Annotated in this window: 34 protein-coding genes, 1 rRNA gene and 5 pseudogenes; 38 read left to right on the forward strand and 2 right to left on the reverse strand. The window is 50.0% G+C overall.

Going from position 1 to position 40799, the window contains the following annotated elements; genetic code table 11:
- Positions 1 to 166: 166 nt before the first annotated feature.
- Together DXA97_RS16505 and ychF are read left to right on the forward strand one after the other, a co-directional pair.
- Complete coding sequence (locus tag DXA97_RS16505) at positions 167 to 439, forward strand: hypothetical protein (protein ID WP_118721149.1); 273 nt, start codon at positions 167 to 169, stop codon at positions 437 to 439.
- Between the two features lie 123 nt (positions 440 to 562).
- Positions 563 to 1659, forward strand: a pseudogene (ychF, locus tag DXA97_RS16510) (redox-regulated ATPase YchF).
- Between the two features lie 236 nt (positions 1660 to 1895).
- On the opposite strand, the gene rpsT reads toward ychF, so the two are convergent.
- Entirely contained in the window at positions 1896 to 2159 is a 264-nt protein-coding gene (rpsT, locus tag DXA97_RS16520) for a 30S ribosomal protein S20 (protein WP_118721151.1), read from the reverse strand.
- Between the two features lie 241 nt (positions 2160 to 2400).
- On the opposite strand from rpsT, the gene gpr reads away from it, so the two are divergent.
- The 6 genes from gpr (at position 2401) to thiI (ending at position 8461) form a co-directional block, all read left to right on the forward strand.
- On the forward strand, positions 2401 to 3390 hold the full coding sequence (gpr, locus tag DXA97_RS16525) for a GPR endopeptidase (protein WP_118721169.1): 990 nt from the start codon (positions 2401 to 2403) through the stop codon (positions 3388 to 3390).
- 130 nt (positions 3391 to 3520) lie between these two features.
- Complete coding sequence (locus tag DXA97_RS16530) at positions 3521 to 4282, forward strand: TSUP family transporter (protein ID WP_118721170.1); 762 nt, start codon at positions 3521 to 3523, stop codon at positions 4280 to 4282.
- 24 nt (positions 4283 to 4306) lie between these two features.
- A complete protein-coding gene (gene prmA, locus DXA97_RS16535; RefSeq protein ID WP_118721152.1) occupies positions 4307 to 5263 on the forward strand; it encodes a 50S ribosomal protein L11 methyltransferase in 957 nt (318 codons plus the stop codon).
- 12 nt (positions 5264 to 5275) lie between these two features.
- Entirely contained in the window at positions 5276 to 6013 is a 738-nt protein-coding gene (locus tag DXA97_RS16540; RefSeq protein ID WP_118721153.1) for a 16S rRNA (uracil(1498)-N(3))-methyltransferase, read from the forward strand.
- A 91-nt stretch (positions 6014 to 6104) separates the two neighbouring features.
- The gene (locus DXA97_RS16545) at positions 6105 to 7259 is read left to right on the forward strand and encodes a cysteine desulfurase family protein (protein ID WP_118706775.1); all 1155 of its coding nucleotides are present in this window, start codon (positions 6105 to 6107) and stop codon (positions 7257 to 7259) included.
- A gap of 20 nt (positions 7260 to 7279) precedes the next feature.
- Complete coding sequence (gene thiI, locus DXA97_RS16550) at positions 7280 to 8461, forward strand: tRNA uracil 4-sulfurtransferase ThiI (RefSeq protein WP_118543578.1); 1182 nt, start codon at positions 7280 to 7282, stop codon at positions 8459 to 8461.
- Between the two features lie 103 nt (positions 8462 to 8564).
- Here thiI and DXA97_RS16555 read toward each other — a convergent pair whose 3' ends face one another.
- Positions 8565 to 8798 carry an HPr family phosphocarrier protein gene (locus DXA97_RS16555; RefSeq protein ID WP_118534028.1) on the reverse strand — a complete coding sequence of 78 codons (234 nt, stop codon included), beginning with the start codon at positions 8796 to 8798 and terminating at the stop codon, positions 8565 to 8567.
- A 202-nt stretch (positions 8799 to 9000) separates the two neighbouring features.
- Here DXA97_RS16555 and mtaB point away from each other — a divergent pair, with 202 nt between their 5' ends.
- The 30 genes and pseudogenes from mtaB to DXA97_RS16700 all read left to right on the forward strand — a co-directional run.
- Positions 9001 to 10320 carry a tRNA (N(6)-L-threonylcarbamoyladenosine(37)-C(2))-methylthiotransferase MtaB gene (gene mtaB / locus DXA97_RS16560; protein WP_118721154.1) on the forward strand — a complete coding sequence of 440 codons (1320 nt, stop codon included), beginning with the start codon at positions 9001 to 9003 and terminating at the stop codon, positions 10318 to 10320.
- Positions 10321 to 10414: 94 nt separating this feature from the next.
- Complete coding sequence (locus DXA97_RS16565) at positions 10415 to 10675, forward strand: IreB family regulatory phosphoprotein (RefSeq protein WP_118543576.1); 261 nt, start codon at positions 10415 to 10417, stop codon at positions 10673 to 10675.
- 286 nt (positions 10676 to 10961) lie between these two features.
- Positions 10962 to 11381: a Holliday junction resolvase RuvX gene (ruvX, locus tag DXA97_RS16570; RefSeq protein WP_118721155.1), complete on the forward strand. Its 420-nt coding sequence runs from the start codon at positions 10962 to 10964 to the stop codon at positions 11379 to 11381.
- Between the two features lie 92 nt (positions 11382 to 11473).
- The gene (locus tag DXA97_RS16575; protein ID WP_118721156.1) at positions 11474 to 11743 is read left to right on the forward strand and encodes a DUF1292 domain-containing protein; all 270 of its coding nucleotides are present in this window, start codon (positions 11474 to 11476) and stop codon (positions 11741 to 11743) included.
- A gap of 95 nt (positions 11744 to 11838) precedes the next feature.
- Entirely contained in the window at positions 11839 to 12411 is a 573-nt protein-coding gene (locus DXA97_RS16580) for a hypothetical protein (protein WP_118721157.1), read from the forward strand.
- 23 nt (positions 12412 to 12434) lie between these two features.
- Positions 12435 to 14105 (forward strand): ribonuclease J, encoded by a 1671-nt coding sequence (locus tag DXA97_RS16585; RefSeq protein ID WP_243032269.1) that lies wholly within the window; start codon positions 12435 to 12437, stop codon positions 14103 to 14105.
- A 7-nt stretch (positions 14106 to 14112) separates the two neighbouring features.
- The gene (locus DXA97_RS16590; RefSeq protein ID WP_118721159.1) at positions 14113 to 14511 is read left to right on the forward strand and encodes an endolytic transglycosylase MltG; all 399 of its coding nucleotides are present in this window, start codon (positions 14113 to 14115) and stop codon (positions 14509 to 14511) included.
- On the forward strand, positions 14508 to 15155 hold the full coding sequence (locus tag DXA97_RS16595) for an O-methyltransferase (RefSeq protein WP_118721160.1): 648 nt from the start codon (positions 14508 to 14510) through the stop codon (positions 15153 to 15155). Before DXA97_RS16590 ends, DXA97_RS16595 begins: the two co-directional genes overlap by 4 nt.
- Positions 15156 to 15285: 130 nt before the next feature.
- Positions 15286 to 16520: pseudogene (locus tag DXA97_RS16600) on the forward strand (U32 family peptidase).
- Between the two features lie 304 nt (positions 16521 to 16824).
- Positions 16825 to 17613 (forward strand): electron transfer flavoprotein subunit beta/FixA family protein, encoded by a 789-nt coding sequence (locus DXA97_RS16605; protein ID WP_118721161.1) that lies wholly within the window; start codon positions 16825 to 16827, stop codon positions 17611 to 17613.
- A gap of 70 nt (positions 17614 to 17683) precedes the next feature.
- Complete coding sequence (locus tag DXA97_RS21180; RefSeq protein WP_243107717.1) at positions 17684 to 17821, forward strand: 4Fe-4S binding protein; 138 nt, start codon at positions 17684 to 17686, stop codon at positions 17819 to 17821.
- Positions 17818 to 18870, forward strand: a complete 1053-nt coding sequence (locus tag DXA97_RS16610) for an electron transfer flavoprotein subunit alpha/FixB family protein (RefSeq protein WP_243107718.1) — start codon at positions 17818 to 17820, stop codon at positions 18868 to 18870. Before DXA97_RS21180 ends, DXA97_RS16610 begins: the two co-directional genes overlap by 4 nt.
- Before the next feature lies 1 nt (position 18871).
- On the forward strand, positions 18872 to 20290 hold the full coding sequence (locus tag DXA97_RS16615) for an FAD-binding oxidoreductase (protein WP_118721162.1): 1419 nt from the start codon (positions 18872 to 18874) through the stop codon (positions 20288 to 20290).
- A 362-nt stretch (positions 20291 to 20652) separates the two neighbouring features.
- Positions 20653 to 21378: a precorrin-2 C(20)-methyltransferase gene (cobI, locus tag DXA97_RS16620; RefSeq protein ID WP_118721163.1), complete on the forward strand. Its 726-nt coding sequence runs from the start codon at positions 20653 to 20655 to the stop codon at positions 21376 to 21378.
- A gap of 11 nt (positions 21379 to 21389) precedes the next feature.
- Entirely contained in the window at positions 21390 to 22121 is a 732-nt protein-coding gene (cobJ, locus tag DXA97_RS16625) for a precorrin-3B C(17)-methyltransferase (RefSeq protein ID WP_118721171.1), read from the forward strand.
- Between the two features lie 107 nt (positions 22122 to 22228).
- Positions 22229 to 23310 (forward strand): annotated as a pseudogene (cobT, locus tag DXA97_RS16630) (nicotinate-nucleotide--dimethylbenzimidazole phosphoribosyltransferase).
- Between the two features lie 4 nt (positions 23311 to 23314).
- On the forward strand, positions 23315 to 24067 hold the full coding sequence (gene cobM, locus DXA97_RS16635) for a precorrin-4 C(11)-methyltransferase (RefSeq protein ID WP_118721164.1): 753 nt from the start codon (positions 23315 to 23317) through the stop codon (positions 24065 to 24067).
- A gap of 2 nt (positions 24068 to 24069) precedes the next feature.
- Entirely contained in the window at positions 24070 to 25638 is a 1569-nt protein-coding gene (locus tag DXA97_RS16640) for a cobyric acid synthase (protein WP_118721165.1), read from the forward strand.
- Positions 25635 to 26276 (forward strand): precorrin-8X methylmutase, encoded by a 642-nt coding sequence (locus tag DXA97_RS16645; protein WP_118721166.1) that lies wholly within the window; start codon positions 25635 to 25637, stop codon positions 26274 to 26276. The genes DXA97_RS16640 and DXA97_RS16645 overlap by 4 nt, the downstream gene beginning before the upstream one ends.
- A gap of 109 nt (positions 26277 to 26385) precedes the next feature.
- Positions 26386 to 28671, forward strand: a complete 2286-nt coding sequence (locus DXA97_RS16650) for a bifunctional (p)ppGpp synthetase/guanosine-3',5'-bis(diphosphate) 3'-pyrophosphohydrolase (protein ID WP_118721172.1) — start codon at positions 26386 to 26388, stop codon at positions 28669 to 28671.
- A 51-nt stretch (positions 28672 to 28722) separates the two neighbouring features.
- Positions 28723 to 29382: an MBL fold metallo-hydrolase gene (locus tag DXA97_RS16655; RefSeq protein ID WP_118721167.1), complete on the forward strand. Its 660-nt coding sequence runs from the start codon at positions 28723 to 28725 to the stop codon at positions 29380 to 29382.
- Positions 29382 to 30886 (forward strand): annotated as a pseudogene (gene hemZ / locus DXA97_RS16660) (coproporphyrinogen dehydrogenase HemZ). The gene DXA97_RS16655 and the pseudogene hemZ overlap by 1 nt, the downstream one beginning before the upstream one ends.
- Before the next feature lie 185 nt (positions 30887 to 31071).
- Entirely contained in the window at positions 31072 to 32334 is a 1263-nt protein-coding gene (gene hisS, locus DXA97_RS16665; protein WP_118543563.1) for a histidine--tRNA ligase, read from the forward strand.
- 112 nt (positions 32335 to 32446) lie between these two features.
- A pseudogene (aspS, locus tag DXA97_RS16670) lies at positions 32447 to 34246 on the forward strand (aspartate--tRNA ligase).
- 231 nt (positions 34247 to 34477) lie between these two features.
- Positions 34478 to 35152 carry a response regulator transcription factor gene (locus DXA97_RS16675; protein WP_118543561.1) on the forward strand — a complete coding sequence of 225 codons (675 nt, stop codon included), beginning with the start codon at positions 34478 to 34480 and terminating at the stop codon, positions 35150 to 35152.
- Positions 35152 to 35643, forward strand: coding sequence for a hypothetical protein (locus DXA97_RS22450; protein WP_347561677.1), 492 nt, complete (start codon positions 35152 to 35154; stop codon positions 35641 to 35643). The genes DXA97_RS16675 and DXA97_RS22450 overlap by 1 nt, the downstream gene beginning before the upstream one ends.
- A gap of 80 nt (positions 35644 to 35723) precedes the next feature.
- Positions 35724 to 36881 carry a HAMP domain-containing sensor histidine kinase gene (locus tag DXA97_RS16680; RefSeq protein ID WP_347561678.1) on the forward strand — a complete coding sequence of 386 codons (1158 nt, stop codon included), beginning with the start codon at positions 35724 to 35726 and terminating at the stop codon, positions 36879 to 36881.
- A 442-nt stretch (positions 36882 to 37323) separates the two neighbouring features.
- On the forward strand, positions 37324 to 38370 hold the full coding sequence (locus DXA97_RS21185; RefSeq protein ID WP_279221189.1) for a chorismate-binding protein: 1047 nt from the start codon (positions 37324 to 37326) through the stop codon (positions 38368 to 38370).
- 217 nt (positions 38371 to 38587) lie between these two features.
- Positions 38588 to 40144 (forward strand): nitrite/sulfite reductase, encoded by a 1557-nt coding sequence (locus DXA97_RS16695; RefSeq protein WP_118721168.1) that lies wholly within the window; start codon positions 38588 to 38590, stop codon positions 40142 to 40144.
- A gap of 547 nt (positions 40145 to 40691) precedes the next feature.
- Positions 40692 to 40799 (forward strand): 16S ribosomal RNA (locus tag DXA97_RS16700); the annotation flags it as partial.

Below are 40799 nucleotides of genomic sequence, written 5' to 3' on the forward strand. Positions count from 1 at the left end.
AAGAAATTGATATGCCCGTAACCGGGCTGAGCAGTACAAAAACAATAAAAGTAGCTGTGTAACCCACCTGGGTAGCAGTAAGGGTGTCATGGACGCACCCCTGAAACTATGGAGCTATGCTTCGTAATCAGATGCTCGGTAATTCAATTGCCGATGTAGTTCACGTATGCGCTTGATTCGCCATAGAATATCTGATAGGCTATTTGGAAACTGGAGCGCCGGGCACGGAGGCACCGGTGGAAATGAACACCTGGCTGCTGCACAGGAGCTGCGCCATGGCAACGCGAACTTTACTGCATCGATTAAGAGTAACGGTGCCATGATCCGGGAACTTTCTGCTCCGATGCTGTTTGACTATATGGCTATTGTCATGGATAAGCAGGCACTGGCGCCTTGCACAAACATAACCGTGACTTTAGCCGAGAGAGGACGTCACTGACATTTACTTTTTTTTCTACCTATGTTATAGTATACGAGAATAAAACTCGCTTTTTCTGCTAAAAAGTAAGAAGCTGAGAGATAAAATACGTTCCTGCGTATTTCTAAGGAGGAAATAGAAACTATGAAATTAGGTATCGTAGGTCTGCCGAACGTCGGCAAGAGTACCCTGTTTAACTCTCTGACCAAGGCTGGTGCAGAGTCTGCTAACTATCCGTTCTGTACCATCGACCCGAACGTGGGTGTGGTTGCGGTTCCGGATAACCGTTTAAAATTATTGGGAGACCTGTACCATTCCAAAAAGGTAACCCCGGCTGTGATCGAGTTCGTTGATATCGCAGGTCTGGTAAAGGGTGCTTCCAAGGGTGAGGGCCTTGGAAACCAGTTCCTTGCCAATATCCGTGAGGTCGATGCGATCGTTCACGTGGTACGCTGCTTTGAGGATCCGAACGTCATCCATGTAGAGGGCAGTGTAGATCCGATCCGTGATATCGAGACCATCAACCTGGAGCTGATCTTCTCCGATATCGAGATCCTGGAGCGCCGTATCGCAAAGACTTCCAAGTCTGCATTCAACGACAAGTCCCTGGCAAAAGAGGTAGAGATCTTAAAAGAGTTAAAGGCAGTCCTGGAAGATGGAAAGATGGCTTCCAGCTACGAGAATGACGACGAAGATGTTATGGCTTTCGTAAATTCCCTGAACCTGTTAACCTGCAAGCCGGTTATCTTTGCTGCAAACGTTGGCGAGGAGGATCTGGCAGACGACGGCGCTTCCAATCCGCATGTTGCTGCAGTCCGTGAGTATGCTGCAGAGAACAACTGCGAGGTATTTGTAATCTGTGCCCAGATCGAGCAGGAGATCGCAGAGCTGGATGATGACGAGAAACAGGAATACTTAGATGCACTTGGTCTTGCAGAGTCTGGTCTGGATAAGCTGATCGCTGCAAGCTACCGCCTGCTTGGCTGATCAGTTACCTGACCTCCGGTGAGGATGAGACCCGTGCATGGACTATCAAGGTTGGCACCAAGGCTCCGCAGGCAGCCGGAAAGATCCATTCTGACTTTGAGCGTGGCTTCATCCGTGCAGAGGTCGTAAATTACCAGGATCTGTTAGATTGCGGTACTTACGCAAAGGCAAAAGAAAAAGGCCTGGTTGGCCTGGAAGGAAAAGATTACGTTGTCAAAGATGGCGATGTGATCCTGTTCCGTTTCAACGTATAAGAACAAAAAGCATGAAAAAGTTTGTGCAAATGCAAGAACTGTAATGTTAAAAAAGAGAAACCGCTGCAGGGTATCTGCGATGGTTTCTCTTTTTTTATGTCATGGAAATTGTGGCTTATGAAAATCGTTTTACGGAATGCGCGTTATCACGGGAAAAAGACAAACAAAAAAGCCCCGGTTCCTCACACCCAGGAACCGAAGCTTTTTTGATTATTTATAATATTCCAGTCTTATGATTAAGCCATACCGTTAACAGCTTTAGAGAGGCGGGAAACCTTTCTGGAAGCGGTGTTCTTGTGGTATACACCCTTGGTGCAAGCCTTATCGATCTCGGAAGTTGCAGCAAGTAATGCGGTCTGAGCAGCAGCCTTATCACCAGCGGTTACAGCAGCCTCTACCTTCTTGCAAGCAGTTTTCACTTTAGAACGGATTGCTTTGTTTCTAGCAGCCTTGGTCTCGTTTACTAAGATTCTCTTTTTAGCAGATTTAATGTTAGCCAATCTGGGCACCTCCAATTAACAAAAATTTTATTCATAGTCTTTGGTTTGCATCAAAGTCTGGACACGGACAGTTCAATGTAAACATACTATTGCATTCTACCTAATCCGGCTCAAAATGTCAATACATAAATTGCTTAATTTTGCGAAAAATATAAGGATAGCAGCGGAAAAGAAATGATAAGGAATGCAAAAAATGAGAAAAGAAATAAGAAAAGAAATAAGGGAAAAAATAAAGAAAGAGATGAAGCAGGAAAATAGGACAGAATTTGAGGTCCGCACGGATCTTGCAGTGGAAGAACAGGAGCGTTTTCCGGGTGATGGAGGGGAAATCTCAGGTGTTTCGCTGAGAAAGTGGAGGGAGAGCCATTCGGATATCCGGATGACAGAGGTGAAGATCCTGGATGAGCGGGGAGCCAGGGCAATGGGAAAGCCGGTGGGAACTTATCTGACACTGGAGGCAGATGCGCTGGCTAAAAAGGACGAGGGATACCACGAAGAAATTTCGGAGAAGCTGGCCGGGTATTTTTGCGAGCTGATCCAAAAGCTCACCGGGAAAAAGGAACGGGAGGCGGGAATTTTGGCAGTGGGACTGGGAAATTACCATGTGACGCCGGATGCGCTGGGACCGAGAGTGATCAGCCATCTGCAGATGACAAGACATCTGAAGGAAGAGTATGGCGCGATCTTTTGCAAAGAGCACCAGCTTCCGGTACTGAGCGGCATCGTGCCTGGGGTTATGGCCCAGACCGGCATGGAAACAGCGGAAATCTTAAAAGGGATTGTCCGGGAAGCGAAGCCGGATCTTCTGATCGTGATAGATGCGTTGGCGGCCCGCAGCATCCGGCGACTGGGAACGACGATCCAGCTCACCGATACCGGAATCCATCCGGGATCAGGTGTGGGAAACCACCGGCACAGCCTGACGAAGGAAAGCCTGGGCGTACCGGTTCTGGCGGTTGGCGTTCCGACTGTGGTGAGTGCGGCGGCAATCGTCTATGATACGGTAGATGTCATGACAGAGACCTTAAAAAAGAACAGTGGAACAAAAGAAACCGGACGATATATGGAGAGCCTGGTGCCGGAGGAGCAGTATCTGCTGATTCGGGAGCTTCTGGCACCGGAATTTGGAAATCTGTATGTGACACCTCCGGATATCGATGAACGGATTGAAAATCTGAGCTATACAATATCAGAAAGTATTCATAAGGCATTATTTTCACACAAAATATAAAAACAAGAAATGTGGGAGCCCTTGTCATGCCGCGGATTCTATGTTATATTGATATTTGTGGCATTTTGCCGATTTGCAAGAAAAAGGCTGTTGTATGCCGGATGCAGACATCAGCAGGAAAGAGTATTTTATGTTACAGTATCTGATCGTATGCCCGCTGGTTTTTCTGGCGGGATTTGTTGACTCCATAGCAGGCGGAGGCGGACTGATCTCCCTTCCGGCTTATATCATTGCCGGGGTTCCGGCCCACTTTGCCCTTGGTACCAATAAAATGTCTTCTACGCTGGGGACAAGCGTTTCGACCTGGAGGTACTTAAAAAACGGCTATCTGAAAGAAAAACGGCTGATCATAACCACGGCTTGTGCCTGCCTCATGTCGCTTACGGGCTCCTACATCGGCTCCAGCCTGTCACTTCTGGTGAGTGACACTGTGATCAAACACATGATGATGGTGGTCCTGCCGGTCGTTGCCTTTTATGTTTTACGGAATAAAAACATGGGAGCAGAAGAGACGGTCCAGAAGCTTCCGGCCAGACATGTGCTTTTGATCTGTGTGCTGGCGGCACTGGTCATTGGCATGTATGATGGCTTTTACGGGCCGGGGACCGGAACCTTTCTGCTTCTGGTTCTGACTGGTGCGGCACATCTGAATGTGCGCGAGGCATCTGCCATGACGAAGGTGCTGAATCTGTCATCCAATGTTATGGCGCTGGCCAATTTTTTACTGAACGGAACCGTTTATTATGGGCTGGGACTGGCAGCAGCAGTGTTCTGCATTGCCGGTCATTACATAGGCTCCGGGCTTGTGGTAAGCAACGGACAGAAAATCGTCCGGCCGCTGATCCTTGTGGTGCTGGTTATTTTGTTTGTGAAAATCCTGCTGGGGATTTAAAAAGAAGAAAAAGGAGAGGACCTCATGAAGTGGACCAAATTTACGTTAAAGACGACAACCGAAGCCGTTGACCTCATCAGCAGCATGCTGGATGAGATCGGCATTGAGGGTATTGAAATCGAGGATAATGTTCCGTTATCCGATGCAGACACCAAAGGCATGTTCATCGATATTCTTCCAGAGCTTCCGCCGGACGATGGTACTGCAAAGGTGAGCTTTTATGTAGAGGACTTAAGCAATCTGGAAAACATCATTCACCAGGTCAATGCCGGGCTGGACGAGATCGCTGAGTTTGTCAACGTCGGCGAGCGTACCTTAAGTGTTTCTGAGACTGAGGATAAGGACTGGATCAACAACTGGAAACAGTATTTCAAACCGTTTACTGTAGACGACATCCTCATCAAACCAACCTGGGAGACGATTCCGGAGGAGCATAAGGATAAGCTTCTGATCCAGATCGATCCGGGTACTGCATTCGGAACCGGTATGCATGAGACGACACAGCTGTGCATCCGCCAGCTGCGCAAGTACGTAACTCCGGAAACTGATGTGATCGATGTGGGAACCGGCAGCGGTATCCTTGGCATTGCGGCATTGAAGCTTGGTGCAAGAAGTGTATTTGGTACGGATCTGGACGAGAATGCGATCGTGGCAGTGGGCGAGAATCTGGAGTCCAACGACATTCCGGCAGACCGCTTCCATGTGGTACAGGGAAATATCATCGATGACAAAGCCATTCAGGACCAGGCTGGCTATGAGTGCTATGACATTGCCGTTGCAAATATCCTGGCTCCGGTCATCATCATGCTGCAGGGGGAAATCTGCAAGCACATCAAACACGGCGGCATGTTCATCACCTCCGGTATCATCAACACCAAGGAACAGGATGTCAAAGACGCGATGAATGCAAATCCGGAGCTTGAAATCGTGGAAACTACCTACCAGGGTGACTGGGTATCCATCACCGCCCGCAGAAAATAAGGAGCAGGAATCGTGTATCATTTTTTTGTAACACCGGCGCAGATCATGGATGGCTATGCCGTGATTACCGGTCAGGATGTCAATCATATCCGCAATGTCCTCCGCATGAAAACCGGAGAGCAGGTCGGAATCCGGGACGGGATTTCCCGCAGCTATATCTGTGAGCTGGAAACCATTGGCGAAGCGGAGATACGTGCAAAAATCCTCACGGAAGATACGAATATGAGCGAGCTTCCGGCAGAGCTTTATCTGTTCCAGGGACTGCCAAAGAGCGACAAGATGGAGCTCATTATCCAGAAGGCAGTGGAACTGGGCGTGCATGAGGTCATTCCGGTGGCAACCCGCCGTGCAGTCGTGAAGCTGGACCGGAAAAAAGAAGAGTCCAAATTAAAGCGCTGGAATGCGATCGCAGAGAGCGCAGCCAAGCAGTCAGGCCGCATGATGATCCCGCAGGTTCACGGCGTGCTGACCATGAAAGAGGCCTTTGCCTATGCCAAAGGGTTCGATGTCAATCTGATCCCGTATGAGCTGGCAGAGGGCATGAAGGAAACCAAAGCCATTCTGGAGCAGGTAAAGCCCGGCATGCGTGTGGGCATTTTTATCGGCCCGGAAGGCGGCTTTGATGTAGAAGAAGTAGAAATGGCCATGGAAGAGGGGATTCACCCCATTACATTGGGGCGGAGAATCCTGCGCACGGAGACTGCAGGCATGACAATGCTTTCTATTTTAATGTTCCAGCTGGAGCAGTAACGGGCAGTAAGAAGCAGCAGGGGCCATGCAGCCGAACCGGGTCTAAGAACATGGAAACGCTGCAATTTGCAACAAATACAGGAGAAATGCAATGGAAGCATATTTTGATAATTCAGCTACCACAAAGGTTCTCGACAGTGTGAAGGACATTGTGGTAAAAACAATGACAGAGGATTACGCAAACCCGGCGGCAAAGCACCGCAAGGGCATGGAGGCAGAGCAGTATATCCGCGATGCCAGAAAGATCATTGCCGATACCATGAAGGTACAGGAAAAGGAAATCCTGTTTACCTCCGGCGGCTCTGAGTCCAACAATATGGCGCTGATCGGTACTGCCTGGGCCAACCAGAGAGCCGGGAAACACATCATCAGCACCTCGATCGAGCACCCGTCCGTGTACAATCCGCTCGGGGTTTTAGAGGAGCTTGGCTTTGAGGTGACCATTCTTCCGGTGGATCATGACGGGCACATCAGCCTGAAAGAACTGGAGGAGGCCATCCGCCCGGATACCATCCTGGTTTCCACCATGTATGTGAACAATGAGGTGGGCGCTGTGGAGCCGGTTGAGGAAATCTCAAAGATCATCAAGGCAAAAAATCCGTCTACGCTCTACCATGTCGATGCGATTCAGGCTTACGGAAAATATGTGATCCGCCCGAAAAAACAGGGCATTGACCTGTTATCGGTCAGCAGCCATAAGATTCACGGACCGAAGGGTGTCGGATTTTTGTATATCCGAAACGGTGTAAAGATCAAACCGCTGATCTATGGCGGCGGCCAGCAGGCCGGTATGCGTTCCGGCACGGAAAATGTTCCAGGCGTGGCAGGCTTTGGCGCTGCAGCAAAGGAAATGTACACCGATCATGCGGCAAAGGTTGCGAAGCTGATCGAACTGAAAGATTACATGACAGACCGGCTGGGTGAGATCGAGGGAACGGTAATCAACAGCAAAAAGGGTGAGGCGAGTGCACCACAGATCGTCAGCGTCAGCTTTGCAGGCGTGCGCAGCGAGGTACTTCTGCATGCGCTGGAGGATAAGGGCATTTACGTTTCTTCCGGTTCTGCCTGCTCTTCCAATCATCCGGGCATCAGTGGAACCTTAAAGGGCATTGGTGTGGCACAGAAGCTTCTGGATTCCACGATCCGCATGAGCTTTGGCATGTTTAACACGAAAGAAGAAATTGATTATACAATTGATACATTAAAGGAACTGGTTCCGGTGCTTCGCCGTTACCAGAGAGGATAAGAAAGGAAAAAAGGAGAATTATGGTATACCAGTCATTTTTGATTAAGTACGCAGAGATCGGTACCAAGGGAAAAAACCGTTACCTCTTTGAAGATGCGCTGATCAAGCAGATCAAGAACGCACTCAAAAAGGTAGAAGGTTCTTTCATCGCATCGAAGGAATCTGGCCGTATTTATGTACAGGCGCTTAGCGAGTACGATTACGATGAGGTGATCGACGCATTAAAGAAGGTATTCGGCATTGCCTGGATCTGTCCGATGCTTCAGATCGAGGAAAAGGATTACGAGAATTTAAAGAAGGTTGTTGTCGATTACATCGACCAGGTTTATCCGGATAAGCATTTTACCTTTAAGGTAGATTCCAGACGTGCCGATAAGAACTATCCGGTGCGCTCCGAGCAGATGAACTGTGACCTTGGCGAGGTGATCTTAAATGCGTTCCCGGAGACTTCCGTAGATGTGCATCACCCGGATGTGCTGCTCCATGTGGAGATCCGCAAGCTGGTAAACATTTACTCCCTGATGATCCCGGGACCGGGCGGTATGCCGGTTGGAACCAACGGAAAGGCAACCCTGCTCTTATCCGGCGGTATTGATAGCCCGGTAGCAGGCTACATGATCGCAAAGCGCGGCGTGAAGATCGATGCGGTTTACTTCCATGCTCCGCCATATACCAGTGACCGTGCAAAGCAGAAGGTGGTTGATCTGGCAAAGCTGGTAGCACGCTATTCCGGACCGATCCCGCTGCATGTTGTAAACTTTACCGACATCCAGCTCTACATTTACGAGCAGTGCCCGCATGAGGAGCTGACCATCATCATGCGCCGCTACATGATGAAGATCGCAGAAGAGATCGCGAAAAAGAGCGATTCCCTGGCACTCATAACCGGCGAGAGCATCGGGCAGGTGGCATCCCAGACCGTACAGTCCCTGGCTGCGACCAATGAGGTCTGCACCATGCCGGTATTCCGCCCGCTGATCGGTTTTGACAAGCAGGAGATCATCGACATTTCCGAGAAGATTGGAACCTTTGAGACCTCCATTCAGCCGTTCGAGGACTGCTGCACCATTTTTGTGGCAAAGCATCCGGTAACCAAACCGAACTTAAACATCATCCATAAGTCTGAGACAAAGCTGGAAGAGAAGATCGACCAGATGGTTCAGACGGCACTGGAGACAGAAGAAGTCATCTGGTGTGACTAAAGGTTGAAACATAAACCCGGAATGCTTGCTTTCGCAGGGTTCCGGGTAAAAAATAAGGATACTCCAAACGGAGTATCCTTATTAAAAATCACGTAAGCGATGATTATTTGATGATGTATGGGGACAGGGTCTCTAAGATCTCGTCGATACCAGCCTCAGCGTGGATGTTTAAATCGATCGGCTTGGAAAGATCCAGGCTGAAGATACCCATGATGGATTTTGCATCGATGACGTATCTGCCGGATACCAGATCGAAGTCAACATCGAACTTGGTTAAGTCGTTTACGAAGGACTTTACTTTATCAATAGAATTTAAAGAAATACGAACTGTTTTCATGTGAGAAACCTCCTTAAATGGTTACCTTTTTAATCTTGGCGTATGGATAAAAATTCGCTCGCCTTATGATAAATTTTACAAAGATATTTAGGGAAAGTCAATAGGGAGTTTTCAAGAAAACAGGTTAAATGTTTGTTAGGAATTTTGGTTCTGAAACAACTGTAGCTTGTTAGAAAAACAACAGAGAATAAGGAGAAAAAATATGAGAACGGCAGCATTGCACAATCTGGGCTGCAAGGTGAATTCTTATGAAACCGAAGCAATGCAGCAGCTTCTGGAAGAAGCCGGATACGAGATTGTGCCATTCCATGAAAAAGCCGATGTTTACATCATCAATACCTGTTCCGTGACCAATATCGCGGACCGCAAGTCCAGACAGATGCTGCACCGGGCTAAAAAGCAGAATCCGGATGCCGTGGTGGTTGCAGCAGGCTGCTATGTACAGGCAGCGGCTGAAGAATTAAAGGCTGACCTGGCGGTCGATGTCATCATCGGAAATAATAAAAAGCAGGACCTGGTCCCGATCCTGGAAGAATATTTTCAGGACCACACGGACAGTGACCATGTCATTGAAATTGGCCAGACACAGGAGTACGAACGTCTTTCCATCCATAAGATCGCGGACCATACCCGCGCCTTTTTAAAGGTACAGGACGGCTGCAACCAATTTTGCAGCTACTGCATCATTCCGTACACCCGTGGCCGGGTTCGCAGCCGCAGGCCGGAGGAGGTCGTGGCTGAGGTAAGGGAGTTAGCGGCAGCAGGTTATCAGGAAGTGGTTCTGACCGGAATCCATTTAAGCTCTTATGGAGTAGATTTTGAAGAGGAGCATAAGGAAACATTGCTGAGTCTGATCCGCCAGGTACATGAGGTAGAGGGGATCAAACGCATCCGTCTCGGCTCTTTGGAGCCGCGGATCATCACAGAGGAGTTCGCAAAGGCGCTGGCCGGCATGCCGAAATTCTGCCCGCATTTCCACCTGTCCTTACAGAGCGGCTGCGACGAGACCTTAAAACGGATGAACCGCCATTATACTACAGAGGAATATGCAGAGGGCTGCGCGATCCTGCGCCGTTTCTTCGATAATCCGGCTGTCACGACCGACGTGATCGTGGGCTTCCCGGGAGAAACCGAGGAAGAATTTGCGGTAACAAAAGCCTTTTTAGAGCAGACCGGCTTCTATGAGATGCACATTTTCAAATATTCCAGACGAGCAGGAACCCGCGCGGACCGCATGCCGGACCAGATTCCGGAGCAGGTGAAAACTGCCAGAAGTGAGATTTTATTAAAACTTGAAAAGCAGATGTCAAAAGCATACCGGGAAAGCTTTCTTGGAAAGAAAAAGACGGTACTTCTCGAGGAAAAAACTGAGATCGATGGTGTGGAATATATGATCGGCCATACCATGGAATATGTAAAAGCTGTGGTGCCTTATGCAGAAAACCTGAAGAATAAAATGGCGGAAGGAGTCCTTGTCAGGGCGATGAACGATGAAGTTCTGCTGCTGGATACGCATGCGTGAACAGCAACAACTCGAATAGCAGCGAAGCCTTGCGCTTGACGAATCCTGGAAAGTAGTATAGAATAGAGAAGAATAGTTAAAGGACGTGAACAATATGGGCGAAATTCATAACACACAGTTTTTTAAAGCAGTACAGGAGAACAAAATGGATGTCAGCCAGGTTTTGGAGCAGGTGTACGTGGCGCTGACGGAAAAGGGTTATAATCCGGTAAACCAGATCGTAGGCTATATTATGTCCGGGGATCCAACCTATATCACCAGCCATAAAGGTGCCAGAAGTCTGATCATGAAAGTAGAGCGTGATGAGATTCTGGAAGAGCTGATGTCTGTTTATATCGACGCGAAGTTGAAATAAAGAAGACGTGTGCCTGATATAATGAGTGAAAGTGAGTCAGAAAACTGGTTGCAGGTTTTTGACGAACGGCGAAATTATGGAGTGATGATATCACGAAATGATGAACGAAAGATGATTGCCAGCCATATCCGTCCGGAGAGGCTGGCAGTTTTGTGTTGCCATGCAGCCGGAAAAGCTGCCGCTGGCCGGTTTGGCTGATTTAGAATGCGAAACACCGGCAAAATCCTGTTATTGGGCACGCATGCGGGAACAGCAACGTATATAGAAATGAATAAGGAAAAATTTTATGAGACTTTTAGGACTGGACTATGGATCCAAAACAGTAGGGGTAGCAGTCTGCGATCCGTTGGGCATAACCGCCCAGGGTGTGGAGACGATTACCCGGAAAGAAGAAAATAAGCTGCGTAAGACCCTTGCCCGGATTGAAGCCCTTGTGGCGGAATATCAGGTTGAAACGATCGTTTTGGGATATCCTAAGAATATGGATGATTCTATTGGGGAACGTGCAAAGAAAACAGAAGAATTTCGCGATATGCTTGTGCGCAGGACTGGCCTTCCGGTTGTCTTGTGGGACGAGCGTCTGACAACTATTGAAGCAAATGAGATTCTGATCGAAAGCGGAGTGCGCAGAGAAGACCGGAAAAAGGTGATCGACAAGATTGCGGCCACTTTGATCCTGCAGTCGTATCTGGGCTCCCTGAAGTAAAAAAACGTGGTAACTGTGAAGGTACTGAACAGTTACAAAATGTGATTGTTTGTGCAACACGTGAATAGTGACAAAAAACAGGAGAGAACGTGATGGAAGAGAAAATTACCCTGCAGACCGATACTGGGGAAAGTGTGGATTTTTATGTTCTGGAGGAAACCCGGATCAATGGAATGAATTACCTTCTTGTGACAGATTCCGACGATGAAGAGGATGGCGAGTGCTATATCTTAAAGGATGTTTCCAAGGCAGAGGATAGCGATGCGGTATACGAGTTTGTAGAGAACGATGATGAGATGGACTATCTCTTCAAAATTTTTACCGAATTAATGGAAGATATGGAAGTAGAGCTTCAGAAATAACGCTTCAGGGAATCAATCTTCAAAAAGCAGATTTTCAAGAAGTGGATCTTCAAAGTAAGCTTTTATGGAAAATAAATTGGAGGAAAATAGAAAGCATGGAAAATCAGAACAATCAGAATGACAAACCGGCAGACGGATATTCCCAGGCACCACAGCAGGAAGAAAAGTCTGTACTGGCGGAGCTGGCTGAGTTTGTTTCCAGAAAGAAAGAAGCAGCGGTACAGAGCGTGAAAAGTGCACCGGTGCAGGAAACAATCCAGGAAGCAGGAGCTGCTGTAGAGAAAATGCAGCCGGAAAACCAGGAACAGAATGCAACTGGAGCGTCAGATGCAGCCGTGGCTGGTGCGCCGGAAGAAGCTGGTGCTGAGAAAACGGAACGTCCGGCAAGAAATAACCGCAGCAGGGGACCAAGAAGACCGAGAAGCGCGGCTAAGGCTCCGAAAAAGGAAGAAGGAGCAGAAGTTTCCGAAGAGGGCAAACAGCAGGAAGAAAGAAAGCCAAGAACCCAGAAAGCTGTACGGAACACAGCAGCCAGAGGAGAAAAAACGGCAAGAGGTGAGCGCACAGCCCGCACAGAGAAAGCAGATAAGGCAGCAGGTGCAGAGAAGCAGGTAAGAACGGAGAAGCTGCAAGAGCAGAGCGCCCGGCAAGAAGCGAAAAGCCGGTAAGGGCACCAAAAGCAAAGAATGTCCTGGCAGATACTGCTTCCAAGCCGAAGGTACGCATTATCCCGCTTGGCGGTCTGGAGCAGATCGGTATGAATATTACCGCATTCGAGTATGAAGACACCATCGTGGTTGTCGACTGTGGTCTTGCATTCCCGACCGATGATATGCTGGGAATCGATCTGGTCATCCCGGATGTGACTTATCTGGAACGTAACATCGATAAAGTCAAAGGTTTTGTGATCACCCACGGACATGAGGACCATATTGGTGCACTTCCGTATATCTTACAGAAGATTAATGTTCCGGTATACGGTACCAAGCTGACCATTGCACTGATCGAGAATAAATTAAAAGAGCACAACCTGATGAAGAGCACCAAGCGCAAGGTGGTAAAACATGGCCAGTCCGTGAACTTAGGCTGCTTCCGCGTGGAGTTCATCAAGACGAACCACAGCATTGCGGATTCCGCAGCACTTGCACTGTTTACCCCGGCCGGCATCATCGTGCACACCGGAGACTTTAAGGTAGATTACACTCCGGTGTTTGGTGATGCATTTGACCTGGCACGTTTTGCAGAGCTGGGAAGAAAAGGCGTTCTGGCACTCTTAAGCGATAGCACAAACGCGATCCGCAAGGGCTTCACCGCTTCTGAGCGTACCGTAGGCAAGACTTTCGATGCAATCTTCGCAGAGCATAAGAATAACCGTATCATCGTGGCAACCTTCGCATCCAACGTAGACCGTGTGCAGCAGATCATCTTCACTGCAGAAAAATACGGACGTAAGGTTGTTGTAGAGGGCCGGAGCATGGTCAATGTCATTGGCACAGCGAATGAGCTGGGCTACATCAACATTTCCGATGGCACCCTCATCGAGATCGACCAGTTAAAGAATTATCCGGACGAGCAGACCGTTCTGATCACCACAGGAAGCCAGGGCGAGTCCATGGCGGCCTTGTCCCGTATGGCATCCGGTCTGCACCGTAAGGTATCCATTAAGCCAAACGATGTCGTGATCATGAGCTCTACCCCGATCCCGGGCAACGAAAAGCAGGTAGCGAAGGTCATCAACGAGCTGGCTATGCGTGGTGTTGAAGTCATCACCGAAGATACCCACGTATCCGGCCATGCATGCCAGGAGGAGATCAAGCTCATCTACTCCCTGCTGCATCCGAAGTATGCACTTCCGGTACACGGAGAGTACCGTCACTTAATGGCAAACCAGTCTATCGCGACTGCAGTGGGTGTGCCGAAGGAAAATGTTCTGATCATGTCTTCCGGCGATGTTGTGGAGATCTGCGAGGATTCCTGCAAAGTGGTAGACCATGTCCAGCATGGCGGTATCCTGGTAGACGGCCTTGGTGTCGGCGATGTAGGAAACATCGTCCTGCGTGACCGTCAGAACCTGGCACAGAACGGTATCATCATCGTAGTCCTGACTCTGGAACGTTATAGCAACCAGCTTCTTGCAGGACCGGATATCGTATCCCGCGGTTTCGTCTATGTGAGAGAGTCTGAGGACCTCATGGACGAGGCAAAGCGTGTGGTAGATGACGCGGTAGCAGACTGCCTGAGCCGTCATGTGACCGACTGGGGCAAGTTAAAGAATATAATCCGTGACAGCTTGAGTGACTTTATGTGGAAACGTATGAAGCGGAATCCGATGATTCTGCCGATCATTATGGAGGTTGAATAGGCTAAAGATGAGCCATATCACCAAGGATATCAACAGGGTGACCGGAGCGGTCATCGGAATTTCAGGAAAGCTGATCCTGTATGCCATTGTGCTTCTTCTGCTGGCAGAGGGCATCACACGAGGTTATGCCTTTGGGCATTCCCTGTTTTATGAAAGTTCCGTGGAGCAGGCGCCGGGGCGGGATATTACCGTTACGGTCCCACAGGGACAGAAAGATGCTGACACCATCCATGAACTGAAAATAGACGGACTCATTGACAACGAGCTTGCCATGCGGGTCCAGATGAAGTTTTACGATTACGAGATTCATCCGGGAACCTATACGCTGAACACTTCCATGTCATCCAAAAAGATGCTTCAGATCCTGAATGAAAAGGTGGAAGAAGAGGAGGATACAGCGTCATGATGGACCAGGATAGGATCACACAGTATATTCATTCCCTGGACCGGGGACATGGTGCCTTCTGTGACCAGATCGCAAAGACGGCGAGAGCCGGGCGTGTGCCGGTCATCCGGAAAGAAACTGCGGTTTTTCTGCAGACCATGGTAGCATCAAAACAGCCAAAGCACATTCTGGAGGTTGGGACGGCAGTTGGTTATTCTGCCCTTTTGATGGCACAGGTTATGCCGGAAGGTACAGATATTATTACCATTGAAAAATATGAACCGCGCATTCCCGTGGCACGGGAGAATTTTGAAAAGGCAGGAATGTCTGACCGGATCACCCTTTTAGAGGGCGATGCAGGAGCTATTTTAAAAGAACTCGACGGGCCATTCGATTTTATCTTTATGGATGCGGCCAAGGGACAGTATATCCACTGGCTGCCGGATATTATCCGCCTGTTATCTCCGGGCGGTGTGTTGTTTTCCGACAATGTGCTGCAGGACGGCGATATCATAGAGTCCCGCTTCGCAGTCGAGCGCCGCAACCGCACGATCCATGCGCGTATGCGGGAATATCTGTATACACTGACACACATGCCGGAATTCCAGACCAGCGTGATCCCGATTGGGGATGGAGTTGCGTTAAGCGTGAAAATCAGTGGATAAATATTGTCTGAAAGACGAAAATTGTGGATAAGATGGCAACAGAAATCTTGCAGCTGCAAAGATTGACATGAAGGAATATGCACAGTAGTTGCAAAATTGTAGAAAAGAAACAAACTGACAGGGAAAAAATATGAGAGAAACAGAATTACTGATACCGGCAGGCAGCCTGGATGTCTTAAAAACAGCAGTCATCTACGGTGCGGATGCCGTATATCTGGCGGAGAGGCGTTCGGCCTCAGAGCCAAGGCAAAGAATTTTACCAATGAAGAAATCAAGGAAGGCATTGCGTTTGCACACGAGCGCGGGGTAAAGGTTTATATCACAGCCAATATCCTGGCGCACAACGACGATCTGGCGGGTGTGGAGCAGTACTTTGAGGAATTGAAGGAAATCCGTCCGGATGCCCTCATCATCTCCGATCCGGGCGTATTTGCGATCGCAAAGCGCGTACTTCCGGACATGGAGCTGCATGTCAGCACCCAGGCAAACAACACCAACTACGGAACCTACCTGTTCTGGCATCAGCTTGGCGCAAAGCGTGTGGTATCTGCCCGTGAGCTTTCCTTAAAGGAAATTAAAGAAATCCGTGCACACATTCCGGACGATATGGAGATCGAAAGCTTCATTCACGGAGCTATGTGTATTTCCTATTCCGGGCGGTGCCTGCTGAGCAATTTCCTGGTGGGAAGAGATGCAAACCAGGGTGCCTGCACGCATCCGTGCCGCTGGAAATATTCCGTTGTGGAAGAGACCAGACCGGGCGAGTATATGCCGGTTTACGAAAATGAGCGCGGCACTTACATCTTCAACTCCAAGGATCTGTGCATGATCGAGCATATTCCGGAGCTTATCGATGCCGGTATCGACAGCTTTAAGATCGAGGGCCGCATGAAGACTGCCCTGTATGTGGCAACCGTAGCACGCACCTACCGCAAGGCAATCGATGATTACAAGAAGGATCCGGCCCTGTACCAGAAAAACATGGAATGGTACAAGGAAGAGATTGGCAAATGCACTTACCGTGAATTTACCACCGGATTTTACTTCGGAAAGCCGACCACCGACAGCCAGATCTACGACAGCAACACTTACGTGAAAAACTACACCTATCTCGGTACCGTAGAGGAAGTCCGGGAGGATGGCTGCTGCCGCATTGAGCAGAAGAATAAGTTTACCGTAGGCGAGCAGATTGAGATCATGAAGCCGGACGGCCGCAATATCCTGGTGACCGTAAAATCCATTACGGACGAGGAGGGAAATGCCATGGAGAGCGCACCGCATCCAAAGCAGATCCTGTGGGTAGACCTTGGCTGTGAGGTCAGCCCTTACGACATTTTAAGAAGAAGTGAAGGAACTGTTCAGTAGATCTGCGCAGTTACGAAGTGAAATGGAATAACAAAGCATATGCTTTATAGTTAAAAGCTCTGGCGAAGGCCAGGGCTTTTTTCGTAGTGCACATTGCCAGAAAATTGCATCCTTAAATAAGCATTCGTAAATAAAATTGTATACATCTCGACTTTAACGCGTTGACGTGCTATACTAGATGACAGCTACTGAAAATGATTCGCAGTAACTGCGTATTACCATTGCATTTACATTTGCAGCAAAATCCGCTGCTGTCTGCGCATCGCGTGAACAGCAGCGATAAAAGAGGGAAAGGTTATTTGCTATGAAAATTATCGTATGTATGAAGCAGGTTCCGGCTACCTCCAAGGTTGACATTGACCCGGAGACCGGAAACCTTAAGAGGGGAAGCGCAGGTCAGCGCACCAATCCGTATGACCTTTATGCGCTGGAATGTGCACTGCAGATCCGGGAAAAAACAGGCGGAAGCGTTACGGTGCTGACCATGGGACCATCCCAGGCAGAGAGTATGATCCGCGATGCCTACAGCATGGGAGCCGATGAGGGCGTTATTTTGAGTGACCGCAAGTTTGCAGGCTCCGATGTGCTGGCTACCTCCTACACATTGTCACAGGGCATTGAAATGTTAGGTGGTGCAGACCTGATCCTCTGCGGACGCCAGACAACCGATGGCGATACCGCCCAGATCGGACCGGCCATTGCAGAGCATTTACATATTCCGCACTGTGCATGGGTTTCTGCCATCGAGGAGGCGGACGAAGAACAGATCACATTAAAGCAGGATTTTGGCAGTGTGACCCAGATCTCACGGATGCATTATCCGTGTCTGGTAACTGTGGATAAAGACATCTGCGTTCCGAGACTGCCATCCTGGCGCCTCACGAAAGAAACCATGGACCGTCCGGTACGCATTGTAACCTTCGATGATCTTCCAAGGCCGGATCTGACCCGGTTTGGTGCAGTGGGATCCCCGACCAGAGTGGAACGGATCTTTGCACCGGAGGCTGGCGCGCCCAGCGTGGAGCTGACCGGAACACCGGTAGAGAAAGCAGGCCAGCTGGCCAGCCTGCTTGCAGAGCGGAAATATATCTGATGCGCAGCCAGAAAAGCTGAGTGCGGATCAGATAAATAAAACCAAGAATGGAAAATCGGAGGAATTATACATGAAGTTATTGCGGTTTGATCCGGAGCTCTGCACCCTTTGCGGAGCCTGTATTGATAAATGTCCCTTTGAAGCCATTACCATGGAGAAAAAGGGAATTACGTTAAATGAAACTGCCGTATGTGCGGTGTCTGCGTGAGACAGTGCCAGAGCAAGGCACTCTATTTTGAACAGAAGGCCGGCGGTGAGGATAAGAGTACCTGGAACGGGATCCTGGTCTATGCGGAGCAGGAGCGTGGCAAGGTGCATCCGGTTGTATTTGAGCTGATCGGGGAAGCAAGAAAGCTGGCAAAAAAGGTTGGTTACAAGGTTTATGCGGTCATGGTCGGAGGCGCAGGGACTGCAGAAAATGCAAAAGAGCTTCTGCCTTATGGCGTGGATGAGGTTTTTGTGTATGAGCACGAGGGCTTTAACGGATTTAAGGCTGACTGCTATGCTGACGCAGTGGCTGACTGCATTTCCAAGCTGCGTCCGTCTGTTGTATTAGTCGGCGGAACCTCTCTGGGACGTTCCCTGGCACCGCGTCTGTCGACCCGTTTCCACACAGGACTGACTGCAGACTGCACGAAGCTGGAAATGAAGGCCAACACCGATCTGGTCCAGATCCGTCCTGCCTTTGGCGGAAACATCATGGCACAGATCGTCATCAGCGAGTCACGGCCGCAGTTTGCTACGGTCCGCTATAAGGTTATGGACCGTGCACAGAAGGTGGAGAAGTTTTCCGGAAAGATTACCATGTGTAACGTGACGGAGGATATGGTGCGTTCCCGCATCGAAGTGCTTTCTGCAAAGGTGCTGGAGCATGTCCGTTCCATCGAGGAGGAGGATGTGCTGGTTGTAGCAGGACGCGGCGCAGACAAGGCACTGGATGAGTTAAAGGAGCTGGCAGAGCTTTTAGGAGGCCAGTTATGCTTCACCCGTCCGATGATTGAGGATGGATACGGAGATACCGCACACCAGATCGGCCTGTCCGGACGTACCGTAAAGCCGAAGCTGATCCTGACCTTCGGTGTGTCCGGTGCGATCCAGTTTACCGCCTGCATGAACAGTGCAGAATGCATTGTTGCAGTCAACAATGACCCGGAAGCACCGATCTTTGACATTGCACATATTGCGATCAAGGATGATCTGTATACAGTGTTGCCGGAGCTGGTCAAGAATGTAAAAAACAGAAAGGATGGTGAGTGATATGCCATTTCCATATAAAAAAATGACTGAAGAGGATTTCGCTTACCTCCGCAGTGTGACTGCGCCGGAGCGTGTCTGGGTCGGTGACGAGATCGCAAGGGAATATTACCACGACGAAATGCCGGAGTACGGTGTGTTTCCGCCGGAGCTTTATGTAGAAGTGCTGGATAAGCAGGAAGTCAGCAAGATCATGAAATATGCCTGGGAGCAGAATATCCCGGTCGTTGTCCGCGGTGCAGGTACCGGACTGGCAGGCGGTGCAAGCTGTAAGTACGGCGGCATCCTGTTATCCGTTATGAAGATGAATAAGCTGGTCTGCCTGGATAAAGCCAACATGACCATCACGGTACAGCCTGGTATGCTGTTAACCGAGGTGGCAGCAGCCGCAGCAGCAGAGGGGCTCTTCTATCCGCCGGATCCGGGTGAAAAAACAGCGTCCATCGGCGGAAATGTCATTACCAACGCAGGTGGTATGCGTGCAGTACGCTATGGACTGACTCGTGATTTTGTCCGTTGTATCGAAGCAGTCCTGCCAGATGGTGAGATCGTCCAGTTCTCCTCTAACGTAGTAAAAAATACAACCGGTTACGATATCAAGGATCTGGTGATCGGTTCCGAGGGAACCCTGTGTATCCTCACAGAGGTGACCCTGAAGCTTTTGCCGGCACCGAAGCTGACCCGGACCCTTGTTATGCCGTTTGAAAGCTTGGAAAGCTGCATCGATATGGTACCGCGTCTTCTGCAGATGCCTGCAGTTCCGACAGCCATTGAATTTCTGGAGCGGGAGCTGATCGATATTGTGGAGCGCAACCTGCACAAGCTTCTTCCGGTGAAGGAGGGCGATGCTGTGCTGATCGTCATGTACGATGCCGGAAGTGAGCAGGAGTTGTTCGCTGCCTGCAACGCAGCATCCGATGCGGCACTGGAGGCCGGAGCGATCGATGTCTATATCGCGGATACACCAGAGCGTATCGCATCGGTATGGTCTGTGCGCGGCGCGATCCTGGAGGGCATGAAGGCAGAGAGCGTTGCCCAGGAGGAATGCGATGTGGTTGTTCCGCGTGCAAAGATTGCAGAGTATGTACGTCTTGCAAAGGCCATCGGTGCGAAATATGGCATCCGTGTAGAGCCGTGCGGACATGCCGGAGACGGAAACATCCACACGGAAATGCTGCGTGACGCCTCCATGAGCGATGAAGACTGGATCCGGGGAACCCGCGCCTGCCTGACCGAGCTTTATGGGGTATCCAAACAGTTTGGCGGCCAGTTATCCGGCGAGCACGGAATCGGAAATGGAAGACTGGAGTACTTAAAGCCGTTTGTTGGTGACCGGATGTACAAGCTGTACCAGTCCATCAAGCTGGCATTTGATGAAAAGCTGATCTTAAATCCTGGAAAGATCATTACATTTGACGAATAATTAAAAAAATTAGGATCATAGGCCTACAGAAGCTGCAGATGTTGTTTGTACCATGCGCAAACAGCAATGCTCCGGCTTTTGTGGGCCTATTGCTGTGTGTACAGACCGCAGGGGATGGTCCTTATCTGTGTGCGTGTCCAGAAGCCGCGCCAAGAAGCCGCGCCCCCGCTAATCCTGTGGACTTTTAGCGGGAAATCCTCTATAATACTTCCCATGAAACCCCAAATGCAAAGCATCGGCAAAATCCGTTGCTGCTTGCGCAGCGCATGAACAGTGGCCCAAAGGAGCCTGCCGTGTATGCATGCGTGAACCGCAACAAATGGGAAACTATTCGAATATGGACAGAAAGCAGGAATTATAATATGCAGAATCATACAGATCCAAAACAGACAGGTACACTTTACGGAATCGGTGTCGGCCCGGGTGACCCGGAGCTTTTAACGCTGAAGGCAGTCCGGGTGATGGAGCAGTGCGATGTGCTGGCAGTGCCGGGAAAGAATGTGGCAGACAGTGTGGCTTACCAGATCGCAGTCCGCGCAGTGCCGGGGCTTCAGGAAAAGTCCTGGTTTTCCATTGAAATGCCTATGACGCGGGATGCAAAGCTTCTGGAAGAGAGTCACGAGAGTGCAGCGGATGTGGTGGAAGCCTATTTAAAAGAAGGAAAACAGGTGGGAATCCTAAACCTGGGAGATGTAACCATCTACGCGACCTTTCTTTATGTGCAGAAGCGGATCGCAGCGCGGGGATACCACACGGAGATGGTGAATGGAATCCCATCCTTTTGTGCAACGGCAGCAACGCTTGGGCTTGGCATTGCAGAGGGAAAGGAGCAGATCCACATCTTGTCCCAGCCGGACCAGATCGAGGAGGGATTAAAGCTCCCTGGCACGAAGATCATCATGAAGATGGGAAAGAACATGGCACAGGTGAAGCAATGGATCCGGGATGCAGGCATGGAGGCTTGTATGATCGAAAACTGTGGTATGCCGGGAGAACGCATTTTCCGGTCTGTGGATGAGATCGATGAGCAGGCAGGGTATTATTCCCTGCTGATCGTAAAGGAAAAGAAACCGTGTGAGGTGGAGTAAGGATGGCTGGAATGAAAAAGCTTGTGTATGTAGTCGGCATGGGGCCGGGAAATTTTGACCAGATGACGTTTGAGGCGCGGAAGGCCTTAGAGCAGAGCAATGTGATCGTGGGCTATACGGTGTATGTAGATCTTCTTAGGGAACATTTCCCAGAAAAGCAGTTTCTCACAACACCGATGCGAAAAGAAGTAGAGCGCTGCCGCATGGCGTTTGAAGAAGCCAGAAAAGGGCAGTGCGTGGCCATGGTCTGCAGCGGCGATGCCGGAGTGTATGGCATGTCCGGTCTAATCCTGGAATTGCAGGAGGAATATCCGGAATGCCAGGTAGAAGTGATCAGTGGTGTGACAGCGGCCCTGGCAGGAGGTGCCGTACTTGGCGCTCCGCTGATGCATGATTTTGCCGTGATCAGCTTGAGTGATCTTTTAACTCCATGGGAAAAGATTGAGAAGCGCCTCCGTTGTGCGGCAGAAGCAGACTTTTCCATCTGCATTTATAATCCGTCCAGCAAGAAGCGGGCGGATTATTTAAAGCGTGCCTGTGAGATCATTCTGGAGCAGACAAAGGAAGAGCGGGTCTGCGGTATTGTGAGCAACATCGGCCGGGAAGGGCAGAGCGCCCGCGTGCTGCTCTTAAGTGAATTAAAAGATACGAAGGTGGATATGTTTACCACGGTGTTTATCGGAAATTCCCAGACGAGAAAGATTGGGGAGCGGATGGTGACACCAAGAGGGTACCGCATCTGACCATAAAGAGGATGCAAAACTGTTGCGGGTATGCATGCTCGGACAGCAATGAAAATCCATTGCCGGGTATGTACGCATGAAGTGCAACGTAGAAAGTGAGATGTAACATGGAACAATATCTGGAAAAGCAGCTTGGCTGCCTTTGCAAGAGCGTGCGTCCGGCAGATACCCACGCCGTGGAAGCAGCGAAGCACCACTGGAACGGGATTGCGAAGCCATTGTACGGACTTGGAAAATTTGAGGAGCTTCTGGTCAAGATCGCAGGAGTCCAGAAGACGGAAGATATCTGTCTGAATAAAAAAGCAGTCGTGGTATTTTGTGCCGACAATGGTGTGGTGGCAGAGGGGGTAACCCAGACAGACAGCAGTGTGACGGCGGTCGTGACCGAGAATTTTGCCAGGGGGATTGCCAGTGTCAACCGCATGGCATCGGTAGCCGGGGCCGATGTGATCCCGGTCGATATCGGTGTGCTTGGGGAAATCAAAGAGCCGGGAGTACGCAACTGCCGTATTGCGAACGGTACAAAGAATATGAGAAAAGAACCGGCCATGAGCCATGAACAGGTTTTGGAAGCAATCCATACCGGAATCACGCTTGCGTCAGAGCTTAAGGATGCAGGCTATGATCTTTTAGCAGTCGGGGAGATGGGAATTGGCAACACGACGACCAGCAGTGCCGTGGCCAGCGTGCTTTTGCAGGCTCCGGTAGAGCTTGTGACCGGACGGGTGCCGGACTTTCCAATACCGGACTGGAAAAGAAGATCGAGGTCATCAAAGAAGCGATTGCCCTGCATCAGCCGGACCCGGAAGACCCGCTGGCGGTTCTGGAAGCAGTAGGCGGCTTTGATATTGCCGGGATGTGTGGCCTGATGCTTGGAGGGGCTATTTACCGGATCCCGGTTGTGTTAGATGGGCTGATCTCCCTGGTGGCGGCGCTTCTGGCGCAGAAGCTTTGTCCACAGGTGACAGACTTTTTGCTTCCTTCCCATATGGGAAAGGAACCGGCCTGCGCCATGGCGATGGAAAAACTGGGATTAGAGGCCAGTATTTATGGAAATCTGGCGCTGGGCGAAGGGACCGGAGCGGTTATGCTGTTTCCGCTTTTGGATATGGCAGAAGCTGTGTACCGGGAAAACAGTACATTTGAGGAAATTCATGTGGGGGCGTACCAGGAATTTAAGGAGGAGTAAACTTATGATCTATTTTATCGGAGCCGGACCGGGTGACCCGGAATTGATCACTGTAAAGGGAAAACGCCTGATCGATGAGGCAGATATCATCATTTATGCGGGTTCCCTTGTGAATCCCCAGGTGCTTTCCGGAGCAAAGCCGGAGGCAGAGATTTACAACAGTGCGACCATGCATCTGCAGGAAGTGCTGGATGTGATGAAGCGCGGCGTGGAAGCAGGAAAAAAGGTGGTCCGTGTCCACACGGGTGACCCGTCCATTTATGGTGCACACCGGGAACAGATGGTAGAACTGGATAAGCTTGGAATCCCGTATGAAATCGTACCGGGTGTCAGTTCCTTTTTGGCGGCAGCGGCCAGCTTAAAGCGGGAGTACACGCTTCCGGGTGTGAGTCAGACCGTCATCCTGACCCGCATGGAAGGACGGACTGCAGTGCCGGAGCGGGAACAGATCGAGGCACTGGCAGCACATCAGACGACTATGGTTATTTTCTTAAGTGTCGGGGAGATCGTGGAACTGGGCAGACGGCTGCAGGTGGGCGGTTATCCGGCAGATACTCCGGCGGCTGTGGTGTATAAGGCTTCCTGGGAAGACCAGAAAATTGTGACAGGAACGCTTGCAGATATTGCGGATAAAGTAAAAGAAGCAGGCATCCGCAAGACAGCACTTGTCACGGTGGGGCGTTTCCTTGGAGATACATTTGAACTTTCCAAGCTTTACGACGCGCATTTTACAACGGAATTCCGTCAGGGGGTTTAGAAATGGCAAAGAAAATCATGATCCAGGGAACCATGTCCAATTCGGGAAAAAGCTTTCTGGCGGCGGCGTTGTGCCGGATTTTGAAACAGGACGGACTTTCCGTGGCTCCGTTTAAATCCCAGAACATGGCGTTGAATTCTTATATCACGAAAGACGGGCTGGAGATCGGACGGGCACAGGCGATGCAGGCTGAGGCAGCAGGCATTGCTCCTACGGTGGACATGAACCCGATCCTGTTAAAGCCGACCAGCCAGATGGGAAGCCAGGTGATCGTAAACGGGGAAGTGTTCGGCAATTTAAGAGCTATGGATTATTACCGGAGAAAAACCGAGTTTATCCCGGCTGTGAAGGAGGCATTTGAGCGTCTGGAAAGCCAGTACGATGCCATTGTCTTAGAAGGTGCGGGAAGTCCGGCGGAGATCAACCTGCGGGATAATGATATCGTGAATATGGGAATGGCAAAGATTGCCAATGCGCCGGTGCTTCTGGTCGGGGATATTGACCGGGGCGGCGTGTTTGCCTCGCTTTATGGAACGGTAAGTCTTCTGGAGCCGGAGGAGCGGGCGCGCATCAAAGGTCTGGTGATCAATAAATTCCGGGGCGATGTGAAGATTCTGGAGCCGGGACTTCGCATGATCGAGGAAAAACTTCACATTCCGGTCGTTGGTGTGATCCCGATGGAACAAATCGACCTGGATGACGAGGACAGTCTGTCGGACCGTCTGGTGCGGACTGAGGTGCAAGAGGGACTCGATGTGGCAGTGATCCATCTGCCGCACATCTCCAACTTTACGGATTTTAATGCGCTGGAGCATTACGAAGGCGTTTCCCTGCGGTATGTGGACCGGACGGCGCATCTGGGACATCCGGATCTGATCCTTTTGCCTGGAACCAAAAATACGATGGCAGATTTAAAATGGCTGCGGGAGAGCGGCCTGGAAGCCTTGATCCAGAGACTGGTGAAAGAGGAGCAGGTGCCGCTGATCGGAATCTGTGGCGGCTATCAGATGTTAGGGGAGCGGCTTTCTGACCCGGAGGGTGTGGAAGGCGAGCCGGGAAGCTCTATGCGCGGCATGGAACTTCTGGCTGCGGAAACCATTTTTGCAGCGAAAAAGACCAGGACACAGACCGAAGGAACGCTGCAGGAACTGCCGGGAATTTATGCGGCATGTGCGGGACAGACCGTGAAAGGGTATGAGATCCACATGGGGAAGACATTCCGGACAGAAATCGAAACCGGCACTGGAAACAGTGACATTTCTCATGAAAATGGGGAAATATCCCCGGCAGTCCGTCTTGCAGACGGCCGCATGGATGGATTCGTGCGGGCAGATGGCCTGGTGTTCGGAAGCTATCTGCACGGCATCTTCGACAATCTGGAGTTTACCGGAGCCATTTTAAACCAGCTTGCAGAAAAAAAAGGCATCAGCCTGACTGCAACGGCAAAAAGCATGGAAGAATATAAGGAAAGGCAGTACGATAAGCTGGCAGATCTGGTACGGAGGTCTCTGGATATGGAGGCGGTATACCGTATTATGGAGGAATATGAATCAGAAAGGACAACATTATGATAGAAGAAATGCAGTGGGTCCGTCCGGAGGAGATCGAGGCCCGCAGTATGGCGATCATCGAGTCAGAGATGCCAAAGGGCAGCTGGAGTGCAGGGGAGCTGGCTGTGGTCAAGCGCTGCATTCACACGGCAGCAGATTTTGATTACGCAGAGAATCTGTATTTTTCTCCTCATGCCGTGGAGCAGGCCGTGGCTATGATGAAGAGCGGCAACGGTTTTACCATTGTAACCGATACCAACATGGCACTGGCAGGTGTGAATAAGGCGGCATTAAAGCAGTTGAATGGAACGGTGCGCTGCTTTATGGCAGACCCGGATGTGGCGGCGGAGGCGAAGGAGCGCGGGGTGACCCGTGCCATCGTCAGCATGGAGCGCGCGGCAAAGCTTTCCGGTCCGGTCATCTTTGCAATCGGAAATGCGCCTACTGCGCTGATCCGTCTCTATGAGATGATGCAAAATGGTGAGATCCACCCGGATTTCATCATCGGGACTCCGGTTGGGTTTGTGAACGTCGTGGAATCGAAAGAACTGATCTGCCAGTCGGATGTTCCCTGCATCGTTGCGCGCGGCAGAAAAGGCGGCAGCAACATTGCGGCAGCTGTGTGCAATGCGCTGATGTATCAGGTTACCAGGGCTTAGAAATCAGTTAAAAGGCCTAAAAGGCGGACTACGGGACGTAATGCTTGCATTTTCCGACAAAAATATTTATAATGATTTAATAACTATGCTCAAAAAGGTGGCTTTTTCTATGGCAAAAGAACAGACGGAGAAGAAAATGGACATTGAGCTGGAAAATCCCGCAGATTTTACCAGCCCGGAAGAATTGTATGAGGACCTGATTCGCAGTATCCGGAAGTATCATCCTTCGGACGATATCTCCCTGATCGAAAAGGCGTACAAGGTAGCACATGAGGCTCATAAGGATCAGAAACGAAAGTCGGGTGAACCTTACATCATTCACCCTCTTTGTGTTGCCATTATCCTGGCAGACCTGGAGATGGATAAAGAGACGATCGCATCAGGTATCCTTCACGATGTTGTCGAGGATACGGTCATGACGTTAGACGAGCTCTCCAAGGAGTTTGGTCCGGAGGTAGCGCTTTTGGTAGATGGTGTTACCAAGCTGACCCAGCTGTCCTGGTCGAAGGATAAGGTCGAGATGCAGGCAGAGAACCTGCGAAAAATGTTTCTTGCCATGGCAAAAGATATCCGCGTGATCCTCATCAAGCTGGCAGACCGTCTGCACAACATGCGTACGCTGCAGTATATGAAGCCGGAAAAGCAAAAAGAAAAAGCCCGTGAGACCATGGAAATTTATGCGCCGATCGCCCATCGTCTTGGTATTTCCAAGATCAAGGTAGAGCTGGATGATCTTTCCTTAAAATATCTGCAGCCGGAGGTTTATTACGACCTGGCTGAGAAGATTTCCCTTGGAAAGGATGCGCGCGAGGAGTTTGTTAAGGGCATTGTAGATGAAGTTTCTGCCCACATGAAAGAGGCGGACATTGAGGCGAAGGTAGATGGCCGCGTCAAGCATTTCTTCAGCATTTACCGGAAAATGGTCAATCAGCACAAGACACTGGACCAGATCTACGACCTGTTTGCGGTCCGCATCATTGTCGAGACCGTGAAGGACTGTTATGCGGCACTTGGTGTCATCCATGAGCTGTACAAGCCGATCCCGGGACGGTTCAAGGATTATATCGCCATGCCGAAGCCGAACATGTATCAGTCCCTGCATACGACGCTGATCGGAAGCAATGGCCAGCCGTTTGAAATCCAGATCCGTACCTTTGAGATGCACCGTACTGCGGAATATGGTATCGCAGCACACTGGAAATACAAGGAGAGCGGCAGCGGCAAGATCGCGGCAGGCGACGAAGCTGCGAAGTTATCCTGGCTGCGCCAGATCCTGGAGTGGCAGAAGGATGCCAGCGACTCCAAAGAGTTCTTAAGCATGGTAAAAGGTGACCTGGACTTATTCTCTGAGAATGTTTACTGCTTTACCCCGTCTGGCGATGTCAAGACGCTTCCGAGCGGTTCCACGACCATTGACTTTGCTTACTCCATCCACAGTGCTGTCGGCAACAAGATGGTGGGGGCAAGGGTCAACGGAAAGCTGGTACCGATCGAGTATGTGGTCCAGAACGGTGACCGTATCGAAGTCATCACATCCCAGAATTCCAAGGGACCGAGCCGGGACTGGCTGTCCCTGGTCAAGAGCACCCAGGCAAAGAACAAGATCAACCAGTGGTTCAAGAGCGAGTTAAAGGAAGACAATATTGTACGTGGTAAAGAACTGATCGACCGATACTGCAAGACCAAGGGGATCAACTTTGGGGACTTAAACAAGCCGGAGTTCCAGGAAAAGGTGATGCAGCGTTATGCGTTCCGTGACTGGGATTCAGTTTTGGCTTCCATTGGACACGGCGGCTTGAAAGAAGGCCAGGTCATCAACAAGATGATCGAGGAACGTGCCAAGAAAACCCGCAAGGAAGTTACCGATACCAACATTTTAGATGGTCTTAGTGAGATGTCTGGTAACAAAGCCGAGGTCAGCAAGAAGTCCAAGGGCGGCATTATGGTCAAGGGGATCCACGATGTGGCAGTCCGTTTCTCACGGTGCTGCAGTCCGGTGCCGGGCGACGAGATCGTGGGCTATGTGACCCGCGGCCGCGGCGTTTCCATTCACCGTACTGACTGCGTAAACATCATCAACCTTCCGTCAGAGGAGCGTACCAGACTCATCGAAGCAGAGTGGCAGCAGCCGGAGGATGATACAGACAGCAAGGAGCGCTACACCACAGAGATCCAGATCTACGCAAATAACCGGATCGGTATGTTTGTCGATATTTCCAAGGTATTTACGGAGCGTCAGATCGACATCACTTCTATGAATGTGCGCACCAGCAAGCAAGGCAAGGCCACCATCATCATGACGTTTGATATTCATGGAATTGAAGAACTGAACCGCCTGACTGACAAGTTAAGACAGATCGAGGGCGTGATCGATATAGAGAGGACTGCGGGATAGTTGTTCCGCAGTTTTTCTTTTCATTTATCAAACGGGAAAAAGGAGCAAAACATGAGCAATTTTCGAATAAAAACCTACGTGCTGGGCGGCATCAGCACAAACTGCTATCTTGTATTTTGCGAGGGAGAAAAGGCGGCGGTGATCATCGATCCGGCCGACAATGCGGACTACCTGGTCAGCAAATGCCGGGAGTTTGGCGTGGAGCCGGAGGCTGTGCTTTTAACGCATGCACATTTCGACCATATGATGGCGGCAGATGATATCCGCAAGACATACGGCTGTAAGCTTTATGTGCATATGGACGATGAGAAGATGTTAAATGATCCGTTCCTGAATCTTTCCGGGACCATGGGAACCGAGCAGGTCAGCATCAGCGCAGATTATTTGCTGCGCGACGGCGACGTCCTGCATTTTTTGAACCGGGAGTGGAAGGTCATGGCAACACCGGGACATACCGCGGGTTCTGTCTGTTATTACATCCCGGAGGAAGAGGTGATCTTCAGCGGAGATACCTTATTTGCAGAGTCTTTAGGCCGGACCGATCTTCCGACTGGAAGTATGTCTGCAATCGTGCATTCTATCGCGGAAAAACTTCTTGTATTGCCGGATGAGATCATGGTTTATCCGGGCCACGGCGATGCCACGACGATTGCCCATGAAAAGCAGTACAATCCGGTGGCTGCGTATGTGAGAAAGGGAGGCAGACGGTAATGATCGGAATTTTGTTAAATGACAGTGCCTATGAGCAGGACATCCGGGAACTATTGATGGCATTTTACCCGGGGCAGACGTTCGCCCATGAGATGCAGGATGACCTGGACTTTTTCGTGGAAGGAACGGTAAATGAAGACCACACAGAGTTTAACCTTTGTCTGGGACATCTTGGAAGAAGTTCTTTTGCGGCGTTTTCCATGGAAGCGCTGGAGCCTGGCGTGCGTGCAGAGCTTCAGGCGGCAGCGGAAAGCAGCGTTTTAAAGGTTGATTACGAGAATCGTTTCGAGACGAAGAACAAGATCAAGCGAAGACTCTATGTACTGCTGATGCAGCAGACCGGAAAACTCCTTCCGTGGGGAACCTTAACCGGCATCCGTCCGACCAAGATCGCCATGACCAAATTTGCGGAGGGCGAGAGTGCGGAAAGCATCTTCCACCATATGAAGGACACTTACTTTACCAGCAACGAGAAGATCAACTTAAGCATTGAGATCGCCCAGAGAGAGCGCCAGCTGCTTTCCACAATCGACTATAAAGAGGGATACAGTCTGTATGTCGGCATTCCGTTCTGTCCGACCACCTGCCTGTACTGCTCCTTCACCTCTTATCCGATCGGAAAGTGGAAGGACCGCACTCATGAGTATCTGGACGCATTATTCAAAGAACTGGACTATGTGGCAGAGAAGAAAAAGGGCTGTACCCTGGATACCGTCTACTTTGGAGGCGGTACCCCGACTTCCCTATCCCCTGAGGATCTGGATCAGCTCATCACCAAATTGAAAGCAACCTTCGATTTCTCTACCGTCCAGGAGTTTACGGTGGAGGCAGGACGTCCGGACAGCATTACCCGGGAAAAACTGGAGGTCTTAAAGAAACACGGTGTTGACCGTATCTCCATCAACCCGCAGACCATGAAGCAGGACACTCTGCGGCTCATCGGACGCCGCCATACCGTAGAGGATGTGGTGGACCGTTTTCAGCTTGCGCGGGAAGTTGGCTTTGACAACATCAACATGGATCTGATCATCGGACTGCCGGAGGAAACGTTAGAGGACGTGCAGGCGACCATGGAAGCGTGAAGGCGCTGGCACCGGACAGCGTGACCGTGCACTCTTTAGCAATCAAGCGTGCAGCACGCTTAAATACCATGAAAGAAGTCTATAAGGACTTAAAGATCGAGAATACTCAGGAGATGATCGACTTAACAGCCCGCTATGCAAGAGAAATGGGACTGGAACCGTATTATCTGTACCGCCAGAAAAATATGGCTGGAAACTTTGAGAATGTCGGCTATGCGGCGCCGGGAAAAGCCTGCATTTACAATGTGCTCATCATGGAGGAGCAGCAGACGATCATCGGCTGCGGGGCAGGAACTACGACCAAGCGTCTTTTCCCGGAGGAAAACCGCATCGAGCGCTGTGAGAATGTCAAAGACGTGGAGCAGTACATCAGCCGTGTGGATGAGATGATCGAGCGGAAAGAGAAACTATTTGCGCAGTAAGGGAACCGCAGCGTAACTCTGCTGCCGGGTGCGTACGTGCAAATAGAAATAAAACTTTTGCCGGACATCTCGTAACTTACATACTTGCGATTGCATTTTGTGTTTTAGAATAGTATAATCTTTAGGAATATGTGATTTTTCAGATACACAGAGAGATTTACAAAGATAGAAAACGGAGAAAGAATATGGCATTGAAAAAGAAGCCGGTTACCGGCATGCGTGATATCCTGCCGGCAGAGATGCAGGTGCGGGAATATGTGATGAACCAGATCCGTGAAACCTACCGCAGTTTCGGATTTACCCAGGTGGAGACTCCGTGTGTGGAGCATATCGAGAACCTGACCAGTAAGCAGGGCGGTGACAACGAGAAGCTGATCTTCAAGATCTTAAAGCGCGGCGAGAAGCTGAACCTTGAGACTGCTGAAACAGAGAATGATTTAACAGACAGCGGACTCCGCTACGACCTGACCCTGCCGCTGTCCCGTTATTATTCCAACAACGGCGCACAGCTGCCGAGCCCGTTCAAAGCTCTGCAGATGGGCAGTGTATGGCGTGCAGACCGTCCGCAGCGCGGCCGTTTCCGCCAGTTCACCCAGTGTGATATCGATATTTTAGGCGATGCAACCAATATGGCTGAGATCGAGCTGATCCTGGCTACGACCACAGCACTTGGCAAGATCTGTCCGAAAAACGCATTTACCGTGCGCATCAATGACCGCGGTATCTTAAAGGGTATGGCACTTTACTGCGGTTTCCCGGAGGATGGACTGGATCAGGTCTTCATCACCCTGGATAAGATGGACAAGATCGGTCTGGACGGCGTAAAGACAGAGCTTTTGGAACTTGGCTATGCACAGGAGAGCGTAGAAAAGTACGCAGATCTGTTAGCAAATCTGGGTGAGGATGCAGCAGCGGTCCGCGGTCTGGGTGAAACCTTAGCCGGTGTGTTAGATGCAAAGACTGCAGAAAACCTGGCTAACATTATGGATACCGTGACCGAGGTTGCGGAAACTGATTTCAAGCTGGCCTTTGACCCGACTCTGGTGCGCGGTATGTCTTACTATACCGGAACCATTTTTGAGGTTTCCATGGAAGGCTTCGGCGGTTCCGTTGCAGGCGGCGGAAGATACGACAAGATGATTGGCAAGTTCACCGGCCAGGATACCCCGGCCTGCGGCTTCTCCATCGGATTCGAACGTATCGTTACCATTCTTATGGAGCAGGGCGGCGAAATCGAGAACGCAGCTCCGAAGAAAGCATACCTCATCGAAAAGGGTATGGACCAGTCCCGCTTCGGCCAGATCATGAAACAGGCTATGGACGAGCGTAAAGCCGGTGTCCAGGTGCTTGTTTCCATGATGAACAAGAATAAGAAGTTCCAGAAGGAGCAGCTGAACAAGGAAGGCTACACAGAGTTTGTAGAGTTCTATAAGGAAGCACTGAAATAAAGAAAAACTTTGAAATAAGAAATCAGCTTTAAAATAATAAGGCTTAAATGAGAACCATTATAAATTCAGAAGAACCACGGAGTGATCCGTGCTGAAATAAGGAGACAAAACCATGGCAGAATCAATGCTGGGACTGAAACGGTCCCATCGGTGTACGGAAGTCACCACAGCAAACATCGGTCAGGACGTGACCGTAATGGGCTGGGTGCAGAAAAGCAGAAACAAGGGCGGAATCATCTTCGTAGATTTACGTGACCGCTCCGGTATCCTGCAGATCATCTTTGAGGAGAGCGACTGCGGCGCAGAGAGCTTCGCAAAGGCAGAAAAGTTAAGAAGTGAATATGTCATTGCAGTAACCGGCCGTGTTGAGGCACGTTCCGGCGCAGTCAATGAGAACCTGGCGACCGGCGCGATCGAGGTACGTGCCAACAGCCTGCGCATCTTATCTGAGTCCGAGACCCCGCCATTCCCGATCGAGGAGAACTCCAAGACCAAAGAGGAACTGCGCTTAAAATACCGTTTCCTGGATTTAAGAAGACCGGATATGCAGCGCAACCTGCTTCTCAGAAGTAAGATCGCTATCCTTACCAGACAGTTCCTGGCAGAGGAAGGATTTTTAGAGATCGAAACCCCAACCCTCATCAAGAGTACTCCAGAGGGAGCAAGAGACTACCTGGTACCGAGCCGTGTGCATCCGGGTTCCTTCTATGCACTTCCGCAGTCCCCGCAGCTCTTTAAGCAGCTCTTAATGTGCTCCGGCTACGACCGTTACTTCCAGCTGGCACGCTGCTACCGCGATGAGGACCTGCGTGCAGACCGTCAGCCGGAGTTCACCCAGATCGATATGGAGCTTTCCTTCGTAGACGTAGACGATGTGATTGATGTCAACGAGCGTCTCTTACACAAGCTGTTCAAGGAAATCTTAAACGTAGAGATTCCGCAGCCGATTCCGCGTATGACCTGGCAGGAGGCTATGGACCGTTTCGGTTCTGATAAGCCGGACCTGCGTTTTGGTATGGAGTTAAAGAACGTATCCGACGTAGTCAAAGACTGCGAGTTTGTCGTATTCAAGGGCGCACTCGAAAACGGCGGTACCGTCCGTGGTATCAACGCAGAGGGACAGGGCCATATGCCGCGTAAGAAGATCGACGCACTGGTTGAGTTCGCAAAGGGCTACGGCGCAAAGGGTCTTGCTTACATCGCAATCCAGGAGGACGGCAGCTACAAGTCTTCCTTCGCAAAATTCATGACCGAGGACCAGATGGCAGCCTCATTTCCGCTATGGATGGCAAGCCGGGTGACCTGCTGTTATTCGCAGCAGATAAGAACAAAGTTGTATGGGATGTTCTTGGCAACCTGCGTCTGGAGATCGCACGCCAGCTTGACCTCTTGAAGAAAGACGACTACAAGTTCCTGTGGGTAACTGAGTTCCCGTTACTGGAGTACTCCGAGGAGCAGGGACGTTTCGTGGCAATGCATCACCCATTCACCATGCCGATGGACGAAGACTGGCACCTGATCGATACCGATCCGGCGCAGTACGCGCAAAAGCATACGATATCGTATTAAACGGTACCGAGATCGGTGGTGGTTCCGTTCGTATCCACCAGAGCGACATCCAGTCCAAGATGTTCGAGGTACTGGGCTTCACACCGGAGAAGGCACAGGAGCAGTTCGGCTCCTGCTTGAAGCATTCAAGTACGGAGTACCGCCGCACGCTGGTCTGGCATACGGCCTTGACCGTGTGGTTATGCTGATGGGCGGCTGCGACAGCATCCGTGAGGTCATTGCATTCCCGAAGGTAAAGGATGCCTCCTGCCTGATGACCGAGGCACCGACCCCGGTAGATCCGAAGCAGCTTGAGGAGCTTGGCATCGAGGTGTGCGAAGAAGCTGGGAAGACAGAAGAATAAAAACGCAATAAATTTGATTAGGAAAAGGGCTCTGGAATGCTGCCATATGGCGGCATTCCGGAGCCCTTTTACACAGTTCGGGTTGTATCTGTGAAATCTCTGTGAAAACGTGGAAAACCAGAAAAATATCTGCTAAAATGGGGAAAAAGAAGGAAAACTGCAGGCTGCAGGGTACAGTCAGCAGCAGAAATTCTGTGTGAATCAGCATTTACAGAGAGGAGACGATACATAATGGATTCCTTAAAAATATTAGTAGTAGACGATGAAGCCAGAATGCGCAAGCTGGTCAAAGACTTCCTGACGATCAAGGGCTTTTCCGTGATCGAGGCGGAGGACGGCGAGCAGGCGGTCGATATTTTTTTTAAACAGAAAGATATTTCACTGATCATTCTGGATGTGATGATGCCGAAAATGGACGGCTGGGAAGTTTTGAAGACGGTGCGCCAGTATTCCCAGGTGCCAGTCATCATGCTGACAGCCCGGGGTGAGGAGCGCGATGAACTCCAGGGCTTTAAGCTTGGAGTGGATGAGTATATTTCCAAACCGTTCAGCCCGAAGATTCTGGTCGCGAGAGTGGAGGCGATTCTGCGCCGGTCCAACGTAGCGGTGAGCGAGACCATGGAAGTGGGCGGTATCCGCATTGACAAGGCGGCGCACCTGGTCGAGATTGACGGAAAACCGGTTGACTTAAGTTACAAAGAGTTTGAACTTTTGACTTACTTTATGGAAAACCAGGGCATTGCGCTGTCCAGGGAGAAGATTTTGAACAATGTCTGGAATTATGATTATTTCGGGGATGCCCGCACGATCGATACCCACGTTAAAAAACTGCGCAGCAAGATGGGTGAGAAGGGCAATTATATCAAGACCATCTGGGGTATGGGGTATAAATTCGAGGTAGACTGATGAAGCATAAAAAAGTTTTTCAATTTCATTCGATCCGCCACCGGATCATGCTGATCTTTGTAGGGCTTATGGCGGCGATGCTCTTTGCCATCTGGGGGGTCAATTCCTGGTGGCTGGAGCGCTATTATGTGGATCAGAAACTGAAGGTGATGGAAGAGGCTTATACCGATATTGATACAGTCATCCAGGAAAAGGTCGGGGAAAATGAAAATATCGGAGATGTCCTGAAATCAGAGTTGGAGCAGGAGTGGGAAATCTGGAAGCAGACGGCAAAAGGCGAGGAAGATTCCGATAATGCCGATGCTTCAGGTGAAACATCCGGCACAGACACACTGGAAGAATCTTCCAATCAGGCTGACGAGGTTCCGGCAGAAGATCTTCCGACCGACCTGCCGCAGGAGCAGGGAACGCTTCTTGGGACGATCCGCAGCTACAGTGAGCAGAACAATATTGCCATGACCCTGATCGACAGTGATACGGGAAAAGCCTGATCACCTCCGGGCGTGACAGTGACTTCCTGACCCAGAAGCTGCAGCGCTATGTACTGGGTAAGGGCCAGAAGCACATGCAGGTGTTAAAACAGCACGACAATTATGTGGTTGAGAAGAACATGGATTTCCGTTCCAGCGGAACCTATATGGAAAGCTGGGGCTATTTTTCCGACAACCGGACCATGTTCATCATGTCCATGCCGCTTGCAAGCATCCGGGAGAGCGTGGAGTTGTCCAACCGGTTTACTACCTGGGTCGGTCTGATCGCGCTGGTATTTGGAAGTGCCCTGATGTGCTTTGTGACCAACCGTATCACCAAGCCGATCTTGAAATTATCTTCTCTGTCCGAGGAGATGTCAAAGCTGAATTTTGATGTTGCTTATGAGGACGACGCAGAGGATGAGGTCGGTATTCTGGGGCGCAGCATGAACTCGCTGTCCCACAGCTTGAAAGATGCCATTGGTGCGCTGCAGGCTGCGAACAAACAGCTGCAGCACGATATTGATGAAAAAATCCAGATCGATGAGATGCGAAAGGAATTCATCGCGAATGTTTCCCATGAATTAAAGACGCCGATCGCGCTGATCCAGGGCTATGCAGAAGGTCTTTGCGACGGCATGTGTGAGGATGTGGAAAGCCGCAATTACTACTGCGAGGTCATCATGGATGAAGCCAACAAGATGAATAAGATGGTGCGTCAGCTACTGACCTTGACGGCTTTGGAGTTTGGAAACGATACCCCGAGTATCGAAGCCTTTGATATTTCAGAACTGGTTCATGACCTGATCAATTCCTCCAGCATCCTAATCCAGCAGAATAAGGCAAAGGTAACCGTGGACATGCCGGAGATTCTTATGGTCATGGGTGATGAATTCAAGATCGAGGAAGTTGTGACGAACTATCTGACGAATGCAATGAACCATCTTGGCGGGGAACATCAGATCCGCATCTGGAGTGATGTAACCGATAAAGTGGCGAAGATTCATGTATACAATAATGGCAATCCGATCCCGGAGGAAGACCTGCCGAACCTGTGGACGAAATTCTACAAGGTGGACAAGGCCCGCACCCGCGCTTACGGCGGAAGCGGCATCGGACTTTCAATCGTCAAGGCGATCATGGAAGCCCATCACCAGCAGTATGGCGTGGCAAACCGGGAAGACGGCGTGGAGTTCTGGTTTACGCTGGCGCTTGCGCCAGAAATTCCGGAAGATCAGGAACCGGCAGAAAATCCATAATGGCGAAGCTTCAGAAAAGTCCCAAAACTGACAGCCCTAGAAGAAAACTGGCAGAAACACAGGACGACATTTTCGGCGAAAAAGAACAAAAGGAAATAGAGAGACGGGAGGCTGAGAACCGTCAGAACGCAGCTTGTTAAATGGACCGCTGAGGGCGCAGTCAAAAGCCGTAAGGCTAGTATTCTGCGACGTGAGGGCATACGTTAGTTGCCGGGAATATGTTGGTATTTCGAAAAGTGCGCGAGAATTCTATAGATTTTATCTTTATCCATGGAAGGTTTCGCGAAGCAAGGTGGTACCGCGGGTGATCTGGTAAATTAAATTTCCAATCCCGTCCTTGACAGATTTCAATTCACAGGAAGTCTGTTCAGGACGGGATTTTTTGTTTCAAGTCCTTCTGACAGACGCAATCATGTATTCCTGAAATCGTCTTTCCCTGTTTCTGTGGGAGAGCGTGGAGAAATCCAAACGCTGGGACCGTTACACTTTTCTTGGATTCGATCCGGTGCTGGAACTGACTTGCCGGGATGGACTTCTGAAAATCACAAGCGGAACGACCATTGAGCAGCAGGTGGAGCATCCGGGAGAAGCCATCCGGAAGATCCTCGCGGAAAACAAAAGTCCGAAGCTTCCGGGAATGCCGACCTTCACCGGCGGTCTGGTCGGATATTTCGCTTATGACTACATCAAATATGCGGAACCGAAGCTGAAGCTGGAAAAAGGCGACGCGGATTCCTTTCAGGATGTAGACCTGATGCTGTTTGACAAGGTCATTGCATTTGATAATTTCCGCCAGAAGATTATTCTGATCGTGAATATGAAGACCGGTGCACTGGAACAGGAGTATTACAAGGCGCAGCTGGAGCTGGAAAAACTGGTGAACTTGATCCGGAACGGAAAGCCGGCACCGGAGCAGCCGTTAAAACTGAAAACTGATTTCAAACCGGCTTTTTCCAAAGAAGCCTACTGCGAGATGGTGGAAAAGGGAAAACGTTACATCCGGGAGGGAGATATCTTCCAGGTAGTGCTTTCCAATCAGCTGGAAGCGGAGATGGAGGGCAGCCTGTTGGATGCCAGAGGAGGGCATGAAAGCATGATCGTACTGATTGATAATTATGACAGTTTTTCGTATAACCTGTACCAGCTGATCGGAAGCATCCGTCCGGATATCCCGGTGATCCGTGCGGTGTCCATGAAGCAGGATCATGAATTAAAACGCTGGGATGCAAGCGAAGCGGATTATCTTTTGCTGGATGCCGGAAGCGGCGGAACCGGACACACCTTTGACCATACCCTGATCAAGCAGGTAGGAGCAATTCAAAAACCCTGGTTTTTAGCCGGCGGTATGCGGGCGGAAAATGTGCGGGAAGCAATTCAGAAGTTTCATCCGTTTGGGGTAGACTGCAGCAGCGGAGTGGAAACAGAAGGATTGAAAGACCCGGTGAAAATCCGGCGGATCATAGAAAATGTGCGAAATCCGTTTCCATGAAACGTGAATTGTGATAAAATCAAAAGTATCTGAGCGAATCAGATGCTTTTATTGTTCCATAGGAAATTGTGCTCTATGTATCCTGAAAGGCTGGAAACAGATCCTGCGGGTTTACATTGCGTATGAAAGAGTTATCCGCAAGTCTGCATGCTTATTTTGGGAAGAATTAGCATAACACAGACAAGGAAATTCTGAATTTATATTAGGAGGAGAAGGTATGGAAATCAGAAATGACCAGGACTGGAAACAGGATATTCCAGCATTTCGGGCAAAGACAGCTGCGTTTTATGCGGGAGAGCTTAGCAAGGATGCTTACAAAGGATTTTCAGGTCTGTACGGAAGCTATGCCCAGAAAGGTGGAAAGGCCAGTATGCTGCGTCTGCGCATGACAGGGGGCTGTGTGACAAAGGAAAAACTGAAGTTTGTTGCAGATACGATCCGGAAATACCAGCTGCACAAGGCACATTTTACTACCTGCCAGACCATTCAGCTGCATGATCTGGATGGGGCAATCGTTGCCGATATTATGGAACAGGCTCTGGATGTTGGAATCGTCACCATGGGAGGAGGCGGAGACTTTCCGCGTAATGTGACCTGCAGTCCGCTTTCCGGTGTCGACAAGGAAGAATATTTTAACGTATTGCCATGGGCAAAGGCAGCAGGCGAATACCTGATGGGGTTCATCCGTGCGGAAAAAATGCCGCGTAAGCTGAAGGTGGCTTTTTCCAGTTCTCCGAAGAATCTTTCGCATGCAACTTACCGGGATCTCGGGTTTGCGGCCCGCCCGGATGGATGCTTTGATGTTTACAGCGCGGGAGGACTTGGAAACAATCCACGTTTTGGTGTATTGATCGCAGAGGCAGTAAAACCGGAAGATATCTGCTATTACATCAAGGCAATGTGGCTGACCTTCCGCGCCTATGGAAATTATGAAAACCGTGGTAAAGCCAGAAGCCGCTATATGCAGGAAAGTCTCGGCGGTGCAGAAAATTACAGAAAAGCATTTCTGGAAAAGCTGGATGAGGTCTATGCGTCTGGCGAGGATCTGAAGCTTCAGGTTCAGAAAATGGAAGTGAATAAGACCGGAGATGGCAGCACGGTTTCTGATAGTCGTGCTTTGGAACAGAAACAGGAAGGCCTTTATACTGTGCTGTGGCATCCGATCGGAGGACAGCCGGATCTTTCTGTACTGTGTGCGCTCAGCGATGCGCTTCAGAAAATGGATGAAGCAGAAATGCGCCTTGCACCGGATGAGACTGCGTATATCATCAATCTGACTGGCGAAGAAGCTAAAAAAGTTCTGGCGATCACAGCGGGTAATACTGCCAAGACCGAGTTTGAGGCATCCGTAAGCTGCATCGGTGCATCGGTATGCCAGGTCGGCGTGCGGGATTCCCAGGCACTTTTGCAGGCGTGCGTAAAAGCTGTGCGGGAAGCAGACCTTCCGGCAGATGCACTTCCGAAAATCCATATTTCCGGATGTCCGTCCTCCTGTGGTACACACCAGACCGGTGTCCTTGGATTCCGCGGAGCTGCAAAGAAGGTAAATGACAAAACGGAATCTGCGTTTCTTCTATACTTAAATGGCTGTGAGAAACAGGGAAAAGAAAAAATGGGAGAAGAATTGGGAACCATTTTAGAAAGCCAGATCCCAGAGTTCTTGGCAGCACTTGGAAAGACGGTTGCAGAGGCCTCACTCAGCTTTACCCAATGGAATCTTGAAAATCCGGATGGAGTAAGAACGGTAGCGGCTCCATTTATAGAACTGCAGTAGGTCAGAAGTTCCATACATATGGGAAAAACATTATTGCTCACAGGTAGGGATTTTCTGAACTGAAAATCCCGTATGATACAGTTCTGGTAGCAGATTTTGCCGATTTGGGATGCGAAGCATCGGCAAAATCCCGTTGCTGTTCACGCATGCGTGAACAGCAACGAAAAACACGTTTTCCATGATTTCCGCGAAAAAATGAAAAAAGTTGAAAAATACTGTTGACATTTGTCGTGACATTTGATATTATAATCCTCGCCCCGTGAGAACGGGGCAAGGAAATGAAAAACTTCCAAAAATAAATGAAAAAAGTTGTTGACAAAGCGAAAACAATGTGATAATATATAACACGTTGCTGCTGAGAACAACAGCAAATGAACCTTGAAAATGAAAGATTGAACAGTGTTTAAAACCCTGAAAATTCTAATAAAAAAGAGTCCTGGTTGGACATCTTTGAATGAGAAAATTCAGAACAAAAACAAACCAAACAACAGTAGAACGGTTTAAACAATTAGCTAGTGGTTAATTTTTGAACCGGGAAACAAACTTTTTATTTGAGAGTTTGATCCTGGCTCAGGATGAACGCTGGCGGCGTGCTTAACACATGCAAGTCGAGCGAAGCACTTATGAAAGATTCTTCGGATGATTTCATTTGTGA

This window comes from Clostridium sp. OF09-36 (assembly GCF_003481985.1).
Classification (GTDB): Bacteria; Bacillota; Clostridia; order Lachnospirales; family Lachnospiraceae; genus Brotaphodocola.

Excerpts from the sequence above, each read along its gene's own strand:
- cobM (WP_118721164.1), top strand. The coding sequence starts at position 23,315 with ATGATCTATTTTATCGGAGCCGGACCGGGTGACCCGGAATTGATCACT.
- DXA97_RS22450 (WP_347561677.1), top strand. The coding sequence starts at position 35,152 with ATGAAGCATAAAAAAGTTTTTCAATTTCATTCGATCCGCCACCGGATC.
- DXA97_RS16565 (WP_118543576.1), top strand. The coding sequence starts at position 10,415 with ATGGGCGAAATTCATAACACACAGTTTTTTAAAGCAGTACAGGAGAAC.
- DXA97_RS16650 (WP_118721172.1), top strand. The coding sequence starts at position 26,386 with ATGGCAAAAGAACAGACGGAGAAGAAAATGGACATTGAGCTGGAAAAT.
- DXA97_RS16590 (WP_118721159.1), top strand. The coding sequence starts at position 14,113 with ATGAGCCATATCACCAAGGATATCAACAGGGTGACCGGAGCGGTCATC.
- DXA97_RS16575 (WP_118721156.1), top strand. The coding sequence starts at position 11,474 with ATGGAAGAGAAAATTACCCTGCAGACCGATACTGGGGAAAGTGTGGAT.
- cobJ (WP_118721171.1), top strand. The coding sequence starts at position 21,390 with ATGAAAAAGCTTGTGTATGTAGTCGGCATGGGGCCGGGAAATTTTGAC.
- DXA97_RS16595 (WP_118721160.1), top strand. The coding sequence starts at position 14,508 with ATGATGGACCAGGATAGGATCACACAGTATATTCATTCCCTGGACCGG.
- DXA97_RS16605 (WP_118721161.1), top strand. The coding sequence starts at position 16,825 with ATGAAAATTATCGTATGTATGAAGCAGGTTCCGGCTACCTCCAAGGTT.
- cobI (WP_118721163.1), top strand. The coding sequence starts at position 20,653 with ATGCAGAATCATACAGATCCAAAACAGACAGGTACACTTTACGGAATC.
- ruvX (WP_118721155.1), top strand. The coding sequence starts at position 10,962 with ATGAGACTTTTAGGACTGGACTATGGATCCAAAACAGTAGGGGTAGCA.
- DXA97_RS16675 (WP_118543561.1), top strand. The coding sequence starts at position 34,478 with ATGGATTCCTTAAAAATATTAGTAGTAGACGATGAAGCCAGAATGCGC.
- DXA97_RS16555 (WP_118534028.1), bottom strand. The coding sequence starts at position 8,798 with ATGAAAACAGTTCGTATTTCTTTAAATTCTATTGATAAAGTAAAGTCC.
- prmA (WP_118721152.1), top strand. The coding sequence starts at position 4,307 with ATGAAGTGGACCAAATTTACGTTAAAGACGACAACCGAAGCCGTTGAC.
- DXA97_RS16645 (WP_118721166.1), top strand. The coding sequence starts at position 25,635 with ATGATAGAAGAAATGCAGTGGGTCCGTCCGGAGGAGATCGAGGCCCGC.
- mtaB (WP_118721154.1), top strand. The coding sequence starts at position 9,001 with ATGAGAACGGCAGCATTGCACAATCTGGGCTGCAAGGTGAATTCTTAT.
- DXA97_RS16655 (WP_118721167.1), top strand. The coding sequence starts at position 28,723 with ATGAGCAATTTTCGAATAAAAACCTACGTGCTGGGCGGCATCAGCACA.
- DXA97_RS16615 (WP_118721162.1), top strand. The coding sequence starts at position 18,872 with ATGCCATTTCCATATAAAAAAATGACTGAAGAGGATTTCGCTTACCTC.
- DXA97_RS16505 (WP_118721149.1), top strand. The coding sequence starts at position 167 with ATGCGCTTGATTCGCCATAGAATATCTGATAGGCTATTTGGAAACTGG.
- DXA97_RS16695 (WP_118721168.1), top strand. The coding sequence starts at position 38,588 with ATGGAAATCAGAAATGACCAGGACTGGAAACAGGATATTCCAGCATTT.
- thiI (WP_118543578.1), top strand. The coding sequence starts at position 7,280 with ATGGTATACCAGTCATTTTTGATTAAGTACGCAGAGATCGGTACCAAG.
- DXA97_RS16580 (WP_118721157.1), top strand. The coding sequence starts at position 11,839 with ATGGAAAATCAGAACAATCAGAATGACAAACCGGCAGACGGATATTCC.
- DXA97_RS16640 (WP_118721165.1), top strand. The coding sequence starts at position 24,070 with ATGGCAAAGAAAATCATGATCCAGGGAACCATGTCCAATTCGGGAAAA.
- gpr (WP_118721169.1), top strand. The coding sequence starts at position 2,401 with ATGAAGCAGGAAAATAGGACAGAATTTGAGGTCCGCACGGATCTTGCA.
- DXA97_RS21180 (WP_243107717.1), top strand. The coding sequence starts at position 17,684 with ATGAAGTTATTGCGGTTTGATCCGGAGCTCTGCACCCTTTGCGGAGCC.
- hisS (WP_118543563.1), top strand. The coding sequence starts at position 31,072 with ATGGCATTGAAAAAGAAGCCGGTTACCGGCATGCGTGATATCCTGCCG.
- DXA97_RS16530 (WP_118721170.1), top strand. The coding sequence starts at position 3,521 with ATGTTACAGTATCTGATCGTATGCCCGCTGGTTTTTCTGGCGGGATTT.
- DXA97_RS16545 (WP_118706775.1), top strand. The coding sequence starts at position 6,105 with ATGGAAGCATATTTTGATAATTCAGCTACCACAAAGGTTCTCGACAGT.